Source organism: Ciceribacter sp. RN22 (assembly GCF_024054295.1).
Lineage (GTDB): Bacteria > Pseudomonadota > Alphaproteobacteria > Rhizobiales > Rhizobiaceae > Allorhizobium > Allorhizobium lividum.
In genome coordinates, this window is record NZ_JAMXLD010000001.1 from 682,443 (window position 1) to 738,374 (window position 55,932).

At 64.9% G+C, this 55,932-nt stretch carries 53 protein-coding genes and 1 tRNA gene (1 of these 54 cut by a window edge); 30 read left to right on the forward strand and 24 right to left on the reverse strand.

Annotation, left to right across the window (positions count from 1 at the left end; genetic code table 11):
* Positions 1-178: 178 nt before the first annotated feature.
* The 4 genes from NHF53_RS24250 to NHF53_RS03370 form a co-directional block, all read right to left on the reverse strand.
* Positions 179-292, reverse strand: coding sequence for a hypothetical protein (locus NHF53_RS24250; RefSeq protein WP_374591148.1), 114 nt, complete (start codon positions 290-292; stop codon positions 179-181).
* A gap of 50 nt (positions 293-342) precedes the next feature.
* Complete coding sequence (locus NHF53_RS03360; protein ID WP_252833097.1) at positions 343-1,107, reverse strand: hypothetical protein; 765 nt, start codon at positions 1,105-1,107, stop codon at positions 343-345.
* The gene (locus NHF53_RS03365) at positions 1,031-1,558 is read right to left on the reverse strand and encodes a DUF488 family protein (RefSeq protein WP_252833098.1); all 528 of its coding nucleotides are present in this window, start codon (positions 1,556-1,558) and stop codon (positions 1,031-1,033) included. Before NHF53_RS03365 ends, NHF53_RS03360 begins: the two co-directional genes overlap by 77 nt.
* A gap of 198 nt (positions 1,559-1,756) precedes the next feature.
* Positions 1,757-2,200, reverse strand: coding sequence for a DUF1810 domain-containing protein (locus NHF53_RS03370; protein ID WP_252833099.1), 444 nt, complete (start codon positions 2,198-2,200; stop codon positions 1,757-1,759).
* A gap of 275 nt (positions 2,201-2,475) precedes the next feature.
* On the opposite strand from NHF53_RS03370, the gene NHF53_RS03375 reads away from it, so the two are divergent.
* Complete coding sequence (locus NHF53_RS03375) at positions 2,476-2,742, forward strand: hypothetical protein (protein WP_252833100.1); 267 nt, start codon at positions 2,476-2,478, stop codon at positions 2,740-2,742.
* 95 nt (positions 2,743-2,837) lie between these two features.
* Positions 2,838-3,521, forward strand: a complete 684-nt coding sequence (locus NHF53_RS03380; RefSeq protein ID WP_114362702.1) for a phosphoribosyltransferase — start codon at positions 2,838-2,840, stop codon at positions 3,519-3,521.
* A 12-nt stretch (positions 3,522-3,533) separates the two neighbouring features.
* Here NHF53_RS03380 and NHF53_RS03385 read toward each other — a convergent pair whose 3' ends face one another.
* Entirely contained in the window at positions 3,534-5,024 is a 1,491-nt protein-coding gene (locus NHF53_RS03385; RefSeq protein WP_252833101.1) for a ribose-phosphate pyrophosphokinase, read from the reverse strand.
* A gap of 182 nt (positions 5,025-5,206) precedes the next feature.
* On the opposite strand from NHF53_RS03385, the gene NHF53_RS03390 reads away from it, so the two are divergent.
* From NHF53_RS03390 to NHF53_RS03405, 4 genes are read left to right on the forward strand one after another with little or no spacing between them, the layout of a single operon-like run.
* The gene (locus NHF53_RS03390; RefSeq protein ID WP_252833102.1) at positions 5,207-6,241 is read left to right on the forward strand and encodes a hypothetical protein; all 1,035 of its coding nucleotides are present in this window, start codon (positions 5,207-5,209) and stop codon (positions 6,239-6,241) included.
* A 45-nt stretch (positions 6,242-6,286) separates the two neighbouring features.
* Positions 6,287-6,943, forward strand: a complete 657-nt coding sequence (locus tag NHF53_RS03395) for an ABC transporter ATP-binding protein (RefSeq protein ID WP_252833103.1) — start codon at positions 6,287-6,289, stop codon at positions 6,941-6,943.
* On the forward strand, positions 6,943-9,351 hold the full coding sequence (locus tag NHF53_RS03400; RefSeq protein ID WP_374591151.1) for an ABC transporter permease: 2,409 nt from the start codon (positions 6,943-6,945) through the stop codon (positions 9,349-9,351). Before NHF53_RS03395 ends, NHF53_RS03400 begins: the two co-directional genes overlap by 1 nt.
* Complete coding sequence (locus NHF53_RS03405) at positions 9,341-10,429, forward strand: lipocalin-like domain-containing protein (protein ID WP_252833105.1); 1,089 nt, start codon at positions 9,341-9,343, stop codon at positions 10,427-10,429. The genes NHF53_RS03400 and NHF53_RS03405 overlap by 11 nt, the downstream gene beginning before the upstream one ends.
* Positions 10,430-10,438: 9 nt before the next feature.
* On the opposite strand, the gene NHF53_RS03410 is transcribed toward NHF53_RS03405, so the two are convergent.
* The 3 genes from NHF53_RS03410 to NHF53_RS03420 form a co-directional block, all read right to left on the reverse strand.
* Positions 10,439-11,074 (reverse strand): response regulator transcription factor, encoded by a 636-nt coding sequence (locus tag NHF53_RS03410; RefSeq protein ID WP_252833106.1) that lies wholly within the window; start codon positions 11,072-11,074, stop codon positions 10,439-10,441.
* Complete coding sequence (locus NHF53_RS03415; RefSeq protein ID WP_252833107.1) at positions 11,071-13,053, reverse strand: PAS domain-containing sensor histidine kinase; 1,983 nt, start codon at positions 13,051-13,053, stop codon at positions 11,071-11,073. The genes NHF53_RS03410 and NHF53_RS03415 overlap by 4 nt, the downstream gene beginning before the upstream one ends.
* A 180-nt stretch (positions 13,054-13,233) precedes the next feature.
* Positions 13,234-13,593: an SHOCT domain-containing protein gene (locus NHF53_RS03420; RefSeq protein ID WP_210205974.1), complete on the reverse strand. Its 360-nt coding sequence runs from the start codon at positions 13,591-13,593 to the stop codon at positions 13,234-13,236.
* Between the two features lie 328 nt (positions 13,594-13,921).
* On the opposite strand from NHF53_RS03420, the gene NHF53_RS03425 reads away from it, so the two are divergent.
* From NHF53_RS03425 to NHF53_RS03435, 3 genes are all read left to right on the forward strand, one after another.
* On the forward strand, positions 13,922-14,944 hold the full coding sequence (locus NHF53_RS03425; RefSeq protein ID WP_252833108.1) for a TRAP transporter substrate-binding protein: 1,023 nt from the start codon (positions 13,922-13,924) through the stop codon (positions 14,942-14,944).
* A 228-nt stretch (positions 14,945-15,172) separates the two neighbouring features.
* Entirely contained in the window at positions 15,173-15,814 is a 642-nt protein-coding gene (locus NHF53_RS03430) for a TRAP transporter small permease (protein WP_252833109.1), read from the forward strand.
* Between the two features lie 3 nt (positions 15,815-15,817).
* The gene (locus NHF53_RS03435) at positions 15,818-17,140 is read left to right on the forward strand and encodes a TRAP transporter large permease (protein ID WP_114362571.1); all 1,323 of its coding nucleotides are present in this window, start codon (positions 15,818-15,820) and stop codon (positions 17,138-17,140) included.
* 52 nt (positions 17,141-17,192) lie between these two features.
* On the opposite strand, the gene NHF53_RS03440 is transcribed toward NHF53_RS03435, so the two are convergent.
* Genes NHF53_RS03440 through NHF53_RS03450 form a run of 3 tightly spaced genes read right to left on the reverse strand, consistent with a single transcriptional unit; the run spans position 17,193 to position 19,619 of the window.
* Positions 17,193-18,128 (reverse strand): U32 family peptidase, encoded by a 936-nt coding sequence (locus NHF53_RS03440; protein WP_252834899.1) that lies wholly within the window; start codon positions 18,126-18,128, stop codon positions 17,193-17,195.
* Between the two features lie 13 nt (positions 18,129-18,141).
* Positions 18,142-19,119, reverse strand: coding sequence for a peptidase U32 family protein (locus NHF53_RS03445; protein WP_252833110.1), 978 nt, complete (start codon positions 19,117-19,119; stop codon positions 18,142-18,144).
* On the reverse strand, positions 19,110-19,619 hold the full coding sequence (locus tag NHF53_RS03450; RefSeq protein WP_170141831.1) for an SCP2 domain-containing protein: 510 nt from the start codon (positions 19,617-19,619) through the stop codon (positions 19,110-19,112). The genes NHF53_RS03445 and NHF53_RS03450 overlap by 10 nt, the downstream gene beginning before the upstream one ends.
* A gap of 105 nt (positions 19,620-19,724) precedes the next feature.
* Here NHF53_RS03450 and NHF53_RS03455 point away from each other — a divergent pair, with 105 nt between their 5' ends.
* Together NHF53_RS03455 and NHF53_RS03460 are read left to right on the forward strand one after the other, a co-directional pair.
* Complete coding sequence (locus NHF53_RS03455) at positions 19,725-21,233, forward strand: UbiD family decarboxylase (protein WP_252833111.1); 1,509 nt, start codon at positions 19,725-19,727, stop codon at positions 21,231-21,233.
* Positions 21,230-21,802, forward strand: coding sequence for a UbiX family flavin prenyltransferase (locus tag NHF53_RS03460; protein WP_252833112.1), 573 nt, complete (start codon positions 21,230-21,232; stop codon positions 21,800-21,802). Before NHF53_RS03455 ends, NHF53_RS03460 begins: the two co-directional genes overlap by 4 nt.
* Before the next feature lie 16 nt (positions 21,803-21,818).
* On the opposite strand, the gene NHF53_RS03465 is transcribed toward NHF53_RS03460, so the two are convergent.
* Positions 21,819-22,454 (reverse strand): HupE/UreJ family protein, encoded by a 636-nt coding sequence (locus NHF53_RS03465; RefSeq protein ID WP_252833113.1) that lies wholly within the window; start codon positions 22,452-22,454, stop codon positions 21,819-21,821.
* Positions 22,455-22,594: 140 nt separating this feature from the next.
* Between NHF53_RS03465 and NHF53_RS03470 the strand changes: the two genes are divergently transcribed.
* From NHF53_RS03470 to NHF53_RS03480, 3 genes are read left to right on the forward strand one after another with little or no spacing between them, the layout of a single operon-like run.
* A complete protein-coding gene (locus NHF53_RS03470) occupies positions 22,595-23,197 on the forward strand; it encodes a HupE/UreJ family protein (protein ID WP_252833114.1) in 603 nt (200 codons plus the stop codon).
* Complete coding sequence (locus NHF53_RS03475) at positions 23,197-23,943, forward strand: hypothetical protein (protein WP_252833115.1); 747 nt, start codon at positions 23,197-23,199, stop codon at positions 23,941-23,943. The genes NHF53_RS03470 and NHF53_RS03475 overlap by 1 nt, the downstream gene beginning before the upstream one ends.
* On the forward strand, positions 23,940-24,536 hold the full coding sequence (locus NHF53_RS03480) for a DUF1007 family protein (RefSeq protein ID WP_252833116.1): 597 nt from the start codon (positions 23,940-23,942) through the stop codon (positions 24,534-24,536). The genes NHF53_RS03475 and NHF53_RS03480 overlap by 4 nt, the downstream gene beginning before the upstream one ends.
* 3 nt (positions 24,537-24,539) lie before the next feature.
* On the opposite strand, the gene NHF53_RS03485 is transcribed toward NHF53_RS03480, so the two are convergent.
* Positions 24,540-25,421, reverse strand: a complete 882-nt coding sequence (locus NHF53_RS03485) for a LysR family transcriptional regulator (RefSeq protein ID WP_112689133.1) — start codon at positions 25,419-25,421, stop codon at positions 24,540-24,542.
* Positions 25,422-25,539: 118 nt separating this feature from the next.
* On the opposite strand from NHF53_RS03485, the gene NHF53_RS03490 reads away from it, so the two are divergent.
* Entirely contained in the window at positions 25,540-27,036 is a 1,497-nt protein-coding gene (locus NHF53_RS03490; protein ID WP_252833117.1) for a CoA-acylating methylmalonate-semialdehyde dehydrogenase, read from the forward strand.
* Positions 27,037-27,140: 104 nt separating this feature from the next.
* On the opposite strand, the gene NHF53_RS03495 is transcribed toward NHF53_RS03490, so the two are convergent.
* On the reverse strand, positions 27,141-28,169 hold the full coding sequence (locus tag NHF53_RS03495; RefSeq protein WP_308218659.1) for a Fe(3+) ABC transporter substrate-binding protein: 1,029 nt from the start codon (positions 28,167-28,169) through the stop codon (positions 27,141-27,143).
* 194 nt (positions 28,170-28,363) lie between these two features.
* On the opposite strand from NHF53_RS03495, the gene rirA reads away from it, so the two are divergent.
* From rirA to NHF53_RS03510, 3 genes are all read left to right on the forward strand, one after another.
* On the forward strand, positions 28,364-28,837 hold the full coding sequence (gene rirA, locus NHF53_RS03500) for an iron-responsive transcriptional regulator RirA (protein ID WP_252833118.1): 474 nt from the start codon (positions 28,364-28,366) through the stop codon (positions 28,835-28,837).
* 192 nt (positions 28,838-29,029) lie between these two features.
* Positions 29,030-30,631, forward strand: coding sequence for a GMC family oxidoreductase (locus NHF53_RS03505; RefSeq protein ID WP_252833119.1), 1,602 nt, complete (start codon positions 29,030-29,032; stop codon positions 30,629-30,631).
* Between the two features lie 129 nt (positions 30,632-30,760).
* On the forward strand, positions 30,761-31,255 hold the full coding sequence (locus NHF53_RS03510; protein WP_252834900.1) for a gluconokinase: 495 nt from the start codon (positions 30,761-30,763) through the stop codon (positions 31,253-31,255).
* A gap of 31 nt (positions 31,256-31,286) precedes the next feature.
* Here NHF53_RS03510 and NHF53_RS03515 read toward each other — a convergent pair whose 3' ends face one another.
* The 7 genes from NHF53_RS03515 to NHF53_RS03545 form a co-directional block, all read right to left on the reverse strand.
* Positions 31,287-31,682, reverse strand: a complete 396-nt coding sequence (locus NHF53_RS03515) for a GFA family protein (protein WP_252833120.1) — start codon at positions 31,680-31,682, stop codon at positions 31,287-31,289.
* A 106-nt stretch (positions 31,683-31,788) separates the two neighbouring features.
* Positions 31,789-33,084 carry an FAD-binding oxidoreductase gene (locus tag NHF53_RS03520; RefSeq protein ID WP_252833121.1) on the reverse strand — a complete coding sequence of 432 codons (1,296 nt, stop codon included), beginning with the start codon at positions 33,082-33,084 and terminating at the stop codon, positions 31,789-31,791.
* A gap of 13 nt (positions 33,085-33,097) precedes the next feature.
* The gene (locus NHF53_RS03525) at positions 33,098-34,456 is read right to left on the reverse strand and encodes a glutamine synthetase family protein (RefSeq protein ID WP_252833122.1); all 1,359 of its coding nucleotides are present in this window, start codon (positions 34,454-34,456) and stop codon (positions 33,098-33,100) included.
* A 300-nt stretch (positions 34,457-34,756) separates the two neighbouring features.
* Positions 34,757-35,683: an agmatinase gene (locus tag NHF53_RS03530; RefSeq protein ID WP_252834901.1), complete on the reverse strand. Its 927-nt coding sequence runs from the start codon at positions 35,681-35,683 to the stop codon at positions 34,757-34,759.
* A gap of 26 nt (positions 35,684-35,709) precedes the next feature.
* Positions 35,710-36,963, reverse strand: coding sequence for an FAD-binding oxidoreductase (locus NHF53_RS03535; protein WP_252833123.1), 1,254 nt, complete (start codon positions 36,961-36,963; stop codon positions 35,710-35,712).
* A gap of 208 nt (positions 36,964-37,171) precedes the next feature.
* Complete coding sequence (locus NHF53_RS03540) at positions 37,172-37,876, reverse strand: SDR family oxidoreductase (protein ID WP_252833124.1); 705 nt, start codon at positions 37,874-37,876, stop codon at positions 37,172-37,174.
* 238 nt (positions 37,877-38,114) lie between these two features.
* Positions 38,115-38,188 (reverse strand) — tRNA-Gln (locus NHF53_RS03545).
* Between the two features lie 264 nt (positions 38,189-38,452).
* Here NHF53_RS03545 and NHF53_RS03550 point away from each other — a divergent pair.
* From NHF53_RS03550 to NHF53_RS03560, 3 genes are read left to right on the forward strand one after another with little or no spacing between them, the layout of a single operon-like run.
* Positions 38,453-40,003 (forward strand): Ppx/GppA phosphatase family protein, encoded by a 1,551-nt coding sequence (locus tag NHF53_RS03550; RefSeq protein WP_252833125.1) that lies wholly within the window; start codon positions 38,453-38,455, stop codon positions 40,001-40,003.
* 16 nt (positions 40,004-40,019) lie between these two features.
* Positions 40,020-40,751 (forward strand): RlmE family RNA methyltransferase, encoded by a 732-nt coding sequence (locus tag NHF53_RS03555; RefSeq protein WP_252833126.1) that lies wholly within the window; start codon positions 40,020-40,022, stop codon positions 40,749-40,751.
* A 6-nt stretch (positions 40,752-40,757) separates the two neighbouring features.
* A complete protein-coding gene (locus tag NHF53_RS03560) occupies positions 40,758-41,141 on the forward strand; it encodes a VOC family protein (protein WP_252833127.1) in 384 nt (127 codons plus the stop codon).
* A 3-nt stretch (positions 41,142-41,144) separates the two neighbouring features.
* Here NHF53_RS03560 and NHF53_RS03565 read toward each other — a convergent pair whose 3' ends face one another.
* Positions 41,145-42,551: an MFS transporter gene (locus NHF53_RS03565; protein WP_252833128.1), complete on the reverse strand. Its 1,407-nt coding sequence runs from the start codon at positions 42,549-42,551 to the stop codon at positions 41,145-41,147.
* A 314-nt stretch (positions 42,552-42,865) separates the two neighbouring features.
* On the opposite strand from NHF53_RS03565, the gene guaB reads away from it, so the two are divergent.
* From guaB to NHF53_RS03595, 6 genes are all read left to right on the forward strand, one after another.
* Positions 42,866-44,359, forward strand: a complete 1,494-nt coding sequence (gene guaB / locus NHF53_RS03570) for an IMP dehydrogenase (protein WP_252833129.1) — start codon at positions 42,866-42,868, stop codon at positions 44,357-44,359.
* Positions 44,360-44,385: 26 nt separating this feature from the next.
* A complete protein-coding gene (locus NHF53_RS03575; RefSeq protein WP_252833130.1) occupies positions 44,386-44,943 on the forward strand; it encodes a hypothetical protein in 558 nt (185 codons plus the stop codon).
* 101 nt (positions 44,944-45,044) lie between these two features.
* On the forward strand, positions 45,045-45,920 hold the full coding sequence (locus NHF53_RS03580) for a dienelactone hydrolase family protein (protein ID WP_252833131.1): 876 nt from the start codon (positions 45,045-45,047) through the stop codon (positions 45,918-45,920).
* A 195-nt stretch (positions 45,921-46,115) separates the two neighbouring features.
* Positions 46,116-47,141: an alcohol dehydrogenase AdhP gene (gene adhP / locus NHF53_RS03585; protein ID WP_252833132.1), complete on the forward strand. Its 1,026-nt coding sequence runs from the start codon at positions 46,116-46,118 to the stop codon at positions 47,139-47,141.
* Between the two features lie 120 nt (positions 47,142-47,261).
* Positions 47,262-48,383 (forward strand): patatin-like phospholipase family protein, encoded by a 1,122-nt coding sequence (locus tag NHF53_RS03590; RefSeq protein WP_252833133.1) that lies wholly within the window; start codon positions 47,262-47,264, stop codon positions 48,381-48,383.
* Between the two features lie 73 nt (positions 48,384-48,456).
* Positions 48,457-49,239: a 3-hydroxybutyrate dehydrogenase gene (locus NHF53_RS03595; RefSeq protein WP_252833134.1), complete on the forward strand. Its 783-nt coding sequence runs from the start codon at positions 48,457-48,459 to the stop codon at positions 49,237-49,239.
* Here the strand turns inward: NHF53_RS03595 and NHF53_RS03600 are convergent.
* Entirely contained in the window at positions 49,204-50,178 is a 975-nt protein-coding gene (locus NHF53_RS03600; protein ID WP_252833135.1) for a hydrogen peroxide-inducible genes activator, read from the reverse strand. The two genes, NHF53_RS03595 and NHF53_RS03600, sit on opposite strands and share 36 nt — an antisense overlap.
* A 107-nt stretch (positions 50,179-50,285) precedes the next feature.
* Here NHF53_RS03600 and katG point away from each other — a divergent pair, with 107 nt between their 5' ends.
* Positions 50,286-52,457, forward strand: coding sequence for a catalase/peroxidase HPI (gene katG / locus NHF53_RS03605; RefSeq protein ID WP_252833136.1), 2,172 nt, complete (start codon positions 50,286-50,288; stop codon positions 52,455-52,457).
* A gap of 168 nt (positions 52,458-52,625) precedes the next feature.
* Here katG and NHF53_RS03610 read toward each other — a convergent pair whose 3' ends face one another.
* Complete coding sequence (locus NHF53_RS03610) at positions 52,626-53,579, reverse strand: LysR substrate-binding domain-containing protein (RefSeq protein WP_112689173.1); 954 nt, start codon at positions 53,577-53,579, stop codon at positions 52,626-52,628.
* Between the two features lie 207 nt (positions 53,580-53,786).
* On the opposite strand from NHF53_RS03610, the gene NHF53_RS03615 reads away from it, so the two are divergent.
* Positions 53,787-54,086 carry a DUF1127 domain-containing protein gene (locus tag NHF53_RS03615; protein ID WP_252833137.1) on the forward strand — a complete coding sequence of 100 codons (300 nt, stop codon included), beginning with the start codon at positions 53,787-53,789 and terminating at the stop codon, positions 54,084-54,086.
* 217 nt (positions 54,087-54,303) lie between these two features.
* Positions 54,304-55,932, forward strand: the 5' portion of a protein-coding gene (locus NHF53_RS03620; protein ID WP_252833138.1) for a methyl-accepting chemotaxis protein. The gene runs 837 nt beyond the window's last position; the window shows 1,629 of its 2,466 coding nt (coding positions 1-1,629); the start codon lies at positions 54,304-54,306; the stop codon falls past the right edge of the window.

The window sequence follows — 55,932 nt, forward strand, 5'->3', positions numbered from 1 at the left end:
CGAAGTCTCTCTCCACGGCATCAACACCTCCCGCAAAAAGCGAAAAGTGTTACCCATGTCTCCGGTACAATTCGTCACCTATCTCTCAGCCCGGACACTCTTTGAGAACTCCCCCGAAACATTTCCTTTTCCGTTGGTCGCCGCCGCTTCGAGCAGTCGGCCGTCCTGTCCCTGCCGACTACCCTTCGACGCCGAGGAGCGACAGCGTGCGCGGATCGGGACTGCCGTAGAAGTGCCGGAGCGCCTCGCCGAAGGGGTGGTCCGCAGCATCCGCCGCGAGGAAGAGCGTCAGGCACGAACGGAACTTGACGTCGTCGAGCTAGCGGTAACATACAAGGCAGGTCAGAAGGCGAAGCCGGTCTGATATTCGCCCATATCGAGTCGTACTACGCCGAGAAGGGTCCACTGCTTCGGTCGTTTGGCCAAGGTGCCAAGGACAAAGACTATGCCTTTGTCCACATACTCACCCTCGTACTTTTCCTTCAGCATTTGAAGAGCTTGTTTTTCCCCGTACAAATGTCGCCACTTCCAGAAGGTGGTGTGTGTTTCCCAGTCCCCACACTGATGAGTGTGTCGGGCGCCGGTCTGGTCGGCGTAGGCGAAAGCAAGCATATATGGCGTCGGCTCGAACGGTTCCACCTCTTGATCCAGCATGTTGGCTTGGCGAGCTGATCGAGCGTAGGCCTCCGCTTCCTGCTGGATAACGATGGGAGGTTTCGGGCGATAGATGAAGCGAATCTGATCCGGGCGGATCGCAGTCAAGGACCGACCGAGCGATGCGGCCGCGTCCGTAGACGGAGTGATCAGAGGTTCAAGTAAGCTTCTCTTTTCCGCCGATCCACATTTGCCCAGGTTTTTGATGGTGCCCTGCAGAACCTTGCAACTCTCGACGCGCTTGTCCTGGGAGTTCGGCACGTAGTCAAAAGCGACCTTATCCCAACGTTTGAAGGTCTCGCCACCATGTCGGTAACGGATCGGATAGAGTCGCTTCCATTCCCCATCGGCTGTGATGCCGGCACAGCAGACTGTTTCAGAATGGCCGGTGCTCGGTCGTGGAAGCGCTTTGACCAGAATTGTGACTTGGGAGCTTCTCCGGATGGCGCTCATACCTGTCTTTCTTGTCAACAAATAGATCGAAAGAAACCAAATCATAATCCTTAAGTTGATTCGCCACAATCTGGCGATGACAAGTAGTAGGGTCTCTTTCGTAACACATCAGGCAGGTCATCTTTTCCTTTGCGATAGATGCAACATCATGAACTGCCCTCTGAGCACTATCAGTAGCGAGATGCTCGCCGAAGATTTTTTTAAATGTATCAAAGTCGCCCGCACGAGCTGCTTCGCGGCCCGGCTTTGGATCCCCAAGATCCTTCGCATGAACATAGCGGATGCCATGCGCTTCAAGGCGTGCAGCCAGCCTGTTCTTCGAAAATCCTTTCTTGCGGGAGACCGTCACAGCTCGAACATCGACGAGAACTTGGACACCGGCGACCTCAAGGGTTCTAACGAAGTCGTCGATCGTCGACCCCTCGTACCCAATAGTCATCAAGTTCGGCATGCGAATTCCTTTCGTCCACGGCCAGAGGAGCGGTGACCAACATATGGTTCGTGGGACTTGCCCGAACGTTAACGTTCTTGCGATCTAAAGGATGAACATACGAAACTGGCAGAAGTTAGCAATCCGCACCTTCAATCAGATATCGACGACGTCCTACTAGCGAGCGATCAGTGAGGTCTCTGAGTTGCAGGGGATCGGCTATCTCTCCGTGCCGAGGAGCGACAGCGTGCGCGGATCGGGACTGCCGTAGAAGTGCCGGAGCGCCTCGCCGAAGGGGTGGTCCACAGCGCCCGCCGCGAGGAAGAGCGTCAGGCATGAACGGAACTTGACGTCGTCCGGCGAGCCGAAGATCGCGTTCGCGCTCCGCTCAGGGTGTGAGAGAACGGCTTCGACGCATTCGCTCAGCCGCGGTCCGAGGAGCGGATGGGCGAGATAGGCGCGGGCCTCGCCGAGCGAGGCGATGCCGTAATATTGCGCCATCGGCGAGTGGCCTAGGCCGGAAAGTTGCGGAAAGACGAACCACATCCAGTGTGTCCGTTTGCGGCCCTCACGCAGTTCCCGAAGGACGTCGGCATAGACCGGCGCCTGCGCCTCGATGAAACGTTCGAGATCGAGGTCGTCTCCGTCGTCGTGTCCTGCCATGGCACCCTCCCTGGATCAGGCTCAATCTGGTGTCCTGCCTGCATCTGCAACCCTGCCGGGCGAGGCCGACATTGTCCCCAGTTTTCGCCCAGGCGTGCAGGATTGCAACAGGTAGCATCCTGCCCATTTTTTGCCCGAAAATGCCGTGATCTTTCGTGTTCGGGGGCGAGGCAAGCGTTCGGGAGGCACTCTCTGCCCAAAAATTCCTGCAGTGACTTTGTCGTCCGAATCGGATGAGAGAGCCCGCTCCAATAAGAAGCATGAGGGAGGAGCCCTTGGATATCTCGGAAGACGATATCGCCCTGATCCGGGTGATGAAGCACTATTTCGAAACCAAGGCCGAGGTTGGTGCCTTGAAGGTGCAGCTTGAGACCGCCCGACGTGCTGCTGGCGCCGAAGTCGCCGTCTTCTACGACCCTCGCTGCAATCTGGAACATGCCGAGGCTATCGTCCGCCAGGAGCAGCTGAAGCGCGACATGCTGCGGCTGATGAATCGTGCCGAAGCCTGGGGCCGCGGAGAGACGATCGGTTCGTCAGGCTGAAACTCCGCGACGATCGCGCAATTGCCCTACCCAGCCCCGTGGCGTTATCCTGACGATACGAGACGGCAAGTCGCGCTTCGAAGGAGGTGGCCCGCATGTCCTTTATCGATCGGAACGAGGCCGGCGAACGGCTGGCGACGGCACTTGCCGGCTACCGCGGCACCGACGCGGTGGTGCTGGCGCTGCCGCGCGGCGGCGTCGAGGTGGGGCTGCCTGTCGCACGGGCACTCGGTCTGCCGCTCGACCTTCTCCTTGTGCGCAAGATCGGTGTTCCTTTCCAGCCGGAGGTCGCCATGGGTGCGATTGTCGACGGCGACAAGCCGGAGGTCGTGCGCAACGAGGACGTGATCCGCTATGCGGGGGTGTCGGACAAGGATTTCGACGCCGCCTGCCGCAAGCAGCTCGAAGAGATCGAGCGCCGCCGCGGCATCTATCTCAAGGGGCGCGAGCCCGTCCCGGTCGGCGGCAGGACCGCCATCATCGTGGATGACGGCGTGGCGACCGGGGCGACGCTGAAGGCCGCGCTGAAAGGGCTCGCGGCGAAGAACCCGCGCCATATCGTGGTCGCGATGCCGGTGATACCGGCAAGCCTGATCCCGGAGCTGGAGGAACTCGCCGAAAAGGTCATCTGCCTCGAAGATCTCGGGCCGATCGGCGCCGTCGGCGCCCACTACCGCTATTTCCCCCAGCTCGAAGACGCAGACGTCGTCGCCTGCCTCGATGCCGCGGCGAAGCCAACGGTCGCAAAGCCGGCCGAAGAGGGACCTCCGCCGGCGTGAGATTGCGCGCGATCAGCTGCCGGAAGGCGCCTGGCATCGGGTGATTGCCGCCGAGAAGATCTCGGCGACCGAGACGATTGCCAGCCGTTCGCCGAGGGGCGAGGCGGCGGCATCGACCTGTACTGTATCCGTGATCAGCAATTCCGCGATCGGCGCCCTGGCGAGACGCTCCTCCGCTCCTTGTGAAAACAGCGCGTGCGTTGCGATCAGCCGAACCTCCCTGGCGCCGCGCGCCATGCAGGCCTCGGCGACCCTGACCATCGTTCCGCCGGAGCTGATGAGGTCGTCGATGATGATCGCCACGCGGTCCTTCACATCGCCCGCGAAGAGGTCGCCGGAAACGACGCCGGCGCTCCGCTGCTTTTCCATGAAGGCTTTGCCGACCGGTCGCCCGAGCTGCTTTTCCAGCCGTTCGCGAAAGCTGTCGGCGCGCTTGCCGCCGCCGAGATCGGGGGAGACGACGGTGACCTCTGCAGAGCCGACCTTTTCCGCGGTGTGGCGGGCGAAAGCGTCATAGGCGTCGAGGTGCAGCGTCGGAATGCGGAAGGACGACTGGTAGGCCGCAACATTGTGAGCTTCGATCGTGATCACCCGATCGGCGCCCATCGCCTCGATGAGTTCGGCGACGTAACGGCCGGTCAACGGATCGCGCGACTTGGTCTGGCGGTCCTTCCGGAGGTAGCAGAGGTAGGGTGTAACCGCGGTCACGCTCTTCGCGCCGTTGGTCTTCAGCGTCGCGATGAAGAAGAGCAGTCGGCATAACCGGTCGTTGGCCGAATGGCCACCGCCGCCGTTGAGGCTCGCGATAACGAAGGCGTCGCGGCCGCGCACGCTTTCGAGTGGCCGTGCCTTGTGCTCACCGTCCTCGAATTCCCGCTCTTCGAGCAGGCTCAGTTCCAATCCCATTGCCCGGGCGACCCGGCCGCCGAACTCGATGTCGCGGGCGAAGGAGAAGAGTAGGGGAGCGGGTGCGGCGGCAGACTTGGCCGGGCCGGCAGCGGCCGCGGCGACCGGGCGCAGCAGGACGCCGCCGAAGACCGCATCGATCGATCGTCCGTCCCCGGAGAGCGGCGCGACGACGATTTCCGCGACGATGCGGCCGCCATCCGCCCCGTGGGTCGTGAAGGTGGCGGAGATCGGCTCTCCCGTGCGGCAAACGAACTCGAACAACATGCGCAGCCGTACGCTGCCGCGCGGGAAGGCCGCATCCGAGAGCAGCCTCGTATCGCCTTCCTCGCCGATCAGGGGACGCACGGCCTCGGCGCCCGCATGGAGCACGTAGTCGCGCTCGGCCGTCTTCGCCCGGCGAAAGATGAAGGCTGCCTGAGGGCTGGCGTGGGCCACCGGTTCGAGCGCCGCAATCGGCGGGGCGATCAGGTCGGCGCGCTTGTCCTTCCAGTCTTCGAGAAGCGTCGCCAGCACCTCGTCTCGCGGGGTGGGTGCGCTGTCGATGCGGTCGAAGAACTGCTTCAGGCCGGGGTCGAGTTGAGCAAGCACTGTCATGGTAACCTCGCATGCGTGAGCGTCGCCCTTGAGCCTTGTCACGTCTGCAGCGCCTCCGTCTTGATCGGTGTCAAAAGGCGGCGTGCGCTTTCCTGCAAGACGCGCGTTGACAGGCGTCAAGGCATCCCTGTCTAATCCCGCGCATATTATGATGTCTTCATGGATGGGAAGCCATAGGCCTCATGCCGGTTACGATCGAAGAGAAGCTCGACGCGCTCCGAAAGCCTGCGCTCTATGGGAACGGAGCCGCAGACGTGCTGGCCGTCGAAACCCATATGTCCTGGGTCTTTCTCGTCGATGATGAGGTCTACAAGATCAAGAAGCCGGTGCATTTTCCCTTCGTCGACTTCACGACGCTCGACGCGCGTGAACGGAATTGCCGCGAAGAAGTGCGCCTGAACCGCCGGCTTGCGCCCGACGTCTATCTCGGCACGGTGGCACTGGTCCGTCGGGCGGATGGGTCCGTCGCGCTCGAAGGCCCGGGTGAGGTGGTCGACTGGCTGGTGCGCATGCGCCGTTTGCCGCAGGACCGCATGCTGAGCGCAGTGCTCACCGCCGGCGGTGCGGACGGGGCGACGGCCGACCGGCTGACGCGGGTGCTCGCGGACTTCTACCGCAAGGCGGAGCGCTCGCCGCTCTCCCCGCAGGAGCACGTGCAGTGTTTCGAGAGCCAGCAGGCGCAAAACCGGCAGGTGCTCAGCCATCGGGATTTCGACGTCGACATGCAGGCCATCCGGCGGGTGCTGAACCGTAACGACGAGTGCCTCCACGCGCTCCGGCCGTTGATCGAGGGGCGGGTGGCCGACGGCCGCTTCGTCGAGGGACATGGCGACCTCCGGCCGGAACACGTCTGCCTGACCGATCCGATCACCATCATCGATTGCCTGGAGTTCAGCTACCTGCTTCGCCTTGTCGACCCCTTCGAGGAGATCGCTTTCCTCGGCATGGAATGCGCCTTCCTCGGCGTACCGGAGATCGGGCGGGAGCTTGCGGCCCGTCTCGGGGCGGCGTTGGGCGACTCGGTCGCGCCGGAACTCTATCAGTTCTATTCCGCCTTCCGCGCGACGATGCGAGCCCGTATGGCGCTCGGCCACCTCGTCTACGGCCCGGCCGTCAACCGCCCCGCCTGGGAACGCAAGACCGACCGCTACATCGCGCTTGCCGAACATTTTCTCGCCATGCCGGAACTGGCGGCAGTCTCCGCCCGCGATATGTAACGGGTGCGGCGCCGGCCCGAACGCCGCCGATATGAGGACGACGTGATGCTGCTTCAACTGCGCAAGGTGAGCAAATCCTACATGACGGCGGAGGGACCGCTTGAAGTCCTGCATGAGGTCGATCTTGCGCTCGATGCCGGAAGCACGCTGGCGCTCACCGGGGAGTCGGGCAGCGGCAAGTCGACCCTTCTTCATCTCGCCGCCGGCCTCGACGCACCGGATTCGGGTGTTGTCGAGGTCGCCGGTCAGAACGTCGCGACGCTCGATGATGCGGGGCGGGCGGCGTTGCGGCGCGGCACCGTCGGCCTCGTCTTCCAGCAGTTCAACCTCATTCCCTCCCTCGACGTAGCGGCGAACCTTGCCTTTCATGCGCGGCTTGCCGGCCGGCACGATTCCCGTTGGCAGGCGGAGCTGAAGGAAAGACTCGGCCTGAGCGGCCTCACGCGGCGCTATCCCGAGCAGCTTTCCGGCGGGCAGCAGCAGCGGGTGGCGATCGGCCGCACGCTTGCCGCACGCCCGAAGCTGGTTCTCGCCGACGAGCCGACCGGCAACCTCGACGAACCGACAGGCGACGCCGTGCTCGCGCTGATGCTGACGCTGGTTGCCGAGACCGGGGCGGCATTGCTGATGGTCACCCATTCTGAGCGCCTCGCCGCGCAACTCGATCGTCGCGTCCACCTCAAGGCCGGGCGGATTGCATGATGTGGCTCGCGGGGCTCGGTGCACTCCTTTCCCATTGGCGGCGCCAGCCGCTGCAGTTTGCCATGCTGTTTGCCGGACTGGCCCTTGCCACCGGTCTCTGGTCCGGGGTGCAGGCGATCAATGCCGAGGCGCGGGCAAGCTATGGCCGGGCTGCCGCCAGGCTCGGGCAGAACCGGCTCGAACAACTCGTGGCGAAGGACGGAGGATCGATCGCCGGTGACCGGTTCGTGGCCCTGCGGCGCGGCGGCTGGCTCGTCTCGCCGGTGGTCGAGGGCGAGTTGCGGGTAGGTACCCTGCGCCTGCGGTTGATCGGCATCGATCCGCTGACGCTACCGGCCGAGGCGCGGCAGCTGGAGGTGACGGGCGGCGAGGCACTGCGCCGCTTCCTGACACCGCCAGGCCTCATCTTCGCCAGCCGCGAGACTGCGGCTCGACTCGCCGGCGAAGGACTGCCGCCTGTCGAGATTGCCGAGGATATTCCGGCCGGAACCGCGATCACCGATATCGCCGTCGCCCGGCGGCTTCTCGGGCAGACGGAGACGATATCGCGCTTGGTGGTTGCTCAGGAGCAACCGCTCGGGCGGGCGCCGCTCTCGGTTATCGCGCCGGATCTGGAGCTGCGAAAGCCAGACGCGCAGGGCGATCTCGCTCGCCTCACCGACAGCTTCCACCTGAACCTCACCGCTTTCGGAATGCTCGCCTTCGTCGTCGGGCTCTTCATCGTCTATTCGGCGATCGGTCTTGCCTTCGAACAGCGCAGGCCGACCTTGCGCACGCTGCGGTCGCTCGGGCTTCCGGCCCGCGCCCTGACCATCCTGCTTGTGACCGAGCTGGCGGCCCTTTCGCTGGTTGCCGGGTTCTTCGGCGTGGCGCTCGGCTATCTCGTCGCCTCGGCCTTGCTGCCCGACGTAGCGGCGACCCTCCGCGGCCTCTATGGCGCCGACGTGCCGGGCACCCTGCAGCTGCGGCCGGAATGGTGGGCGACGGGGCTCGCGATCGCCGTCGCCGGGACGCTCGCCGCTGCCGGCCAGAACCTCTGGCGCGCCGCCCGGATGCCGCTTCTCGCGCCTGCCCAGCCGCGTGCCTGGGCGCGTGCCTCGGAGGCGGGCCTGCGGGTACAGGCGGTCGCCGCCGTATCTCTGTTTGCCGTGGCACTCGCGCTCACCCTTTGGGGACAGGGCCTCGTCGCCGGTTTCGCCTTGCTCGGTGCCTTGCTGCTCGGCGCGGCGCTCTTGCTGCCGGTGCTGCTGATGGCGCTGCTTGCGCTTTTCGGGAGGCTTTCGTCGGGGCCGGTGTCGGCCTGGTTCTGGGCCGACACGCGCCAGCAGCTGCCGCGGCTTTCGCTGGCGCTCATGGCGCTGTTGTTGGCCCTTGCCGCCAATGTCGGCGTCGGCACCATGGTCGCGAGCTTCCGGCTCACCTTCACCGGTTGGCTCGACCAGCGGCTGGCCGCCGAGCTCTACGTGACTGCCCGGACCGAGGACGAGGCGCGCGCCCTGCGCACCTGGCTCGAACCGCGCGTCGATGCCGTGCTGCCGATCTGGCATGTCGAAGGCGAGCTGCTGGGCGGTCCGGCCGAAATCTACGGGGTCGCCGATCATGCGACCTACCGGGAGAAATGGCCGCTCATCGAGGCCACGCCCGGGGTTTGGGACGCGGTGGCAACAGGGGCGTCAGCGGTGGTCAACGAGCAGCTCGCCCGCCGCCACGGGATTACGCCCGGCGACCGGCTGGCCCTGCCCGGTGGATGGACGGTTACGGTCGCCGGCATCTATTCCGACTACGGCAATCCGATCGGACAGGTGATCGTCGGCATAGACGCGCTCACCACCCATTACCCGGAGGTGCCGCGGCTGCGCTTCGGCCTCAGGCTTCCGCCGGCCGAAGCACCGGCACTCGCCGAGGCGTTGCGGACGGAATTCGACCTGCCGCCGCAAAACGTGCTCGACCAGGCGACAATCAAGCAGCGCTCGCTGCAGGTGTTCGAGCGCACCTTCGCGGTGACGGCGGCGCTCAACGTGCTGACGCTCGGGGTTGCGGGCGTGGCGATGTTTGCGAGCCTGACCACCCTTTCCGGCATCCGCCTCGCGCAGATAGCCCCGGTCTGGGCGATGGGCCTCACACGAAAGCGTCTGGTGTTGCTCGAACTCCTGAGGACCATGCTGCTTTCGGCCTTCACGCTGGTTGCGGCCCTCCCCACAGGCGTCGCGCTCGCCTGGGTGCTGCTTTCGGTGGTCAATGTCGCCGCCTTCGGCTGGCGATTGCCGATGCACCTCTTCCCGACCGACTGGCTGCGCCTTGCATTCCTCGCCGGACTTGCCTCACTCGTTTCGGTCGCGATACCCTTGCGGCGGCTCGCAAGGATGACGCCAGCCGATCTTCTCAAGGTCTTCGCCAATGAACGTTAGGGCGTGCCTCCTCCGCCTTCCTTTCCTCGTCCTGTCGGTGCTCGCTGCGGTGCCCGGACCGTTGTGGGCGCAGGGGTTCGCCGGCCTCGGCACGCAGGCCGAGGGTTTTTCGGTTCCCGAGCGAGGCGTGTCACTCGTTTTCCCGCGCGATCACGGCGCGCATCCCGACTATCGCATCGAATGGTGGTACCTGACCGCGAACCTGAGATCCGCCGACGGCCGAAGCTTCGGGCTGCAATGGACGCTGTTCCGTTCCGCACTCACGCCCGGCGGCAAGGAGGCTTCCCAGATCTGGATGGGGCATGCGGCGGCGACATCGGCCGCACGGCATCTGGTCGCCGAACGCCTCGCCCGCGGCGGCACCGGACAGGCCGGCGTGACACTGGCGCCGTTCTCGGCATGGATCGACGACTGGAAGATGGAAAGTCGCGTGAGCGCCGGGGCGCTTGCCGCCGGTGCCGACCCGCTTTCCAGCCTTGCGCTCGGCGCCTCGGGCAAGGATTTCCGCTATTCGATGGAGCTGGAGGCGAAGCGGCCGCTCGTGCCGCAGGGCGACCGCGGCTACTCGGTCAAATCGGTCGAGGGGCAGGCGAGCTACTATTATTCGCAGCCCTTCTACACGGTCAGCGGCAGGCTGGTTCTGCCCGAGGGGCAAGTCGCGGTCACGGGCGAGGCCTGGCTCGACCGGGAATGGTCGTCGCAGCCGCTCTCCGCCGGCCAGACCGGCTGGGACTGGTTCTCGCTGCATCTCGGCGGCGGCGAGAAGCTGATGGCCTTCCGGCTGCGCGGCGACAGCCAGGGCTACATGTCCGGCACCTGGATTTCCGCCGACGGGCGGCCGACACCGCTCGGGCCTTCCGACCTCGCTGTCACGCCGCTCGATACCGCGAGGGTCGCCGGTCACGTCCTGCCGGTTCGCTGGCGGGTCGAGGTTCCCGGCCACGGTTTCGACGTGACGACCGAGGCGTTAAACATCGACGCCTGGATGGCGGTCTCCTTTCCCTATTGGGAAGGGCCGATCCGCTTTTCAGGGTCGCACGAGGGACAGGGCTATCTGGAAATGACCGGATACAGGTAGCCGCCCGGTTCAGGCGAGTTCGATCCCGTGCGAGGCGAGATTTGCGGCCAGCTCCACGGCATTCCGGGCCTGCATCTTTGCGAGAATGCGGGCGCGGTGGACTTCGACGGTGCGCATGGAAATCGAAAGCGCATCCGCAATCTGCTTGTTCAGCATGCCGGCCATCAAGAGCTTCAGCACGTCCATCTCGCGCGCCGAAAGCTGTTGCAGCTGCTGTTCGATCAACGCGCGCTGCCGGCTTTCCGACATCTTGCCGAAGCGCTTCTCGAGGCAGGCGATGACGGTGTTGACGAGCTGGTTGTCGTTGAAGGGTTTCTCGATGAAATCGGCAGCGCCCGTCTTCAGCGCCTCGACCGCGACCGGTACGTCGCCGTGTCCGGTGAGGAACACCACGGGCGCCTCTGAGCCCGCGGCCTTCAGCCGGTTGAAGGTCTCGAGCCCTGAAAGCCCGCCCATGCGCATGTCGAGGATGATGCAGGAAAAGGGTTCGAGCGGCAGTGCGGCGAGCAGCGCTTCGCCGCTTTCGAACGGAATGGCGCGCATCTGCCGGGACATGAGGAGGAAGGCGAGGGAATCGCGGATGGCCGGATCGTCGTCGACGAGATAGACGGCGGCGTCCTTCAGGAAGGGCTTTGCTGAAATCATTCGGCCGCCGCCCTTTCGGGTTGAGGCACCGGCAGAACGATCGAGAAGATCGTGCCGCCGGTCGGGCTCGGCCGGTGTTCGAGCCGCCCGTGGTGCAGCTCGATGATCGTACGGCAGATGTTGAGTCCCATCCCCATACCGTCCTGCTTGCTGGTCACGAAGGGCTCGAAAAGACGCCCGGCGACCGTCGGCGAGATGCCGGAGCCGCTGTCGCGGACCTCGATCACCTGGTGGTCGTCCTCCTGGCGCAGTTCGACCTCCAGCCGCACGTGCCGCGCCGACGGTCCCCCCATCGCCTCGATGCCGTTGCGCATCAGGTTGATCATCACCTGCTCCATCAGGATGCGGTCGGCCCGCACCGGCGCCAGTCCCTTCGGCGCGAAGACCTTGATCGTCGCGTTGTGGTTGCTGGCATCGGCCTCGAGGAAGGAAGCCGTCTCGACGATGACGGAGGCGAGCTCGACATCCTGGAATTTCGGATCGCGCTTGCGCACGAAATCCTGGATGCGGCGGATGATCTGGCCGGCACGCTCGGTCTGGAGCGAGAGTTTCTCCAGCGCACCGACCACCTGCCGGTGATCGCAATCGGGAGACTGCAAGAGGTTCAGCGAGCCCGCCGCATAGCTCGCGATCGCCGCCAGCGGCTGGTTGAGTTCATGGGCGAGGGAGGATGCCATTTCGCCGAGCGTGACGAGGCGGCCGGTCCGCTGGAGGTTCTGCGACTGGACGCGGGCGATCTCTGCGGCCCGCTTCTGGTCGGAGATATCGATGATCGAGCCCATCCAGCCGCGATGCCGCCCATGGGCGTCGACCAGAGGCGCCTCGAAGACCTGCACTTCGAGGTCGGAGCCGTCGCGGCGGCGGAAGCAGGTCTCGAAACTTTGGATCTTGAGCCCGCCCTTGTTGAGCGCCTCGTGGCGGGCGAGCGTCTCGGCAATACGGTCCTCATGCCAATAGGGCATCGGTGGCTTGCGTCCGGTCAGTTCCTCGGCGGTGAAGCCGGTCATCTGGCAGAAGGCGTTGTTGACGTAGAGGATCTTGCCGTCGTGGTCGCGGGCGCGCAGGCCGACGGTCAGGCTCTCTTCCATCGAGCGCCGGAAGGCCATTTCCGACCGCAGCCGCATTTCCGCGGCCTGGCGTTTGAGGCCGTTGCGGTAGAGGACGAGAAGCGAGAAGACGGCGAAGAGCGACAGCCCCAGCACGCCGGCGACCAGCAGATTGTTCGAGAGATTGCCACCGACCCGGTAGCTCGATATGGCGAGCCATGCGCCGGCGAGCGGCGGGTCGAAGCTGATCTTGTGGGTGAGGCTCGTGTCGGTCGGCTCGACACGGGTCTTCTCCGCGAGCACGGCATTGTCGATGTCGACGAGCTGCACGGCATATTTCTCGGTGATCCACCAGGGGATCTGGCGCGCGATCAGCGAGCGGATCGATATGACGGCCGAGACGCTGCCGCCGTCGCCCAGCGCCGTCGAGATGCTGGTAACGAGATCGCCGTCGGACGTCTTGGTGAGCGGCCCGTAGATCGGCCTGACGCTCGCAGCTGCTGTAGCCCGGTTGGGCAGTGGCGAGGTCGCACCGCTGCCGGATCCGGCGCCTTCCGGAACGGAGAAGACCGGCCGGCCATCGGCGTCGAAGAGGGCGATGCTCAGGACCTCGGGATTGTTCTGCAGATGAATGCGGGCGCGGTCGCCGAACTGCGGCAGACCGATCTGGTGATGGGCATGATCGAGCGCCAGCCGCGCGATGGCATCCTCGTCCACCGAGAGCTGGAAGCGTAGCGTCTGCTCCACCCAGAGCGCGTCCGAGATCAGCGTCGTGCGCAGCCGTTCGTTCTCGTTGTAGTTGATGGCCCAGAGGAGCAGCGAGATCATCGCCGTGAGCACGACGATGGTGACGAGCGGGATCACCTGCAGCAGGTCTTGCCTGCCGCCGTCAGCGGAATCCGGTCCGTCACTGCTGGATCTGAAGATCGTCAAAGCCGCTTTTGATGCCTCCCCGCGCGACTTCTACGCCAAAAGCCGCGGAATTTCGACAAAAAAGCGCATCGGTATCCAGTCGCCTGAGCAGGCATCACGGCACAGCGCGGCGCTCACGACCAAGCGTTGTGGCTCAGGCGAACGCCCGGAGCGCGGATTGGCAGTGGGCTTCGCCTGCCGTCAGTCCATCAGCCGTTTCTTGCGTTCGTCGAATTCCTGATGGTCGATCTCGCCGCGTGCATAGCGGTCCTTGAGAAGGTCGAGCGCCTTGCCGCTGCCGGAGGCGTTCGAAGGCAGGTTGATCGCTCCCGTGTATTTGAGGGCGTAGATGATCCCGACGACGATCGCCACCAGGATGAGAATCATGAAGATCGGACCGAATATCATGCCGAAACCTCCCCATTGATCGCCCCACATCATGCCGTGACCGTAGTAGTACGGCCTGTCCCGAGGATCGGCCGCCGCCTGGGCGAGGGCCGGAACCGCCGGTGCTGCGAAGATCGCGGCAATGGCCGCCGTGCGGACGAAGGTCTTGTACATCTGAGACTCCGATGCTGGCGAAAACACGAGAAGCTCAATTAGTAATCCGGAAAGTATCTCCCGGCAATGCCGGATCGTTGTGGCAAAAGCGCGAAGCAATTGACACGACGTAAATATCAGGATTGCCGAATGGAATGGGCGTCACCGAAAAGAGCGTGCCCCGATTTGACCCAGACGCCGGCCTCCAGCCGTTCGTCCGGGTGCGGCCATGTGGAAATCCACAATAGCGCCACATTTCACGAAGGCCTAAGAGAGCGGCAGTCCGGGTGGTGGAACGCGGGGGGACGGTTCTCGCGTGGGCCCGGAGCATATCAGGAGGAGATATCCAATGTTCGATCGCCGCACGTTCCTGCGGACTGCCGCTGCAGTCTCGCTTTCCGTTTCCGCCTTCGCACTCGCTGCATCCGGTGCTGCTGCCGCCGATCCGATCGTGATCCGTTTCTCGCACGTCGTCGCACCCGACACGCCGAAGGGCAAGGGCGCCGACAAGTTCAAGGAACTCGCCGAAAAGTACACGAACGGTGGGGTGAAGGTCGAGGTCTACCCGAACTCGCAGCTCTACAAGGACAAGGAAGAACTCGAAGCCCTGCAGCTCGGTGCCGTCCAGATGCTCGCGCCGTCGCTTGCCAAGTTCGGCCCGCTGGGCATCAAGGAATTTGAAGTCTTCGACCTCCCTTACATCTTCTCTGGCTATGACAGCCTGCACAAGGTGACCTACGGTCCGGTCGGCAAGAGCCTGCTCGACAAGCTCGGTGCCAAGGGCATCCAGGGTCTCGCCTTCTGGGACAACGGCTTCAAGATCATGAGCGCCAACAGCCCGCTGAAGACGCCTGACGATTTCCTCGGTCTCAAGATGCGCATCCAGTCCTCGAAGGTTCTGGAAGCCGAAATGAACGCGCTCGGCGCGGTTCCGCAGGTCATGGCGTTTTCGGAAGTCTACCAGGCGCTGCAGACTGGCGTCGTTGACGGCACCGAAAACCCGCCGTCCAACATGTATACGCAGAAGATGCATGAGGTGCAGAAGCACGCGACGCTCTCCAACCATGGCTACCTCGGCTATGCGGTGATCGTGAACAAGAAGTTCTGGGACGAACTGCCGGCCGACGTCCGCGGCAACCTTGAAAAGGCGATGACCGAGGCGACCGAATATGCGAACGGCATCGCCAAGGAAGAGAACGAGAAGGCGCTTGCGGCGATGAAGGCGGCCGGCACCACCGAGTTCCACGAACTTACGGCCGACGAACTCGCGTCCTGGCGCGAGGCGCTGCTGCCGGTCCATGACGAAATGGCCGAACGTATCGGCGCCGACCTCATCAAGCAGGTGCAGCAGGAAGCCGGCGTCAGCCAGTAAGCCCGCTTCAGCGACAGTTGACGCCGCATCGCCCCGCTCCTGGAGAGGGGGCGGTGCGGCGCTCGTTACGGACAATCGGCCCGCGCCGGTCCGGCCTCTCGGGGTATCGGCAAGCGGGCGTGACCGGCACGGCCCAGCAATCCGCCGACAGTTCGATGTTCCGGTTCCACCGGCACCGACGAGCGGGCGCGTATGAGGCCGGTCGATGCGACCGAGGAGGTCCTTTTCATGCTTCGCATCCTTGACAGGCTCGAGGAGATCCTGATCGCCACGCTGATCGCCACGGCGACCGTGATCATCTTCGTCGCCGTCGTTCACCGCTACTCCCTCGGGCTGCTGGCCGACGTGGTCAGTCTGTCCCGAAGCCTGGATATGCCTTGGCTGATGGGCTTCTCGCGCACGCTCTATTTCGGCCTTCGCTCCGTCAACCTCGTCTGGGCGCAGGAACTCTGCATCATCCTCTTCGTGTGGATGGCGAAGTTCGGCGCTGCCTACGGCGTACGCACAGGTATCCATGTCGGTATCGACGTCGTGATCAACCGCATGCAGGCGAAGAACCGCGCCCGGATGGTTCTGTTCGGGCTTCTCGCCGGCGCCTTCTTCACCGGCGTCATCGCGACGCTCGGCGCGAATTTCGTCTTCCACATGTACCACACGGATTCGATCTCGCCGGATCTCGAAATGCCCATGTGGCTCGTCTATCTGGCGATTCCGCTGGGCTCCGCCCTCATGTGCTTCCGCTTCCTGCAGGTCGCCTGGACCTTCAGCCGCACCGGCGAATTGCCCCACCACGACCACGGACACGTGGACGGGATGGATGAGGAGGCTGAAGCCATTGCCGCGAGCCCGCTGACTGCGAAGGATCACTGAGCCATGAACGCGACACTCATCTTCGGAGGGCTCGTGGCCCTCATGCTGACCGGCATGCCGATCTCGATCGCGCTCGGCCTCACCGTTCTCGCCTTCCTGTTCACGATGACGGCGGTGCCGATCGACACGGTGGCCCTGAAGCTCTTCACCGGCATCGAGAAGTTCGAGATCATGGCGATCCCCTTCTTCATCCTCGCCGGCAACTTCCTGACCCACGGTGGCGTCGCCCGCCGCATGATCAATTTCGCGACCTCCATGGTGGGGCACTGGTACGGCGGGCTCGGGCTTGCGGGCGTCATCGCCTGCGCGCTCTTCGCAGCTGTGTCCGGCTCCTCGCCGGCCACCGTCGTGGCGATCGGTTCGGTGATCCTGCCGGCGATGACCCGTCAGGGCTTCCCGAAGCAGTTCGGCGCCGGCGTCATCACCACATCCGGTGCGCTCGGCATCCTGATCCCGCCGTCGATCGTCATGGTCATGTATTCGGTCGCGACCTCGGGCATGCAGGCGACCGGCCCCGACGGCCAGGTGGTCTCGGCGGCATCGGTCGGTGAGCTCTTCATGGCCGGCGTTATCCCGGGCCTCATTCTCGCGTCACTGCTCGCGGCCACCACCTGGTACCGCGCCTACAAGAACGACTATCCGCGGCTGCCGAAGGCGAGCTGGCTCGAACGCTGGCAGACGTTCCGCAAGGCCGTCTGGGGCCTGCTGCTGATCATCATCGTCATCGGCGGCATCTACACCGGCGTCTTCACGCCGACCGAAGCCGCCGCGATGAGCGCCGTCTACGCCTTCTTTATCGCCGTTTTCGTCTACAAGGACCTGAAGCTCTCGGATATTCCGCGGGTGCTGCTGTCCTCCGCCAACATGTCGGCGATGCTGCTCTACATCATCACCAACGCCGTCCTGTTCTCCTTCCTCATGACGCATGAGAACATCCCACAGGCGCTCGGCGAATGGATGGTGAACTCGGGTCTGAACTGGTGGATGTTCCTGATCGCCGTCAACATCCTGCTGCTCGCCGCCGGCAACTTCATGGAGCCGTCGTCGATCGTGCTGATCATGGCGCCGATCCTTTTCCCGGTCGCCGTGCGTCTCGGCATCGATCCGGTGCATTTCGGCATCATGATCGTCGTCAACATGGAAGTCGGCATGTGCCATCCGCCCGTCGGCCTCAATCTCTACGTGGCCTCCGGCATAACCAAGATGGGGATCACCGAGCTGACGGTCGCCGTCATGCCTTGGCTGCTCACCATGCTGGCCTTCCTGCTCGCGGTGACCTACATCCCGGAAATCTCGCTCTTCCTGCCGCGGTTCCTCGGCATGTAAGACGAAGTCCCAGCTACCGGGCGGAGCTTGCTCCGCCCGGTACTGCTCCGCCTCATGCCTGCGCTCCGTGGGCGGTGTTGCGGGTCCGTGCGACCCAGGCCGCACCTTCCCGTGCATGGTGGAAGCCGTTCGAGAGCGGCACGTCGGGATAGACTGCCCCGATCCGTGCGACCGCCTCCTCCGCATCGATCCGTTCGGCGAGCGCATCCTCGTAGACCCGCACGATCGCCGCCATGTCGCAGTCCTGCGGCGAGAGGCGGAAGCGTGAGACGCCGGCGGCGACGAGATCCGGCAGTTCGCCGACCAGTGCCTGGCAGGTGTGGGAGACCGTCTGGACGCCGTTGAGTGCGAGGAAGGACTGCCGGTCGAGAGTGCGCACCGGCATTCCGTCCGGCTCCTCGCCGCAGACGAACTGGCAATTGTCCTTGATCTGGCCCTTGGCGCGGGCATGCGCGCAGCGTGCCGAAATCGCGAGCGGAATGCGGCCGAAGGCGAAGACCTCGAAGGCGATGCCGGGGGCGCCGGCCGCGATCTCGGCAACGGAAGCCATTGAAAGCTCCGGCGGCAGGCAGATCGCGGTCGCCCCGCGATTGGCGAGAAGTCTCGCGGTCGCGGCGTTGTAGACGTTGATCAGCGGCCCGATCGTGTGCCGCTTGCCGGCCAGAAGACCGAGCGCGGAAAGGTCGTTCGCCTCGACGATATGCGCGCTGTCGCGGATGAGATTGCGGACGTGCTGGGCCTCGCGCTCGAGCGTCACCAGCGCAAGCGTCGAAAGCCGCACGGACTTGCCCGCCGCCTCGAGCCGCTCCACCACCTCGGCGAGATGCGGCTCGGTGAAGTGCAGGCGCTTGGAGCAGACCGTCTCGCCGATCACCACCTCGCCGACCGGGGCCTCGTCGGCGATGCGGAAATAGAAGTCGCGCCATTTCGGGCCGTCCCAGAGATAGAGAACGGGCCCGAGCACCAGTGCCGGATTGGCTGAAACCATGGTCATGTCCTTGTTATCTCCAGCGCTTTTCGTAGGCGCCGGATGTGGTGCGCTGGCCTTCGCTGAGGAGCCTGAGACGGGACAGCAGCGCCGGTCGCGCTGCCGCATCGGCGGACAGCGCCTGCCGGAGCGTCGAGACGACCTCCGCGACATAGGCTTTGCCGCGCTGGCGTCCCTCGACCTTGAGCGCGCAGACGCCTGCCGCGCGAAGGGCGTCGAGGTGATCCATGACGTCGAGGGAGACCGGGTCCTCGAAGGCGTAGCCGCTGTCGCCGCCCGTCTCGAAACGGCCCTTGCAGAGCGTCGGATAGCCGGCGGCCTCGCCGGCCGGGAAGCGGTTGATCGTGTACTCTCCGAGTTCGGAAACGAGTTCGGCACCGTCCTGCCGATAGTGGACATGGCTTGCCGGCGAGCACACGCCGTTCATGTTCGGCGACTTGCCGGTAGCGTAGGAGGAAAGCGAGCATCGCCCTTCGGCCATGACGCAGAGCCCGCCGAAGACGAAGACCTCGATCTCGCAGCGGATCTGCGGCGCAAGCCGGGCGATGTCGGCGATGGTCAGCGTGCGCGGCAGCACCACGCGCTTCGCGTTGAAGGCGTCGACCAGGAAATTGATCGCGTCGGCATTGGAGGCGGAGGCCTGCACCGAGACGTGCAGACGCTGGTCGGGATGCCTTTCCGCGACATAGGCCATCAGGCCGAAGTCGGCGAGGATCAGTGCATCGGCGCCGAGTCGAACGGCGTCGTCGGCCGCCTTGTACCAGATGTCTTCGGCGCCGGCCCGCATGAAGGTGTTGAGCGCCACGAAGGTCATGACCCCCTTGCGCTTGGCGAAGGCGATCGCCTCGCCGAGTTCGGCCGGCGTGAAGTTGAGCCCGGGGAAGTTGCGGGCATTGGTTTCGTCGCGGAAGCCGCAATAGACGGCGTCCGCGCCGGCGTTGACCGCCTCGCGGAAGGCGGCGGGCGTTCCCGCCGGGCAGATCAGTTCCATCGGCCGGCCTCCCCGGTAAGCGCACGGTCGCGGACATAGTTGAGCGCCCGGCTAACGAGCGGCGCGAAGGGACCGGAAGCTTGGCCGAGATCCTTCGGCAGGTCGATATTGCTGTCGTCGAGGGCGTTCCTGAGCGCCAGCATGGCTTCCATGTCGCCGGTGACGGTCAGGTCCCGCGAGAAGAACAGTGCATCAGCGTCGCAGCGGCCTTCGAGCAGCGCCAGCAGCAGGAAGAGCGGACCTTCGACGGCGGCGTCGGCCTCGGGTCGCTTCGGCTTGCGCACGACGGTAAGCGAAAGGCGGGAGGGCTCGACGAGGAAGCCGATCGGCAGATCGTCCGGCACGAAGCCGTAGCGCTTCTGGCGGTAGTCGCCGAGCCGTTCGAAGAGACCCGGATGGGCCTTCAGGACCCGGGTGAAGGCCAGTCTCGCCGCACGTTCGATCATGAAGACCGGAATGACGCCAAGGGGATCGGCGAGGGCAGGCGGAACACGCATCAGGAACACCTTTCGAAAGGGGAGGTCGCGCCATGCTAATGGCATCGAGGATGCGATCATTTGAGCCAGCGCAAAGACATGCAGGTTTTCCTCCGCCACAGAGGCGGGATGACCCAAGCTCCTCCGGCCATCCGCCGTTTCTCCGATCTCCAGCATTTCATGGGCGAACTCGAGCGGCGCGGCCGCCTGAAGCGGGTGACAAGGCCCGTGTCGCTCGTTCATGAGATCACCGAAATCCACCGGCGGACGCTGGAATCCGGCGGCCCGGCGCTGCTCTTCGAGAAACCCGTCGATGCCGCCGGCAGGGTTTGCGACGTGCCGCTTCTTGCCAACCTCTTCGGCACCCGGGAGCGGATCGAGTGGGGCTTCGGGCTCGAGAGTGGCGGCCTGCCGCGGTTGGCCGCCATGCTCGCCGACCTGCGCGACCCCCGCCCGCCGAAATCCATGCGCGATGCCTGGGGCAAGCTGCCGCTCCTGAGGGCGGCGCTTTCGATGCGCCCGAGAAACGTCAGCCGTCCACCGGTGCAGGACATCGTCTGGCGGGATGCGGAGATCGATCTCGGACGCCTGCCGATCCAGTGGTGCTGGCCGGGCGAGCCGGCGCCGCTCGTCACCTGGCCGCTCGTCATCACCCGGGCGCCGGACGATCCGGCCGACGTCAATGTCGGCATCTACCGCATGCAGGTCCTCGACGGGCAACGCCTTATCATGCGCTGGCTCGCCCATCGCGGCGGCGCCCGCCACCACCGCATGTGGCAAAAGCTCGGGCAGGACATGCCGGTGACGGTCGCGATCGGTGCCGATCCGGCGACCATCCTCGCCGCCGTCATGCCGCTGCCGGAGGGCATGAGCGAGATGAATTTTGCGGGACTTCTGAAGGGCAAACGTTCCGAACTCGCCCCCGCACTGACCGTCCCGCTCTGCGTACCGGCCAATGCGGAGATCGTGCTCGAAGGCATGGTATCCGCGAGCGAGACGGCGGAGGAGGGGCCTTACGGCGACCATACCGGCTACTACAACAGCGTCGAGCGCTTCCCGGTGATGACGCTTTCGGCGATCACCATGCGCCGCAACCCCGTCTATCTCTCGACCTATACCGGCCGCCCGCCCGATGAGCCGTCCGTGCTCGGCGAGGCGATGAGCGAAATCTTCCTGCCGCTCGTCAAGCGCCAGTTTCCGGAGATTGCCGATCTCTGGCTGCCGCCGGAGGCATGCTCCTACCGCGCCATGGTGGTGGCGATCGACAAGCGCTATCCCGGCCAGGCGCGGCGGGTGATGATGGGATTGTGGTCGATGCTGCCGCAGTTCAGCTACACGAAGCTCATCATCGCCGTCGACCCGGATATCAACGTGCGCAACTGGCCCGACATCGTCTGGGCGCTCTCGACCCGCTTCGATGCGAGCCGTGACGTCACCGTGATCACCGACACGCCGATCGACTATCTCGATTTCGCCTCGCCGAAACCCGGCCTCGGCGGCAAGCTCGGCCTTGATGCCACGACGAAGATCGGCCCGGAAAGCGAACGCGAATGGGGCCGGGTGCTGAAGATGTCGCCGGAGGTCACGGCGAAGGTCGACGCGCTCTGGGCGGACCTCGGGATCGGAGAGGCGTCATGAGCCGGATGCGGATCGTACTCGGTGTCTCCGGTGCCTCGGGCGCCGCCATTCCGCTCCGCATATTGGAGCGGCTGCAGGAGATCGAGGGTGCCGAAACCCACCTCGTCGTTTCCGACGCGGCACGACGCACCCTGTCCCACGAATGCGGTCCCGACGCGCTCGGGCGCCTGCTGGCGATGGCGACCGAGAACCACCCGATCCGCGACGTGGGCGCCACGATCGCCAGCGGCTCCTTCCGCACGGCAGGCATGATCGTCGCGCCATGCTCGATGCGCACGCTTGCGGCGATCGCCACCGGCATCGCCGACAACCTTCTCGTCCGTGCCGCCGATGTCCATCTCAAGGAGCGCCGCCGGTTGATCCTGCTCGCGCGGGAAACGCCGCTCCATCTCGGTCACCTGCGCAACATGTCCTCAGTGGCCGAAATGGGCGCGATCGTCATGCCGCCGGTTCCGGCTTTCTATCACCGGCCCGAAAGCGTGGAGGCCATCGTTGATCATATCGCCGCCCGCGCGATTGATCTCCTCGGCCTGCCGATCCCGCCGCTTGCACGCGAATGGGAAGGCTGAACGTCAGGAAAACTGTCTAGACCAGCAGGTAATAGACCCCGCTTGCGGCGATCATCCCGCCGAGCGCGCGCACGACGTAGCCGTGATAGAGCCTGCCGAGCGCGAAGCCGATGCCGATGCCGAGAATGTGGATGAGACCGGTCGAGACGACGAAGCCGACGGTGAAGGCTGCGGGATCGGTCGCTCTAAGCGTCAGCTGTCCGTGCGGATAGCCGTGGAAGATCGCGAAAAAGGCGACGATAACGAGGGCCGCCCATTCCGGAGCCACCCAGCGCGCGGCGATCACCCCGCCGAGCACGAGGAGCGAGACGGCGATCGCGAGTCGGATGAGGTCGTCGGGAAAGAGCCCTAGCATGCCTGCAAAGCCGCCGACGCACATGATGAGCGGGAAGGTGGCTGGAAGCGCCCACACAGACCGGCCACCCATTTGCGCGCCCCAGAGCCCGACCGCCAGCATCGCGAGAAAGTGGTCGAAGCCGGCGAGCGGATGACCGAAGCCGCTGCCGAAGCCGCCCATGACGCCGCCGAGCGCATGGGCAGAGGCTTCCGCGGGCGCAGCCGCCATTGCGACCGTCGTGAGAATGGCCGGCAGGAAAGATGTGCCGTGGCGGCGGATTCTGGGCCGGTGGGGAGACTTCGGCGGGCGGATCATGGCACTTCTCCAGGCTAGGCGGCGGACGACGGCGGCCTCCGACACGATCCATCTACAATTTCCGGTGATTCGGATATAGTCGAGGCCGACTCGCCGGCTGCCAGCCGGGACCTCGACACATCGAGCTGGAGATCGTGCTCATGCTGTTTTCGAACCTGTCGCGTCGCATTGCGGCGGTCCTGCTTTCCGGCCTAACACTGGCGACGGTGCCGGCCGTGGCGCATGCCCATATCCTGCAGGGGGAGGCCGGCGGTTTCCTGCACGGTTTCGAACATCCCCTTTCGGGCGCCGATCATATGCTGGCGATGTTCTGCGTCGGCCTCTGGGGTGCGCAGATGGGCGGCCGCGCCGTCTGGAGCCTGCCGATCGCCTTCCCGCTGATCATGGTCGTCGGCGGCATGCTGGGGATTGCCGGCGTTCCGCTGCCGGCCGTCGAAAGCGGCATTGCCCTTTCCATCATCGTCCTCGGGGCCTCGATCGCCCTGCTGTGGCGCCCGCCGGAATGGCTCGCGCTCGCGGTGATCGGCGTCTTCGCGATCTTCCACGGCTATGCCCACGGTGCCGAACTGCCGAATGCCACCGACCCGGCCGACTATGCGATCGGTTTCGTGGTCGCGACCGGGCTCATCCACATCGCCGGCATCGCCGTCGGCCTCCTCTTTCAGCGCGTGCGCGCGGGCGAGCTGTCGCGTGCGCTCGGCGGGCTGATCGGTCTCGGCGGCCTCTACTTTCTCGTTTCCTGATGTCGATGCACAAGCCGGTGGTGGCGCCGTCGCGTCGAAGCCTTTGTCTGGCGGCATGTGCGCTTGCAATCACCGCCGCCGTGGCGCTTGCTGCTTCAGCCTACCAGTCCGGCTGGCAGGGCAATTGGCTCCTTGCCTCCGTCTTCACCGCCGAACGCATCCTGCCGCTTGTCGGCCTCGGCCTTCTTCTCGGCCAGTTGCCGCGGCGGATGTTGCCGTTCGCTCTGGCGTCCCTCGTGTTGGGGGCGGCCGCCGGCATTCTGCTGCGCGAACCGTTCTTCGCGCTGATGGCCCCGGTCCCTGGCGCAGCGGCGCATCTCTTCCTGACCGGCCCGATCGCCTGCGTGCTCATTGGTCTGCCGCTCGTGCTGCCGCGTGGCGCCCGGACGTGGTTCGCCCTGCCGCTGCTGGCGCTGGTGGGTGCGGCTCTTGCGATTGCGACGCTTCTCGGCGACCCGACCCTGCATGAGCGGAGCTACCGGCCGCTGGCCTTTGCCGCCGAAATCTGGATCTCGGCCACCGTGGCGCTCGCCGCGGCCGCCTTCGACCGTGCCTGGCTCACGGTTGCTGCCCGCATCTTCGCGAGCTGGCTGATCGCTATCGGCTTTCTCTACGGCGGGGCGTATATGGCGGCAAAGCGCACCGCGCTCGAACCGCCACCGTTTCCAGCGCTGCCGGCCGACGGCGAGTTCCCGGGCTTCGGGCGCGTCCTGCAGGAACTCGACGGAAAGGAGCCAGCGGGATGATCCACAACGCTGTCGTGCGCCGATGGCTCTCCGTCGGCCTTCTATGGCTCGCCTCGGCCGGGCTTGCGACAAGCCACCCGGACATCGCCGTGACCGCGCGCGTGCTGTTCGATGTAGAGGCCGGTCGACTGGTTTCCATCGTCGAGAGCCTCGCGATCGACGAAGCCTCGAGCCGTCGGCTGCTCTCCCGGTTCGATGCAAATGGTGACGGCATCTTCGACCAGGCGGAGCGCGAGGCGATGCGTCAGGCACTGACCGGCGATTTGGGCGGCATCGGTTTTTTCGCCGAGCTTTCGGTGGATGGAGAGCGGAGGGCGCTCGGCGTGCCGGACGCCTTCGACGTCAGCATTTCCGACGGTGTCGTAACCGTCGTCTTCGGCTTCCGGCTGGAGGAGCCCGTCGCGCTCGCCGGCCGCAAGCTCGAACTCGTGTTGCGGGATCGCGACTATACCGCCGCCGTAGCCTTCGCCGCGGATCGGCCGGCCGTTGTCCGGGGTGGCGAGGGCTGCAGCGTCAGCCGCGAGACGCGTCCCGCCGACGCCTATTTCGGTGGGCTGGTCGTGCCGGAAGCTGTCGTGCTCGCCTGCCGGTGAGCCTCAGAGGAAGATCTTGCGTTCCTCGTTCACCAGTTCCTGCAGGTATTGCACGACCGTGCGCACGCGGGTCAGATCGCGGGCGCTTTCGTGGAAGATCGTCCAGTAGGCGCGCCGGATCGCCACCTCCGGCAGCACCCGGCAGAGCTCGGGATACTGGCGGGCGATATAGGTGTGCAGGATGCCGATGCCGGCGCCCGAACGCACCGCCTCGGTCTGCCCGATCGCGCTCGATATCTCGAAGGCGGAATCCCAGCTGCGCGAGATTTCGCCAGTATAGTTGAGCGAGGCCGAGTAGATGAGGTCTTCCACGTAGCCGATCAGGCTGTGTTCCTTCAGCGCCTCGACATTCGCCGGACCTCCTGCTTCGGAGAGATAGTCGCGGGAAGCATAGAGGCCGAGCGTATATTCGGTGAGCTTGGAGGAAACGAGCCGACCGGTCTCCGGGCGCTCGACGGTGATCGCGATGTCGGCCTCACGGCTCGACAGCGAAAAGGCCCGCGGCACCGGCACGAGCTGGATCTTGAGCTGCGGATGCCGGTCGATCAGCCGTCCCAGCCGGGGGGCGAGGAAGGCGACGCCGAATCCGTCCGGCGCGCCGATCCGGACCGTTCCGGCAACCGCCGTGTCGGTTCGGCCGAGGCGGGCCTGGGCGGCGAGCATCTCGGTTTCGATGCGCTCGGCGGAGACGAGAAAGCCTTCGCCTTCGGCGGTCAGTTCGCAGCCGTTTGTCCGCCGCACGAAGAGGCGGGTCTGCAGCGCCTCCTCGAGCGCGGTCAGTCGTCGCGAGAGGGTCGCGTGATTGACCCCGAGCCGTCTTGACGCGGCAAGGATCTGGCCGGCCCGCGCCACGGCAAGGAAGATGCGAACGTCATCCCAGTTCATTCGCGACTGCCTCCAGAGAGCATCAATTTCTGCACAACCGATGCGTATATCATCGCGTTGTGTTGTGCAAATTAAAGTGGGATGCTGGACCCAGCGAAAAACCTGAGGAGGCACATCCATGTATGAGATCGGGCATTTCATCGACGGCAAGCGCGTCGCCGGCACCAGCGGCCGCACCGCCCCCGTCTACAATCCTGCGACCGGCGAAGTGCAGGCGCGCGTGGCGCTCGCAAGCGCGGCGGAACTGAACGCCGCCGTTCAGTCCGCCAAGGCCGCGCAGCCGAAATGGGCTGCCACCAACCCGCAGCGCCGCGCCCGTGTCTTCATGAAGTTCGTCCAGCTCCTGAACGACAACATGGACGAGCTTGCCGAGATGCTGTCGCGCGAGCACGGCAAGACCATTGAGGACGCCAAGGGCGACGTCATCCGCGGCCTTGAAGTCTGCGAGTTCGTGATCGGCATCCCGCACCTCGCCAAGAGCGAGTTCACCGAAGGCGCCGGCCCGAACATCGACATGTATTCGATCCGCCAGCCGGTCGGCATCGGCGCCGGCATCACGCCGTTCAACTTCCCGGCGATGATCCCGATGTGGATGTTCGCCCCTGCGATCGCCTGCGGGAACGCCTTCATCCTGAAGCCGTCCGAGCGTGACCCGTCCGTGCCGATGCGCCTTGCCGAACTGATGATCGAAGCCGGGCTGCCGGCCGGTGTGCTGAACGTCGTCAACGGCGACAAGGAAGCCGTCGACGGCATCCTGACCCACCCGGAAATCGGCGCCGTCTCCTTCGTCGGCTCGACCCCGATCGCCCGCTACGTCTACGGCACGGCCGCGATGAACGGCAAGCGCGCCCAATGCTTCGGTGGCGCCAAGAACCACATGATCATCATGCCCGACGCCGACATGGACCAGGCCGCCAACGCCCTGATGGGCGCGGGCTACGGTTCTGCCGGCGAGCGCTGCATGGCGATCTCGGTCGCCGTCCCGGTCGGCGAGGAAACCGCCAACCGTCTCGTCGAGAAGCTCACCCCCATGGTCGAGGCGCTGCGCATCGGCCCCTACACCGACGAAAAGGCCGACATGGGCCCGCTCGTCACCAAGGAAGCGCGTGAGCGCGTCCTCGGCCTCATTGGCAGCGGTGTGGAGCAGGGTGCCAAGCTCGTCGTCGACGGCCGCGATTTCAAGCTTCAGGGCTATGAGAACGGCAATTTCGTCGGTGGCTGCCTGTTCGACAACGTCACCCCGGACATGGACATCTACAAGACCGAAATCTTCGGGCCGGTTCTCTCGGTTGTCCGCGCCAAGAACTATGAAGACGCACTCTCCCTGCCGATGAAGCACGAATACGGCAATGGTGTCGCGATCTTCACCCGTGACGGCGACGCTGCCCGCGACTTCGCAAGCCGTATCAACATCGGCATGGTCGGTATCAACGTTCCGATCCCGGTTCCGCTCGCCTACCACTCGTTCGGCGGCTGGAAGTCCTCGTCCTTCGGTGACCTCAACCAGCACGGCACGGACTCGATCAAGTTCTGGACCCGCACCAAGACGGTCACCTCCCGTTGGCCGTCGGGCATCAAGGACGGCGCCGAGTTCTCCATCCCGACGATGAAGTAAGACAATTACCGTACCTCTCGGCCTTTGCCGGTCGAGAGGGCCGGTCGCAAAGCAAGACGGGCCCGAAAGGGCCCGTTCGCGTTTGTGTGGGAGGCGTTCGCCGATTACATCGACGGGCCGTCGTTGAGGCCGACCTTGTCGACCAGCTCGGAGGCCTTCTTGCGGTTCGCGGCGATGTCCGCGAGTGACAGCGTGTCGGGCTTGATCTCGCCGAAGGAGGCGACGACATCAGACACCTTCGCGCCCGGCATCACGGGGTATTCGAAGACCTGCTCGGCATAGATTTCCTGCGCCTCCTGTGAGGCGAGGAATTCCATGAACTTGACGGCGTTGTCCTTGTTCGGCGCGTATTTGGCGAGCGCCATGCCGGAAATGTTGACATGGGTGCCGCGGTCGGCGGCATTCGGGAAGAGCACCTTGATGGCGGCCGCCCATTCCTTCTCTTCCGGCTCCTTGTCGTTGGTGATCATCAGGCCGACATAGTAGGTGTTGCCGAACGCGATATCGCATTCGCCGGACATGATCGCCTTGGCCTGGCTGCGGTCGTTGCCGTCCGGCTTGCGGGCGAGGTTTTCCTTGAGGCCGCGCAGCCAGTTCTCGGTGTATTCCTCGCCGTGGTGGGCGACCATCGAGGCGAAGAGGCCGATATTGTAAGAGTGCTGGCCGTCACGCATGCAGAGCTTGCCCTTCCACTTGGGATCGGCAAGCTCTTCGTAGGTGATGGCGTTTTCCTTGACCCGGTCTTTCGAAGCATAGACGACGCGGCCGCGGGTGGTGAGGCCGAACCAGTCGCCGTCCGGATCACGGTACTGGGCGGGAATCTGCTGGTTAATCGCCTCGTCGGCGAGCGGCTGGGTGACGCCGCCGGCCTTCGCCTCCACCAGGCGGCCGATGTCGACTGTCAGGATCACGTCGGCTGGAGAGTTGACGCCTTCGGCGCTGATGCGCTCGACAAGCCCCTTGTCGAGGAAGAGGACGTTCGCCTCGATGCCGGTTTCCTTGGCGAAGGCATCGATCAGCGGCTGGATGAGTTCCGGCTGGCGATAGGAATAGATATTGACCTCGCCGTCGGCCATAGCTGCTTCGTTTGCGGCAAGAAGCGCCGCCGATGCCAGAAGACCTGCACGCAGCATCCGTGAAAACGTCATGAAGGTGTCCCTTCCTGTCTGGTGTTGTATATTCTTGAGCGTAATAGTCATGAATATGGCGAGGTGTCAACGGACTCTTCGTCGCACTGGCCGTGGGGAAATGTGAACTTGAGTATTTTGGAATTGTTCAAAAGTAGAAAAGGCACTATATAGGGGCAACCAAGCACGAGGAGTCATGCATGCGTTTGACGAAGCAGACCAATTATGCCGTGCGCATGCTGATGTACTGCGCGGCGAACAAGGACCGTTTGAGCCGCATCCCGGAGATCGCCAAGGCTTACGGCGTTTCGGAACTGTTCCTGTTCAAGATCCTGCAGCCGCTCAACAAGGCGGGTCTGGTGGAGACCGTTCGCGGCCGAAACGGCGGCGTGCGGCTCGGACGGCCGGCCGACAAGATCACCCTGTTCGACGTGGTGAAGGTCACCGAAGACAGTTTCGCGATGGCCGAGTGTTTCGAGGATGACGGCGAGATCGATTGCCCTCTCGTCGACAGCTGCGGGCTGAACGCGGCCCTGCGCCGCGCGCTCGGCGCCTTCTTCGAGGTTTTGGCGGAGTACACGATCGAGGACCTCGTCAAGGCGCGTCCGCACATCAACTTCCTGCTCGGCCTGCCCGAGGCGCCGGCAAAGGCGGTATCCGCGCCGGCCGCCTGATCGCAACAGGATCGCTTTCTTCGAACCCCGCCGCGCCGAAAGGCCGGCGGGGTTTTCGTTTGCCTTGTCTCTCCGAAATCGTCGATTGCGCGAACGCACCCTCTTGAGCGGCCGCCGTGGTCGGTTTACGTATACGTAAACGGAAAAGCGGCGTCGTGGGTGTCGCACCGCCGGGGGCCTTGGGAGGGGACCATGTTCGACTATGTGATCGCCGGCGGCGGCTCGGCGGGAGCGGTTCTGGCTGCGAGGCTGAGCGAGGACCCCGACGTCAAGGTCTGCCTGCTGGAGGCGGGAGGCTCGGGGCGCGAGCTGTTGCTCCGCGTGCCGTCGGGGGCTGCCGCCGTTGTGCCGGGGCGGCTGCCCTTTGCCAACTGGGCCTTCGAGACGGAGCCGCAGGCGGGCCTGAACGGCCGGCGTGGCTACCAGCCGCGCGGCCGAGGTCTCGGCGGGTCGAGCCTCATCAACGCCATGCTCTACGTTCGCGGCCATGCCGGCGACTACGACGACTGGGCGGATGCGGGTTGCGACGGGTGGTCCTTTTCCGATGTGCTGCCGTGGTTCCTGAAAGCCGAGGACAACGTCCGCGGCGCCGGTCCCTTTCACGGCGCCGGCGGGCCGCTGCAGGTGAGCGATGCCGACTGGGCGCGGCCGGTGAACCACGCCTTCATTGCCGCCGGTGAGGAACGGGGCTTTCGCCGGAACGACGATTTCAACGGTCCGGACCAGGAGGGGATCGGCCTCTACCAGGCGACGCAGTTCTGGCGCGGTCCGCGCAAGGGCGAGCGCTGCTCGGCCTCCGCCGCCTACCTGGCCGACCATCTCGACCGGCCGAACCTGACGATCGTTACCGGCGCGCGGGCAAGCCGCGTACTTTTCGAGCACGGCCGCGCCTCTGCCGTCGCCTACCGGGTCGGCCGCCGGGAACTGGTCGCCCGTGCCGCGCGGGAGGTAGTCGTCGCCTGCGGTGCGTTGCAGTCGCCGCAACTCCTGATGCTTTCGGGCATCGGGCCGGCGGACGAGCTCCGCCGTCACGGCATTGCGGTCGTCGCCGACAGCCCGGAGGTCGGGCGCAACCTGCAGGACCATCTCGATTTCACCATGATCTATCGCTCGCGCGATCGCGACATGATCGGCATCGGCCTCCACGGCACAGCCGACATCGCGCGCGCCTCGCGGGAGTGGCGGCGCGAGGGCACCGGGCATCTGCGCTCGACCTTCGCGGAGTCGGGCGCCTTCCTGAAGACCGACCCGGCGCTCGACCGTCCGGATATCCAGCTCCATTTCGTCGTCGCCATGGTCGACGATCATGCCCGCCGGCTGCACATGGGCTACGGCTATTCCTGCCATGTCTGCCTGCTCAGGCCGCATTCGCGCGGAACCGTGACGTTGAGGAGCGCCGATCCGCTTTCCGCTCCCTGCATTGATCCCGCCTATCTCTCTGACCCGCGTGACATGGCAGGCATGCTCGCCGGCACGAAGGTGATGCGCGACATCATGGAGGCAAACGCGCTCGCCGGCTACCGCAAGCGTCAACTCTACGCCGAGGCCGGCGGCTCGGATGCGGCGCTCACCGAACGCATTCGCGCTCGCGCCGACACGATCTACCATCCGGTCGGCACCTGCCGCATGGGCTCCGACGATCACGCCGTCGTCGATCCGGCGCTCCGGGTCCGGGGCATCGAGGGGCTCCGCGTGGTCGACGCTTCGGTGATGCCGACGCTGATCGGTGGCAACACCAATGCGCCGGTCATCATGATGGCCGAAAAGATCGCCGCCGAGATGCGTGCCGGCTGATTGCAGATCACGTTCCCGGCGGGTGGACTCGGACGCGCCGATCACTATCTTCCGCTTCGTCACAATGAAGAGGACGGGAGTGGGCAGTTGAAGCGGACGGAAACGGCAAGGCCTGAAGCGGTCATCGTGATGGGGGTCTGCGGCTGCGGCAAGTCGTCCGTCGGGGCGGCGATCGCCGAGCGTCTCGGCCTGCCCTTCGTCGAAGGCGACGGCCTGCATCCGCCATCGAATGTCGAGAAGATGTCGCGGGGCGAGCCGCTGAGCGACGAGGATCGCTGGCCGTGGCTCGAGATCGTCGGCCGGACGATGGCGGATGCGCTGGGACGAGGCGATGGGATCGTCGTCTCCTGCTCGGCGCTGAAGAAGGCCTATCGCGACCGGCTTCGGGCTGCGACCGGCGGCAGGCTCTCCTTCGTTTACCTCGAAGGAACGCGCGAATTGCTGAACGAGCGGATGGGGTCGCGCACCGGCCATTTCATGCCGACCTCTCTCCTCGACAGCCAGCTTGCCACGCTCGAAGTGCCGACCGGCGAGCCGGGTGTCGTAGCGGTCGATATCGATCGTGGCATCGGGGAGATCGTGGATATGGCGGTCGCCGGGCTTTCGCCGGCCGCGGGTCGCTGAAGGCTGCCCGCAGCCTGTCTCGCGGCGAATGTTAGGACAATTCCGACTGGTCGATCACCGGCACGTGCGGCAGTTCATAATAGTCGCCGGCGGATTCCGTGTGAATCTGGCTCTCCATCCTGAGGCCGGTCTGCCCGTCGATCGTTCCGGCCCAGATCGAGATGTAGGGATTGCCGTGCCGGCGCCAGAACAGGTTGCTGCCGCAGTTGCCGCAGAAGCCGCGTTCCGCCGTGTCGGAAGACCGGAACCACCGGAGGGTGTCACCTCTGATCGTCACGTCGGCCTGCGCGGCTTGCGTCGCCGCAACATAGTGGCCGGACGTTTTCCTGCACTGGTGGCAATGACAGGCGACCACCGGTCGCAACTCTCCCCGAACGTCGTAGGTAACGCCGCCGCAAAGGCAGCCGCCTGTTTTCGCTTGTGCCAAGGCTCTTCTCCCACGCGAAACCCGATCGAGTGGTGCAGCTTGGCATGGGGCCGTCGCGCCGGTTGGCTCCGAGACGACGGCTTTCGGCCTCTGGCCGACCCGTTCCTCAGACGCCGAGCTTGTCGCGCAGGCCGTACCACCACGCGCCGAGAACGGTGAGCGGCACACGGAAGGTCCTGCCGCCGGGGAAGGGAAGCGCCGGCAGCGAGGCCCAGACGTCGAAGCGACCGGCATGGCCGGCGACGGCCTCGCCGAGGATCTTGCCGAGGAGATGGGTCGTCGTGACCCCGTGACCGGAATCCCCGTGGGAGAAATAGACGTTCTCGGAAAGCCGGCCCATATGCGGGATGCGCGTGAGCGTGAGCGCGAAATTGCCGCTCCAGGCAAAGTCGATCCGGGCACCCTTCAGCTGCGGGAAGGTCTTCAGCATGTTCGGGCGGATGACGCTGGTGAGGTCAGCCGGGTCATGCCCGCCATAGCCGATGCCGCCGCCGTAGAGCAGCCGGTTGTCGGCGGTGCGGCGATAGTAGTCGAGCACGTAATTGGCATCCTCGACGCAGTAGTTGGCCGGAAGCAGGTCTTCGATCAGCTTCGCGTCGAGCGGTTCCGTCGCCATGACCTGCGAGGAGACCGGCATCATCCGGTCGGTGATCTTCGGCAGCATCGAGCCGAGATAGGCATTGCCGCAGACGAGCACGTACTTCGCCTTCACCCTGCCCTTGGCGGTCTTGACGACCGGGTTCAGGCCCATGTCGAGGCCGGTGACGCGCGACTTTTCGAAGATCCGCACGCCCAGCCCTTCGGCGGCGGCGGCCTCGCCGAGCACCAGGTTCAGGGGATGGATGTGGCCGCCGAGACGATCGATCATGCCGCCGACATAGCGGTCGGATTTCACGTATTTGCCGACGTCTGCCCTGGCGACCATTTCGAGGCCGGTATGTCCGTGCTTCTCCCAGTTCGCCTTTACATGCGCCATCTCCTTGACTTGCTTCTCCGTGAAGGCGGCGAAGAAGCCTCCGTCGACGAGGTCACAACGGATACCGTATGTGGCGACACGGCGGCGGATGATCTCGCCGCCCTCAAGCGACATCTCGCCGAGCTTCACCGCCTTCTCAGGCCCGTAGCGCTTGGCAATCACTTCGAGGTCACGGCTGTAGCCGTTGACGATCTGGCCGCCGTTGCGGCCGGAAGCGCCGAAGCCGATGCGCTCGCCTTCGAGCACCACCACCGAGAAGCCGTTTTCGGCGAGTTCCAGCGCGGCAGAAATGCCGGTGAAGCCGGCGCCGATCACGCAGACGTCGGCTTCCGTCTCTCCTTCGAGTTCGGGACGGACGCGTTTGTCGTTGGCACTTGCCGCATACCAGGAATTGGCGTGGCCGGGATTGGTCGGGGAAGTCTGCATCGTCCTGTTCCTCTCAAACGGTCCGGATATAGGCGTCGTATTCCACGTCGGTGACGCGGAGCGAGAATTCCGAGATTTCCTGCTGTTTGCAGGCGGTGTAGAGCCCGCGATACTTCGGCCCGAGGGCAGCATAGGCGAAGCTCGACTTCGAAAAACGCTGCAGCGACTGGTCCCAGTTGGTCGGAAGCGGTTCGTGGTTGATCGCATGCTCGTCGCCGCTGATCGCGCCGCCCGGCTGCGTCTTCTCCTTCATGCCCGCGAGCGCGGCGCTGAGGATCATCGCGACGACGAGATAGGGATTGGTGTCGGCGCCGGCGACGCGATGCTCGATGCGGGTGGCGGGCCGGCTCGCCGTGATGACGCGCACGGCCGCCGAGCGGTTGTCGAAGCCCCAGGAGGCATAGGTCGGCGCATGCTCCGACGGCCGCAGCCGCCGGTAGGAATTCTGGTGGGGGGCGAAGACCGCCATGCTCTCGCCCATGGCTTCCAGAAGCCCGCCGACCGAATGGAAGAGCGTCTCCGACGGCCCGTCTTCACCGGCGTAGATATTGGCGCCGGTCTCGTCGAGCACCGAAAAGTGCACATGCATGCCGCTGCCGGCCTGGGTGCCGTAGGGCTTGGCCATGAAGGTGGCGTCGAGATCGTGGCAGCGGGCCACGCCCTTGACGATGCGCTTCAGGAGTACCGCATAGTCGGCGGCGGCGAGCGCATCCGGCACGTGGTTCAGGTTGATCTCGTACTGGCCGGGGCCGTTTTCGCGCAGCGTCGTGTCGGCCGGCACCTTCTGCGCGCGCGCCGCGGTCGAGATCGCGTGGAAGACCTCTTCGAAGTCCTGCAGTTCGGCGATCGACAGCACCTGCGTCTGGCCGGTGTGCCAGCGGCCTTCGCGGGTCTTCGGCGGGCGCACCGGGTCGAGGGCCGAGCGCACCGGATCGATGAGATAGAATTCGAGTTCGGTCGCGACGACCGGCGTCAGCCCCAGCTTGCGGTAGCGCTCGACGACGCTTGCCAGCACGTTGCGCGGATTGGCGTAGAAGCCGCTGCCGTCGGGATTGCGCATCTCCAGCAGCACCTGCGCCGTCGGCCGCGACAGCCAGGTGACGCGCGAGAGCGTGCCGGGCACGGGAAAGCAGAGCCCGTCGGGATCGCCCGTGCCTTCCGCCAGGCCGGCGGCATTGACGTCGCGCCCCCAGACGTCGAGCGCATAGACCGAGCGCGGCATCGCCATGCCCTTGGTCAGGACGTCGAGCGCGCGTTCGCGGGGGATCCACTTGCCCCGCGGAACGCCGTTGACGTCGATGACGAACGCTTCCAGCACTTCGATGTCGGGGTTTGCTTCGAAAAAGGTCTTGGCTTGGCTTTCAATATCCATAAGGCACCGGCAGTGGTTTCAACGATCTGACCCACGCATGCGGAAAGGCGCATGCGCAAACGGTATCGAACGACGCTAACGGTCGCCGAAATCTCCGTGGTGGTTCAGAAAGCGAAACATGCCTCAGCCTCTACAGTCTTCCCGCCGGGGCGCATCGGAAGGTGCGAAGACAAGGAGCACAGCCCGGCGGCTTTCCGCGACCACGCGGAAACTTGGTCTTACGACCGAAGACACCGCTATCACGAAATTGCCGCATTTGCCAGCCCTGCCGCGTCCTTCCGTTTCATCCGCAGATGGAGGCTAAGACTGCGAACGCTGATCCTGCCGGGCGATGGTCCCGATTACGTTGACGAGAAGACGTGCAGCGGTCAGTGCAGAAAGCCCGTCCAGATCGGCGGGAGGAAAGAGCTCGACGAGATCGAACCCGACGATCTTTGCCTGCCGACCGACGCCGGCGATGAGGTCGATCGCCTGTGTGTAGGTAAGACCGCCGGGCGTGCGTGCCGCCACGCCCGGCATAATGCCGGGATCGAGGCCGTCGCAATCGAGCGTGACGACGACCCGCGCGCCTTCCGGAATGTACCTTAGTGCAGCTTCGACGCCTTGGGTGTGGACCTCGCGTGCGGTCACCAAGTGGCTTCCATACTGCCGCGCCGCCTCGATTTCTGTCAGCCGCGCGCTGCCGACACTTCGCAAGCCGACTTGCACCATCCCGGCAACATGCGGCATCTCGCTGGCTCTGCGCATCGGACTCGAATAGCCGTAGCGTTCGCCATGCAACTCGTCGCGCCAGTCTATGTGGGCGTCGATTTGCAGGATCCAGATCGGTCCGTGATCGGAAAATCCGGCGAGAAAGGGAATTGGCACGGAATCGTCGCCGCCGAGCATGACGGGGACAGCCTGCAAGGCTAGCACTTCCCGCGTCCGGGCCTCGATACGGCCCCTGTTGCCAGCATTGTCGTGCATGGTAGTCGGGATGTCACCGGTGTCGACACAGCAGAGCGGCTTGCCGTCAAACAGAGTGCCGCCGAGATCGAAATCCCAGTGCTCGACGAGCCCGGCATCCTCCTGGCTCGCAGTGCGGATGGCATCGGCGGCCAAGGCGTAGCCGCTGCTATCCCCACCGGGATAGGTGCTGCCGTGCCCGGAGCCGAAGATCACGGCGCAGGGCGAGATGCCATCGGCGAGCCGGCTGGGAAAACCAAGAAATGAAAGCGGCGCGGCCATCTCGTGGCGACCCGATTTCGGCTCCCTCACGGCTTGAACCGCTCCGGACGCCAGGCGCTCATGTCGAGGAAGGGCGTCTCGCCGGTGACGGCTTCGGCGATCAGCCGGCCGGTGACGGGACCGAGGGTGAGGCCGTGATGGGCGTGTCCGAAGGCGAACCAGAGGCCGTCGTGACGCGGCGCCTTGCCGATGATCGGCATCATGTCCGGCGTGCAGGGCCGCGCGCCCATCCACGGTTCGGGATCGAGCCGTTCGCCGAGCGGGAAGATCGTGCGCGCCACTTTTTCGGCGCGCTCGACCTGCACCGGCGATTTCGGCGCGTCACGATCGGCGAATTCCGCACCCGTGGTCAGACGGATGCCCTTGTCCATCGGCGCGAGGAAATAGCCGCGCTCCTTGTCCATGGTCCAGTTGTTGAGCACGGCATTGCCTGCCGGCGCATAATGCATGTGGTAGCCGCGCTTGACGCCGACGATGAAGCTGTAGCCGAGCGTGCGGGTCACATCCTCCGACCAGGGCCCGAGCGCCAGAACGACATCCTTGCCCTCCACCGTGCCGTCGGCGGTCCTGACCTGCCAGCCCTTGCCCGAGGCAGCGGGCTTGAGCGTCGTTGCATCGCCCCTGACGAACCTGCCGCCGAGGCTTTCGAAATAGGCGAGATAGGCCATGGTCAGCCCGTGCGGATCGGTGACTGACCAGGGGTCGTTCCATTTGAGTGCGCCGACGAACTTGCCCGTCAGGTGCGGCTCCACGCGGGCGAGATCGTCCGCTGTCAGCGCCGTGAAGTTGATGGCAGCGACACTTGCCAGCCGCTCGGCCTCGGCGACTTCCTTGTCCATCGCCGCCTTCGTGCGGAAGGCTTCCATCCAGCCGTCCTTGCGGATCAGGCGTTCGGCGCCGGCCGCCTTGATCAGGTCGGCATGTTCCGAGACCGAATTTTCGATGAGTGGCGCGTAGGCGTTGGCAATCGCCTGATGGCGCACCTTGTTCGAATGCCACCAGTAGCGCGACAGGAACGGCACCAGCTTCGGCATTGCCGTCGGATGGTAATGCGCGTCGATACGGTTGTTGAGACCATAGCGCACCAGCATGCCGACTTCCTGCGGAAAACCGTAGGGCACGATGCCCTCGCGCTGGATCAGGCCGGCATTGCCGAACGAGGTTTCCTCGCCGGCGCCGCGCCGGTCGACCAGCACCACCGAGCGGCCGCGGCGGGCGAGATGGATGGCGGTGGAAACGCCGACAATACCGGCGCCGAGCACGATTGCATCTGCAGACATTCTATTCAGGATTCCGTTGCTGACAGGTCTTTCGCCGAAGATGCAATTGTCGATGCTGCGGCGCAAATGAAAAAATGCAAGGATCTGCCGATTGGCATGAGGCGTTGCAAAAATACGTGATGTCCTCGCAGACTCTTCGACGATCGGGCGTGGGGACGGCCGTCAATCGTCGCTGAGGCGGCTGCGGGTCGCAGATTTCGTCAGGCCGTCAAACCGACCGGGTCAGCCCGCCATCGACGCGGATGTTCTGTCCGGTGATATAGGCGGCACCGTCCGAGGCAAGGAAGGCGACGGTCGCGGCGATCTCGGCGCTCGTGCCGTAGCGCTTCATCGGCACGCCCGCACGGCGTTCCTCGGTGGCGGGGAGGCTGTCGATCCAGCCGGGCAGGACGTTGTTCATGCGGATATTGTCCGCCGCATAGGTATCCGCGAAGATCTTGGTGAAGGCGGCGAGGCCCGCACGGGCGACCGCGGACGTCGGGAACATCGACGACGGCTCGAAGGCCCAGGCGGTCGATATGTTGATGATGACCCCGGACTTCTGCTTCTGCATGATCGGCGTGACGAGGCGTGTCGGGCGCACGGCATTCAGGAAATAGACGTCGATGCCCGTGTGCCAGTCCTCGTCGGTCAGGTCGAGGACCGGCTTGCGCGGCCCGTGACCGGCGCTGTTCACCAGAGCGTCGACCCGCCCCCACTTTTCCACGGTCGCGTCCACCAGACGTTTGAGATCGTCGTTCGACTGGTTGGAGCCGGTGATCCCGATGCCGTCCAACTCCGCGGCCAGCGCCTCACCCTTACCGGACGAGGAGAGGATCGCCACGTTGAACCCGTCTGCCGCCAGACGCCGAGCGCATTCCGCTCCCATGCCGCTGCCGCCCGCGGTGACGATGGCTACCTTCTTTGCCGACATTGCAAGCACCTCTCTTCCACGATGGGGTGCCCTGTCGATCGCCCCGATGTTCCCTCAAGTAGAATTGTCCGACGGTAACGAAAGGGGTCTTCGTCGCTTTGACAAGCAAAAAGCGATCGGTGGGCGATGTGTTCGGGAAAATGCCGCCGTCGCGCGACGGATATCAGGTCGCCAATGACGCCAAACCGGGATCCGGCGCGACTGGAGAATCTAGGAAATACGGGGATTTGGAGAGAATTGGCTGGGGAACCTGGATTCGAACCAAGATTAACGGAGTCAGAGTCCGTCGTTCTACCGTTGAACTATTCCCCAGCAGTGGGTCACGGCAGTGCGTGACCCGTCGGTGAGGCGGGCTTATAAACAAAAGCCGGCGACTTGCAAATAGCTGTTTTGAAAAAATCGGAAAAAATTCCCCTGCCGCGACGATGCTCTCACACGCCCGGCGCTGCGCCGAATTCCGCCGGAAAAACAGTTTGGCTAAAACCGGACCCGCTGATATTATCGCACCAACGAAAATCGAATATGGCGCCAGCGGCATGCCGCAGTCGGCCTTGCGCGGCGCAACGGAATAGATACGTGACAGACCCCGATCGCGGCCTCAGGCCGTCAAGCGAGGGGGCGTCGGCAGAAAGCCGCAAGGGGGAGGCAACCCTCCGGCGCGGCAAGGCCAAGACGAATGCGCCGAAGGTTTCGGGCGCCGCCGTCGTGGCCGGCGAGGGGCAGGCGGCGACGTCGGCTCCGGCTGGACGTTCCGCAACCAACCAGGCGCACGAGCCGGTTCGCAAGCGAAAGCGCCGGCGACGCAATCGTTCGGGTCAAAACCAGCCGATCGATCTGCCGCATTCCGCAAATGCCGACAAGACGGCGGCGCCTGCGGCAGAGGCCGAGCATTCCCATCCCGGAAAATCGGGAAAGAAGCGCCGTCGCAACCGCAATCGCCGCAGCCTGCAGGGTCGGCCGCTCGCCTCCGGCAAGCCGGCCACCGCGCAGGCGGCCTCGCCGGCGCCGGCCGCCGCTCCCGCCAAGGCGCCTCTGCCGGCCAAGCCGCAGCAGCCGCAGCCGACGGAACGCCCGCGTCCGCCGGCGGCCGTTTCGCAGTGGTCGAACGATCTCTACGCGGCACTCGATCTCGGCACCAACAATTGCCGTCTTCTCGTCGCCCAGCCGACCCGCCCCGGGCAGTTCCGCGTCGTCGACGCCTTTTCGCGCATCGTGCGGCTCGGTGAAGGGCTTGCCGCGAGCGGTCGGCTTTCGGCGGAGGCGATGGACCGCGCGGTCGAGGCGCTGCGCGTCTGCGCGGCAAAACTCTCCGGCCGGCAAATCCGCCGCATGCGGCTGATCGCCACCGAGGCCTGCCGTGCTGCGGAAAACGGCGAGGAATTCCTGCACCGCGTGACGGTCGAGACCGGCCTCGAACTCGAGATCATCAACCGCGAGACGGAAGCGCGACTTGCCGTTTCCGGCTGCTCGTCGCTGGTCGGTCGCGAGGCGCGGTCGGTCGTGCTCTTCGACATCGGCGGCGGCTCTTCCGAGATTGCCGTCATCCGCATCGGCGAAAGCCGTTCGAGCCGGCTTGCCAACCACATCACCCATTGGACCTCGCTGCCGGTCGGCGTTGTGACGCTCTCGGAGCGTCATGGCGGCCGCGACGTGACGCCGGACGTCTTCGAGGCGATGACGGCCGAGGTCGGGGAAATGCTCGCGCGCTTCGACTGCCCGCCGATCGAAGGCGCCGAGAAAGGCGTGGCGTCCCACGATTTCCATCTGATCGGCACCTCCGGCACTGTGACCACGCTCGCCGGCGTGCATCTCGACCTGCCGCGCTACGACCGCCGCCGGGTCGACGGCCTCTGGCTCTCGGATGCCGAGGTGAGCGCCATGCAGGCGAAACTGCTCTCCTGGGATTACCAGGGCCGCGCGGCCAACCCCTGCATCGGCCCGGACCGCGCCGACCTCGTGCTCGCCGGTTGCGCGATCCTCGAGGCGATCCGCCGCCGCTGGCCATCGCCCCGCATGCGGGTGGCCGATCGGGGCTTGAGGGAAGGCCTGCTCACCGACATGATGGCCGACGACGGCGTCTGGCGGCGTGGGCGCAGCCGTCGCCCCTTCCGCGAGCGCGGGCGCTGAACAGGAAAGAACGAAGATGACCAAGGCTCCGATCGCCGGAAACCGCACCGGCCGCAAGCTCGGCCAGAAAGTCAAGAAGACCAAGCTCAAGGCCTCGTCGCGACGCTGGCTCGAACGGCATATCAACGATCCTTACGTGCAGCGCGCCAAGCTCGAAGGCTATCGCGCCCGCGCGGCCTTCAAGCTTCTGGAGATCGACGAGAAGCACAACATCCTGAAGGGCGCCCGCCGCATCATCGACCTCGGAGCGGCGCCCGGAAGCTGGTCGCAGATCGCCGCCAACGTCACCGGGTCGACCGACGCGGACGTGCGGGTCGCGGCGATCGACTTCCTCGAAATGGCGCCGCTGCCGGGCGTGAAGATCCTGCAACTCGACTTCCTCGATCCGGAAGCGCCGGCAAAGCTCATCGAGGCCGTCGGCGGCACGCCCGATCTGGTGATCTCCGACATGGCCGCCCCGACCACCGGCCACCAGAAGACTGACCACCTGCGCACCATGCATCTCTGCGAGGTCGCGGCGCATTTCGCGATCGAGGTGCTCGCCGAGGGCGGCCACTTCCTCGCCAAGACCTTCCAGGGCGGCACTGAGCGGGAGCTTCTGACGCTTCTCAAACAGAATTTCCGTCAGGTCGTCCATGTGAAGCCCGGCGCCTCGCGCTCCGAATCGGTCGAGATGTTCCTGCTCGCCAAGGGGTTCAAGGGACGCAAGCCAGCGCCGGCCGAGGAGGCCGGCGAGCAGGATCGGTGAAATCTCGTGCTCCTCTACGTGACGCTCGGAACCAATGACCTCGCGCGCTCCGTATGTTTCTACGATGCCGTTCTCGCGGCACTCGGCTATGAGCGCAGGGTTACAGAGGAGGACGAGATCGGCTACGCGGCTGCCGACGACCATCGCTGCCGCCTGTGGGTGACGAAGCCCTTCGACGGCAAGCCCGCCACATTCGGCAACGGCACGACGATCGCGATTGAGGCACCAAGCCGCGTTGCCGTCGACGCCTTCTATAAGGCCGGGCTGGCGAATGGCGGCACCGACGAAGGTCCTCCGGGATTGCGGCCCTTCCATCCGAATTTCTACGCGGCATTCGTCCGCGATCCGGACGGAAACAAGCTCGCCGCTGTCTGCGAAAGGGCGGAATAGAGCCTATTTCACCGCGACGCTGTCGGGCTCGGGCCTTCCTCCGTGGCCGGAGACATTCGCGCCGGCATCGCGCGGCATCCGCAGGAAGGGTAGCACCGCCAGCAGCGAAAGAGCCGCCACCACCGCGAAGGCGAGATGAAAGTCGGCAAGCCCGAGTGCATGGCCCTTGAGTGCTGTGCTTCCTTCGAGAATGGCGGCGGCCGCCGCCACCCCGAGCGCCAGGCTCACCTGCTGCAGCACCGAACTCATCGACGTCGCCTGGCTCGCCTCTGCGTCGCCGATCTCCGCATAGCTCAGCGCATTGATGCCGGTGAAGAAGAAGGAGCGGCAGAAGCCCGCGGCAAGCAGCACGCCCATGATCAGCGGATAGGGTGTGCCGGGTGTGAAGAAGGCGTTCGCCGCCGTCGTCGCCGCACCGGTGATCGCCGCGGCAATGAGCACGGTGCGGAAGCCGACGGCCGCGAAGACACGGCGGGCGAGGAATTTGGTGGTGATCGCGCCGATCGCCCCTACGAAGGTGATGAGGCCGGACTGAAAGGGCGTGAGGCCGAAGCCGAGCTGCAGCATCAGCGGCATAAGGAAGGGGGTTGCCCCGGCGGCGATGCGGAAGATCGTTCCGGCGGTAACCGCGATGCGGAAGGTGGCGTTGCGAAAGAGGCCGAGGTCGAGAAGCGGCGTCGGATGGCGCCGCGCATGGTGGACATAGAGGAGGCCGGCGCTAAGGCCGAGCGCCGTCGCTCCGATGCCGGCGGCAGGCGGTAGCGCCGGCAGGCTCATCACCGAAAGTCCGAAAACGACGCCGGAGGCGGCAAGCGCGCTCAGCGCGAAACCGCGCCAGTCGATCGGCGGCGTTTCGACCGGCGGCACCTCGGGCAGGTGGATGGTCGCGAGCCAGATGCCGGCAAGGCCGATCGGCACGTTGATCAGGAAAATCCAGTGCCAGCTGAAATAGGTGGTGATGAAGCCGCCGATCGGCGGACCGCTCAGCGGGCCGATCAGTCCGGGGATGGTGAGCAGCGCCATCGCCGAGACGAGCTCGCGTCGCTCTGTCGTGCGCAGGAGCACGAGGCGTCCGACCGGCGTCATCATCGCGCCGCCCATGCCCTGCAGGAAGCGGGCGGCGACGAAGGCGAGAAGCGATCCGGAGAGAGCGCAGAGGACGGAGCCGGCCATGAAGACGAGGATCGCCACGCGAAAGATGACCTTCGCGCCGAAACGATCGGCCATCCAGCCACTCGCCGGAATGAAGATCGCGAGCGCCACCATATAGGATGTGAGGGCGAGCTTCAGCGTGATCGGCCCGACGCCGAGAGCGGCGGCGATCGCCGGCAGCGCCGTCGAGATGACGGTCGAATCCATCTGCTCCATGAACAGCGCAACGGCAAGGATCAGCGGAACGATGCGGTTCATGCGGCAGGGCTCTCGGGCAGGAAGGAAACGTTCGCCGGTGCGTCGCGAGGCGCCCGTTCTATCCGACGTCCGCGCACCTTGCCAACGGCGAATCGGCCTGCGGTCGCGCAGGCATTCACTTGTGCGTGAGGGATCTCTCGCCGCCGGTGAAGCCAGAGAATCCCGGCACTCGTGCGTCTACGGATTTTTCTGTTCCCTTCCTGTCATAGACGTGTTACCAGCCCTCGCCAACTTCCACGTTGTCCTGCAGGAGCGGCCGGGCGGACGATTCGTCCCGGAGAGCCACTGCATTTTTTGAAAAGAGGAAATTGGCAATGGCACGCATCGTAATTTCGGCCACAGGAGCCGAAGCCCTGACTTTCGACGATGTCCTTCTGCAGCCGGGACATTCCGAGGTCATGCCGGGACAGACCAACATCGCGACGCGGATTGCCAAGGATATCGATCTCAGCCTGCCGATCCTCTCCTCCGCCATGGACACGGTGACGGAAAGCCGCCTTGCGATCGCCATGGCTCAGGCCGGCGGCATCGGCGTCATCCACCGCAACCTCACGCCGAGCGAACAGGCCGAGGAAGTCCGCCAGGTCAAGAAGTTCGAAAGCGGCATGGTCGTCAATCCGGTGACGATCGGCCCTGATTCGACGCTCGCCGAAGCGCTGGCGCTGATGAAGGCCCACGGCATTTCCGGCATTCCGGTCGTCGAGAACGGCGGCCGTCCCGGTCGTCTGGTCGGTATCCTGACCAACCGTGACGTCCGCTTCGCCTCCGATCCCTCGCAGAAGATCCACGAGCTGATGACCAAGGAAAACCTGGTCACCGTCAAGGAAAGCGTCGACCAGCAGGAAGCGAAGCGCCTGTTGCACGCTCACCGCATCGAAAAGCTGCTGGTGGTCGACGGCGATGGCCGTTGCGTCGGCCTGATCACCGTCAAGGACATCGAGAAGAGCCAGCTCAACCCCAACGCAGCGAAGGACCTCCACGGACGCCTGCGCGTCGCCGCCGCGATCTCCACCGGCGAGGACGGACGCGAGCGCGCCGAGCGGCTGATCGATGCCGGCGTTGACGTGATCGTCGTCGACACCGCGCACGGCCACTCGCAGAAGGTTCTGGACGCCGTCGGCGTGGTCAAGAAGATGTCGAACGCGGTGCGCATCATCGCAGGCAACGTCGCGACAGCCGAAGGCACCCGCGCGCTCATCGAGGCCGGCGCGGACTGCATCAAGGTCGGCATCGGCCCCGGCTCGATCTGCACCACGCGCATCGTCGCCGGTGTCGGCGTGCCGCAGCTCGCCGCCGTGATGGCCGCTGCCGAAGAGGCCGCCAAGAGCGACATTCCGGTGATCGCCGACGGCGGCATCAAGTTCTCCGGCGACCTCGCCAAGGCGATCGCCGCCGGCGCCTCCGCGGTCATGGTCGGCTCGCTGCTCGCCGGCACGGACGAAAGCCCGGGCGAGGTCTTCCTCTACCAGGGCCGTTCCTTCAAGGCCTATCGCGGCATGGGTTCCGTTGGCGCCATGGCCCGCGGCTCGGCCGACCGCTACTTCCAGGCGGAAGTGCGCGATACGCTGAAGTTGGTCCCGGAAGGCATCGAGGGCCAGGTCCCCTACAAGGGTCCGGTTTCGGCCGTGCTGCACCAGCTCGCGGGTGGCCTCAAGGCTGCCATGGGCTATGTCGGCGGCCGCGACATCAAGGACTTCCAGGCGAAGGCGACCTTCGTTCGCATCTCCGGCGCGGGCCTGCGTGAAAGTCATCCGCACGGTGTCACCATCACCCGCGAAAGCCCGAACTACCCCGGCGCCGGCGCCTGAGGCGAGTGGATGGAGGGGAGCGGCAGATGGGAACTAACAAGGTGATCCTGCTGCTGCTCGCCCTCTCGGGCGCCCTTGTCGCCTGGATGTTCTTCGGGCTCGATCCGGAGTTCCAGCGCCTCAGCGGGGCAGGGGGCTTCCTCGATGCCCGACTGTCCGGCTACGAGGCCGATGCGGTCCGGGGCCTTCAGGCGGCGCTTGCCGATCCGGCACGGGCCGAGGCGCGCGACCTCTTTCAGCTGATGTATCTCGGCCCGGACCTCGTCCTGCCGTTCGTGCTCGCCCTCTCGCTCTGCCTGCTTCTTCGCGGCTATGCCCCCGGCGTCGTGCTCTACGGCCGACGCCTCGATGTCCGTCATGCCTGGCTGCTGTGCCTCGTTCCGGTCGCCTACGGCGTCTTCGACTATCTCGAGAATTTCGGGTTCCTGTGCTATTTCCCGCCGGCCGAGCCGGGTCCGTGGCTCGCCGAAAACCTGCCGCAGATCCTGCCCTGGGTGACGCGCGTCAAATTTGTGCTGCTGTTCGTGTCGCTGCTCCTTGCGCTGCGCGTCACCGTCTTCTCGGGCCGCTCCGAGGACCGGTAACGAAGATGTGTTGCCCGCCGTTGCCGGCGAGGGCACTATCCTGTGCCTGCGGTGCGCCTGCGTTCGGGCCGCTATCCAGATACCCTGAATGGAGGAGCATCATGGACACGCCGAAAGTCACTCAGGCGATGATCTACGCCTATGACGAATACACTCATCTTACTCTGGATCGCCGCGCTTTCATGGAGAGACTGACGGCACTTGCCGGCTCGGCGGCGGCGGCCGCCACGATCGCGCCGCTGCTTGCCGCCAGCAAGGCGAGCGCCGCCGTTATCCCCGAGGGCGACGCCCGCCTGAATGCCGAGAATGTGACCTATCCCGGCGGAACGACTGAGATGCAGGCCTATCTCGTGCGACCCAAGGATGCCGCAGGCCCGCTGCCCGGCGTCATCGTCATCCACGAAAACCGCGGCCTCAATCCGCACATCCGCGACGTTGCCCGTCGCATGGCAATGGAGGGTTTCGTCGTGCTTGCGCCGGATTTCCTGTCGCCCTACGGCGGCACGCCGGATGACGAGGACAAGGCGCGGGAAATGTTCACGACGCTCGACATGGCTGCAGCCGTCAACAATGCCGAGTCGGGCCGCATCTACCTGGCCGGCCACGCCGATTCCAACGGCAATGTCGGCGCCGTCGGCTTCTGCTGGGGCGGAGGCATGGTCAACCGTCTGGCGGTCGCGTCGCCGGCGCTCGGGGCGGGGATCGCCTACTACGGCGCCCAGGTCCCTGCCGATCAGGTGCCGTCCATCCAGGCGCCGCTTCTCCTGCACTATGCCGGGCTCGACGAGCGCATCAATGCCGGCATTGACGCCTACAAGGCGGCCCTCGACGCAAACAAGAAGACGTACGAGCTCTATGTCTATGAGGGCGTCAACCATGCCTTCAACAACGACACCTCCGCCGCCCGCTACGACAAGGCGGCGGCCGACCTCGCCTGGTCGCGGACGGTTGCCTTCCTGAAGAAGTACCTCGCCTGAGCGGTCCCTGTTGCGACGGTGCCGGAATTCTTCCGGGGCTGTCGCAACGTTGCGACACAAATCATCGTGAAGCACGACAGATTTGACCCGGATCAAGAAACTCGACCGGGACAACGCTAGGATGCATACGTCGTGACGGGCACCCCCCGACGGCCAGATGATTCCGCAACACGATTTCTGTCGAGGAGGAAAAGAATGGCATCGAGTATGCAAGCCGCCGTCGTGCGGGCATTCGGCAAGCCACTGGTGATCGAGGAAATGGCGATACCGGAACCCGGTCCGGGCCAGATTCTCGTCAAGTATCAGGCAACGGGTGTCTGCCACACCGACCTGCACGCGGCGAACGGCGACTGGCCGGTCAAGCCGAATCCGCCGTTCATCCCGGGGCATGAGGGCGTCGGCTATGTCGCCAAGCTCGGCGCCGGCGTCACCCGCATCAAGGAAGGCGACCGCGTCGGTGTGCCGTGGCTGCACACCGCCTGCGGTTGCTGCACGCCATGCCGCACCGGGTGGGAGACGCTCTGCGGCAGCCAGCAGAACACCGGCTATTCGGTCAATGGTACCTTCGCCCAGTATGGTCTTGCCGATCCGGATTTCGTTGGTCGTCTGCCGGACAATCTCGAATTCGGCCCCGCGGCTCCGGTGCTCTGCGCCGGCGTCACCGTCTACAAGGGGCTCAAGGAAACCGAAGTACGTCCCGGCGAATGGGTGGTGATCTCCGGCATCGGCGGCTTGGGCCACATGGCCGTGCAATACGCCAAGGCCATGGGCATGCATGTGGTGGCCGCCGACATCCATGAGGACAAGCTGAAACTCGCCAAGAGCCTCGGCGCCGACATCGTCGTCGACGGAACCGCCAAGGACGCCATCGAACAGGTGCAGAAGGCAACCGGCGGCGTGCATGGCTCGCTCGTCACCGCCGTCTCCCCGAAGGCGATGGAGCAGGCCTACGGCTTCCTTCGCTCCAAGGGCACCATGGCGCTGGTCGGCCTTCCGCCGGGCTTCATCTCGCTGCCGGTCTTCGACACCGTGTTGAAGCGCATCACCGTGCGTGGCTCCATCGTCGGCACCCGCCAGGATCTCGAGGAATCGCTGGTCTTCGCGGGCGAGGGCAAGGTTGCCTCGCACTTCTCCTGGGACAAGCTGGAGAACGTCAACGACATCTTCCACCGCATGGAGGAAGGCAAGATCGACGGCCGCATCGTGCTCGATCTCGACTGAGTCACTGCGCGTACACCGAAACGTGAATGCAAGGGGCGGCTTGGGCCGCTCCTTGCTCTGGCGAGCCGTTCAGAACTTCCTATTTTATGGTGCAGTGCAATATTCAGGTTGCAGGGCACCATGTCGAATTCCAAATGCGAACAGATCTTTGTCTTTCAAGGTGGTGGCGCGCTCGGCGCCTATCAGGCGGGCGCCTACGAGGCGCTGCACGAACATGATATCGACCCTGATTGGGTCGCCGGCATTTCGATCGGTGCCGTCAACGCCGCGCTGATCGCCGGAGCACCGAAGGAACACCGCGTTGAGAATCTCCGGACGTTCTGGGACAAGGTTTCGTCGAACCTGACCTTCGGGTTCGGCCATGACGGCGCTGATGTTCGCCGTATCTCCAACGAGATTTCCGTGATGGCCGGAGCGCTCACCGGCATACCCGGTTTCTTCTCGCCGCGCCTCTATACGCCATACCAGATCCTCTACAATCGCGAGGCCGCCATCAGCTTCTACGACACGGAGCCCTTGCTCAAGACATTGGAGGAACTGGTCGATTTCGACCTTCTGAACAGTTGTCGGACCCGTATCAGTCTCGGTGCGGTCGAGGTCATGTCAGGCAATTTCGCCTATTTCGACAGCCGTCGCCAGACGCTGGATGCCCGGCATATCGCCGCTTCGGGCGCCTTGCCGCCGGGATTCGCACCGGTCGAAATCGACGGCCGTTACTATTGGGATGGCGGTCTCGTCTCCAACACGCCGCTGCAGTATGTCCTGTCCACCAATGGCTCCGAGCGTAACATGGAGATCTTCCAGATCGACCTCTTCAGCGCCCGCGGCGCCATGCCGAAGGATCATTTCGAGGCGGAGAGCCGTATCAAGGAGATCCGCTATTCCAGCCGGACGCGCCTGAACACCGACGATTTCGCCCGCAGGCAGGTCGTCCGCCGCGCCGCCAAGCGGCTCCTCGAAAGACTGCCGCCGGAATTCGCCGATGACGAGGATGCCAGAATTCTGAGGTCCATCGGCGTCGAATACGACGTGACGATCGTGCACCTCATCCACCGCCGGGCGGCCTCTGCCACGCACGCCATGGATGCCGAATTTTCACGGGCTTCGATAACGGAGCATTGGGCAGCGGGTTACGACGACGTCATGCACACGCTCAATCATGACAAGTGGAAAAACCGTGGCCGGCCGCGCGACGGAATCCAGATTTTTGACCTTGCCCACGAACGGCACGGGAAGAGCTGATTCTGCGCCCCGCCGTCCGGTATCGCGCCGGGCAGGGACGCACGGCCCCGGATAGGCAACAAGGAGAACGACCATGACGCTCAAGGGTAAAGTCTGCATCATCACCGGCTCGGCCAGCGGCATCGGCCATGCCATCGCCAAACGCTATGTGGAAGAGGGCGCGAAGGTCGTCATCGCCGATCTGAAGGAAGAGCAGGCTCAGGCGGCGGCCGAGGCCCTGACATCGATGGGCCTGGGCGAAGCATTCGGTATCGCCATGGACGTCACGGACGAGGCGGCGGTCAATGCCGGCGTGGCGAAGACGGTTGCGAAGTGGGGACGGGTCGATGTCCTGGTGTCGAATGCCGGCATCCAGATCGTTCACAGAATAGAGGATTTCCCCTTCGCCGACTGGAAGAAGATGCTGTCGATCCATCTCGACGGAGCTTTCCTGACGACGAAAGCCTGCATCCCGCACATGAAGAGCCAGGGAGGCGGCGCCATCATCTACATGGGGTCAGTGCATTCGCACGAGGCCTCGCCGCTGAAATCGGCCTATGTCACCGCCAAGCACGGATTGCTCGGGCTGGCGCGGGTGGTGGCCAAGGAAGGCGGTTCGTCCGGCATACGAGCCAACGTCATCTGCCCCGGTTTCGTGCGGACGCCGCTGGTCGACAAGCAGATCCCGGAACAGGCGAAGGAACTCGGCATTTCCGAGGACGACGTGATCCGGAAGGTGATGCTCGGCGAAACCGTGGATGGTGAATTCACCACGGTCGAGGACGTCGCGGAGGTCGCGCTGATGTTTGCCGGTTTCGAGACCAATGCGCTGACGGGGCAGTCACTCGTCGTCAGCCATGGCTGGTTCATGAACTGAGCCTGACGGAAGGCCGTCGGGCTCCTCGTGACCACGCCCACTCGCGCGGAGCTTGCCGCGGCTCGCAACGATGCCCGCGGCCAATGCTTCCATGTCTTGCCGGCGCGGGCTCGACCGCCGCCAGACAAGGCCGATCTCGCGCGAGGGGGCCGGGTCGGCGAAGGGAACGATGCGGATCGCGGTGCGCGCCGTTTCCGTATCGACGGCCATTTCCGGAATGAGTGTCATACCCATGTCGTGCGACACCATCTGCAGAAGGGTCGTCATCGAGGTCGCGCCGACATTGACGAGATTTCTTTTGTTCGCGGTCTTGCAGACCGCGAGCGCCTGGTCACGCAGGCAGTGCCCCTCTTCGAGCAGCAGCAGCCGGTTCGGGTCGACCTGCGTTTCGGCGAGCGGCGAGACAAGCACGTCGCTTTCGTTGTCGGCCATCGCGACGAAGAAACGGTCGGTGAAGAGGCTGCGGGTCGCGACATTGTCCGCCTCGACCGGCAGCGCCGCGATCACCGCGTCGAGCCTGCCCTCGGCGAGGTCGCCGAGCAGCCGGTCGGTCACGGCTTCCTTGAGTTCGATTTCGATCAGCGGGTGCTCGCGCCTGAGATACGGCACCATCTGCGGCACCAGATAGGGCGCGACCGTCGGGATGATGCCGATGCGGATCATGCCTTCCAGCATGCCGCCCCTGCGGCGGGCGGCTTCCTCCAGCCGGTCGATGCCGGCGAGCACACCGCGCACGTGCACAAGGATTTCCTCGCCCTTGGCCGTCAGCAGTGTCGCCCCGCGCGTCCGCTCCACCAGCACCACCCCCAGGTGCTTCTCCATCTCCATGATCTGCGCGGAAAGGGCGGGCTGGCTGACATGCACCATCTCAGCCGCGCGGCCGAAGTGCAGGGTGGCGGCGAGTGCTTCGAAGTAGCGCATTTGACGAATGGTAATCATGATAGGACGATCCTATCGTCATCCTCACTAAATACAATTGGAAATTATGAAGCACTTGGCCGATGGTGGCACCAGTTCACTCGTTTTTGCGAAAACAGGAGGCCAAGATGAACGAGCACGTCAAATCAACCGGCAAATGTCCGGTCATGCATGGCGGCAACACCGCCGTGGGCAAATCCGTCATGGAATGGTGGCCGAACGCGCTGAACCTCGACATCCTGCACCAGCACGACAGCAAGACCAATCCGCTCGGTCCGAACTTCAACTATCGCGAGGAACTGAAGAAGCTCGACGTCGAGGCGCTGAAGGCGGACTTGCGCGCGCTGATGCTCGACAGCCAGGAATGGTGGCCGGCCGACTGGGGCTCCTATGTCGGCATGATGGCCCGCGTCACCTGGCACGCCGCCGGCTCCTACCGCATCACCGACGGTCGTGGCGGCGCCAACACCGGCAACCAGCGCTTCGCGCCGCTCAATTCCTGGCCGGACAATGTCAACACCGACAAGGGCCGTCGCCTGCTGTGGCCGATCAAGAAGAAATACGGCAACAAGATCTCCTGGGCCGACCTGATCGCGCTCGCCGGCACGATTGCCTACGACGTCGCCGGCCTGAAGACTTTCGGCTTCGCCTTCGGCCGCGAGGATATCTGGCATCCGGAAAAGGACACCTACTGGGGCGACGAGAAGGAATGGCTGGCGCCGAGCGACGGCCGCTATGGCGACGTGACCAAGCCGGACACGCTGGAGAAACCGCTCGCCGCGGTGCAGATGGGTCTCATCTACGTCAACCCGGAAGGTGTGAACGGCAAGTCCGATCCGCTGGCGACCGCCGCCCAGATGCGCGAGACCTTCGCCCGCATGGGCATGAACGACGAGGAAACCGTGGCGCTCACCGCCGGCGGCCACACGATCGGCAAGTCCCACGGCAATGGTAGTGCCGCCAATCTCAGCCCCGATCCGGAAACTGCAGGACCGGAATTCCAGGGTCTCGGCTGGGTGAACACCAAGGGTCGCGGTATCGGCCGCGATACCGTCGTCTCCGGCATCGAGGGCGCCTGGACCACGCAACCGACGAAGTGGGACAATGGCTACTTCGAGATGCTGTTCAAGCATGAATGGACGCTGACGCACAGCCCGGCCGGGGCCTCCCAGTGGGCGCCGATCACCATTGCCGAGGAGGACAAGCCGGCCGACGTCGAGGATCCCTCGATCCACGTCATGCCGATGATGACCGATGCGGACATGGCGTTGAAGGTCGACCCGATCTACCGTGAGATCTCGCTGAGGTTCAAGGACGACTTCGCCGCTTTCTCGGATGCCTTCGCCCGCGCCTGGTTCAAGCTGACCCACCGCGACGTGGGTCCGAAGTCACGCTATTTCGGCCCGGATGTTCCGGTCGAAGACCTGATCTGGCAGGATCCGATCCCGACCGGCCGCACGGACTACGACGTCGTCGCGGTCAAGGCCAAGATCATCGACAGCGGCCTCACCATCGCCGAAATGGTCACCACCGCCTGGGATAGCGCCCGCACCTTCCGCGGTTCCGACAAGCGCGGCGGCGCCAACGGTGCCCGCATTCGCCTCGCCCCGCAGAAGGACTGGGAAGGCAACGAGCCCGCCCGCCTCGCCAGGGTTCTGTCGGTTCTCGAAGGCATCGCTTCGGAAACCGGCGCAAGTCTTGCCGACGTCATCGTTCTCGCCGGCAATGTCGGTGTCGAACTGGCGGCAAAGGCCGCGGGCTTCGATGTCGAGGTCCCCTTCGCGCCCGGCCGTGGCGACGCCACCGCCGAGCAGACCGACGCGGACAGCTTTGCCGTGCTCGAACCGCTCGCCGACGGCTTCCGCAACTGGCAGAAGAAGGACTATGTCGTCAGCCCCGAGGAAATGCTGCTCGACCGCGCCCAGTTGATGGGGCTCACCGCTCCGGAAATGACCGTGCTCATCGGCGGCATGCGCGTGCTGGGCACCAACTACGGCGGCACGGCGCACGGTGTGTTCACCGACCGTGTCGGCGCGCTGACCAACGACTTCTTCGCCACCCTCACGGACATGGCCTATTCCTGGGTCCCGACCGACAGCAACAGCTATGCCATCCGCGAGCGCAAGAGCGGTGCGACCAAGTATACGGCGAGCCGTGTGGATCTCGTCCTCGGCTCGAACTCGATCCTGCGTGCCTATGCGGAGGTCTACGCCCAGGACGACAACAAGGAAAAGTTCGTGAAGGACTTCGTTGCCGCCTGGGTGAAGGTGATGAACGCCGATCGGTTCGACATCGCCTGATGGAAGCATCCCGTGCGCGGCCCGCCGCCAGGGGCGCGCACGGGCAGCCGGCCCGAGGAGAGCGGTGGCCCCCCGCCGCACTCGGGTGCCGGCCGGAAACGGGAACAGCCGGGGCTCGCCCCGGCTGTTCCCGTTCTGCCGTCGATGTCCGTCTATATATGTCTGCGCTTACCAGCCGGGGATCATGTGGCCGGCACGCAGCCGCGGATAGTATCGCGGATAGGTTTTCACGTCGCCGTCGAGATCGTCGTCGACTGCCGACGGCGTGATGTTGTCGAGGCAGGCGGTGATGTGGTCGGTGATCGCGTTCATCAGCGAGGTCGAAAGCCCCGGCCGCTTCATCAGGCCGATCTGCACCGGCGGCAGCGGCGGAAAACCATCAGCCTGCGTCAGCACCTTCATGCCGGTGCGCAAGGCCGATTCCGGCAGGACCGAGACCGCCATGCCGGCAAGCACGGCGGCAGCCACCACGGTCGAGGACCAGCTCGTGAACAGGATCTGGTAGTCGCGGCCATCGGCGTCGAGCGCCGAGCAGGCGAGCTGGCGCCAGTTGCAGTCGCGCCGCCCGACGGCGAGCGGCACCGGCGCGTCGTCGCGCAGCGGATGGTTCGCCGAGGCGACCCAGCAGAGCGGTTCCGTGCGCACCACGTCCGAGCTGCGTGCGCGCGGATTGTGGGTGACAAGCGCAATGTCGAGTTCGCCGCGGGCCATCTTTTCGGCGAGGTCCACCGAGGGTTCGCAGACGATGTAAAGCTCGACGTTCGGATGCGTCTTGGCGAAGCGGCCGATGATCTCCGGCATGTAGCGGTCGGCATAGTCGTCCGGCGTGCCGATCCTCAGCGTACCCTCGAGCCGGTTGTCGTCGAAGGCGGCGATCGCCTCCGAATTCAGCCGGATGATCCGCCGTGCGTAATTGAGGAGCTTTTCCCCTTCCGCCGTAAGCCGGTTGCCGCGGCCGTCCTTCATAAAGAGCTGCTTGCCGATGCGTTCCTCGAGCCGCCGCATTTGCATGGAGACGGCCGACTGGGTCTTGAAGACACGCGCCGCGGCCTTCGTGAAGCTTCCGGTGTCCACGATCGCGATGAAGGTCTGGAGCTGGTCGATATCGAGCGGAGCTGACATGGGGGAAATTCCATCAGATGGATTGATGATAACTATTAGAAACATTCGTTGGACTGATCAATAGCTTTTCAGCATCATCGTCCTGCAAATCAACCGGGGCCGACGACATCGGCTCCCCCCAACCTCCATACCCCGCTGGTCGGCTCTACCCTTCTCCGGGTACGAGCCCGCCTCTATTCGTGCCGAAATCGAAAGGACTTTGTCGCCATGAGCACGACCGAACGGATGACAGAACTCGATCTTGCAGTCTCCCGGCCGACGCCTGCCGCGCGTCTCGCCGCAACCTGGCAAGCGATGAAATCCGTTCTGCGCGCGCTGCGGAACCGACGAGCCGCAAACCGCCTTGCCGACCTCGACGATGCGCTGCTGCGCGACATCGGGCTTTCCCGTGCCGACGTCGAGAGCATTCTTCGGACCTCCGGCATTGCGGACGATCCTTCGCGTCTCCTCGCCCGCACCGCGCGCAATCGCGCCACCCGTTCGTTGCAGCCGGTGAAGTCCGAATGACCCTCTCCCAATCCCCGCAGGGTGACTGCCAATAACCCTGCCGACTTGCCCGGTGACTCTCCCAGTCCCGGGCTTTTTTTTATGCATTGGGATCTTCGCGCCCGGCCTCCCACAGGTTTTCCGTTCGCGGTAAGAGATTTCTAACTTCCGCACGAGATTCTCTTTCGCATTGCCAGCGGACCCGGGTTCTCCGGGCACGGTCACGGAGCCTTTTCAAATGCGGATTTCCAGGAAGCTTCCTCTCGCGGCGGCGGTCTTCACCATCGTCGCCATCAGCGCATCGGTCGCCTTGACGCTCTTTCTCGAAAGCCGTGCGCTGCGCCAGCAGGTCTACCAGATGCTGGAAGCGACGGCCGACGGAAGGCGCAACGAAGCGAAGGGCTATCTCGAAAGCGTAAGCCTCGATATCGCGGCGATCGCCTCGAACGTCACCACCCAGCAGGCGCTTTACGGCTTCACCGGAGCATGGAAATTCCTGGGCGAGGACCCGGCCGCCGAGCTCCACCGCCGTTATATCGACGAGAACCCGAACCCCGTCGGCGAGAAATACAAGCTCGACAGTGCCAAGAAGGATGCGTTTGACCGCGCCCACAAGCAGTACCAGGCCTATTATCTCAACCATCTGCAGGCGCAGGGTTATGACGACATCCTGATGATCGATCTCGACGGCAACGTCGTCCATTCGGTCCAGAAGGAGAAGGACTACGGCACCAACCTGACGAAGGGACCCTACAAGGATACCGGCCTGGCGGAAGTCTTTTCGAAGATCGTCGCCGCCAAGGATCCGAACGCCGTCGCCATGTCCGGCTTTGCCGCCTATGCGCCCTCGAACGGCGCTCCTGCCTCCTTCCTTGCCGTTCCGATCACCATGAATGGCCGCACGATCGGCGTCATCGCCTACCGCCTGCCGAATCACCGCTTGGATACCCTCTTCGCCAACCGCAAGGGTCTCGGCGAGACCGGCGAAACCGTTCTGGTGGACTCCGCCGGCGCATTGCTGAACGACAGTGTGCTGACGCCTGAGAAGGACATCCTTTCCGTGAAGGTCGACACGGCGATGCTGCCGGTGGTCATGGAAGGCCGGGACGCCTTCGGCACCGTCTCCGGCTATCGCGACATGACCAGCCTTGCCGCCGGCGTGCCGCTCGAATTCGCCGGCACCCGCTGGGCGGTCTTCGCTCTCATCGGCGAGGATGAAGTCGCGGCGAACCTCCGCGACACGGCACTGGTTTCCGTGCTGTTCGGCGCCCCGATCGTGCTGCTCGGCATCGTGATCGCCGTCCTCTATTCGCGTTCCCTGACCCGCCCGATCACCCGCCTCGTCAGGTCCATGGGCGAGCTTGCAAGCGGCAACACGGCGATCACGCTCGAAGGGGAGGAGCGGCAGGACGAGATCGGCGAAATGGTCCGCTCGGTCGCAGTCTTCCGTCAGGCGGCGCTCGAGAAGCGGACGCTCGAAAGCGACGCCGAGACCCGCCGGCTCGCCGACGAGAAGGAGCGCCGGGACCGCGACGCCGAACGTGCCGCCGAGCAGGCGCGCATGACCGAAGCTGTCGAAATCCTCGGCAATGCACTGCAACGGCTGGCGAGCGGCGACCTCACCGCGACGATCGACAAGCCGTTTGCGAGTGGGCTCGACCGCCTGCGTGTCGACTTCAACGCCTCGCTCGAACGCCTGTCGCGGACGATTTCCGCCGTCCACTCCAATGTTCACGAGATCAACGCCAAGAGCGTCAAGGTGCGGGCTTCGACGGAGGATCTGTCGCGCCGCACCGAGGAACAGGCGGCAGCGCTCGAAGAAACCACCAATTCGATCCGCCAGATCATGGAGGCGATCCGCCAGTCC

What these genes read in the sequence shown, in the direction of transcription:
- NHF53_RS03535 (WP_252833123.1), bottom strand. Translation starts at nt 36,963, where the DNA reads ATGTCTGCAGATGCAATCGTGCTCGGCGCCGGTATTGTCGGCGTTTCC.
- katG (WP_252833136.1), top strand. Translation starts at nt 50,286, where the DNA reads ATGAACGAGCACGTCAAATCAACCGGCAAATGTCCGGTCATGCATGGC.
- NHF53_RS03405 (WP_252833105.1), top strand. Translation starts at nt 9,341, where the DNA reads ATGAACGTTAGGGCGTGCCTCCTCCGCCTTCCTTTCCTCGTCCTGTCG.
- NHF53_RS03490 (WP_252833117.1), top strand. Translation starts at nt 25,540, where the DNA reads ATGTATGAGATCGGGCATTTCATCGACGGCAAGCGCGTCGCCGGCACC.
- NHF53_RS03425 (WP_252833108.1), top strand. Translation starts at nt 13,922, where the DNA reads ATGTTCGATCGCCGCACGTTCCTGCGGACTGCCGCTGCAGTCTCGCTT.
- NHF53_RS03510 (WP_252834900.1), top strand. Translation starts at nt 30,761, where the DNA reads ATGGGGGTCTGCGGCTGCGGCAAGTCGTCCGTCGGGGCGGCGATCGCC.
- NHF53_RS03400 (WP_374591151.1), top strand. Translation starts at nt 6,943, where the DNA reads ATGTGGCTCGCGGGGCTCGGTGCACTCCTTTCCCATTGGCGGCGCCAG.
- NHF53_RS03410 (WP_252833106.1), bottom strand. Translation starts at nt 11,074, where the DNA reads ATGATTTCAGCAAAGCCCTTCCTGAAGGACGCCGCCGTCTATCTCGTC.
- NHF53_RS03395 (WP_252833103.1), top strand. Translation starts at nt 6,287, where the DNA reads ATGCTGCTTCAACTGCGCAAGGTGAGCAAATCCTACATGACGGCGGAG.
- NHF53_RS03615 (WP_252833137.1), top strand. Translation starts at nt 53,787, where the DNA reads ATGAGCACGACCGAACGGATGACAGAACTCGATCTTGCAGTCTCCCGG.
- NHF53_RS03540 (WP_252833124.1), bottom strand. Translation starts at nt 37,876, where the DNA reads ATGTCGGCAAAGAAGGTAGCCATCGTCACCGCGGGCGGCAGCGGCATG.
- NHF53_RS03440 (WP_252834899.1), bottom strand. Translation starts at nt 18,128, where the DNA reads ATGGTTTCAGCCAATCCGGCACTGGTGCTCGGGCCCGTTCTCTATCTC.
- NHF53_RS03480 (WP_252833116.1), top strand. Translation starts at nt 23,940, where the DNA reads ATGATCCACAACGCTGTCGTGCGCCGATGGCTCTCCGTCGGCCTTCTA.
- NHF53_RS03520 (WP_252833121.1), bottom strand. Translation starts at nt 33,084, where the DNA reads ATGCAGACTTCCCCGACCAATCCCGGCCACGCCAATTCCTGGTATGCG.
- NHF53_RS03380 (WP_114362702.1), top strand. Translation starts at nt 2,838, where the DNA reads ATGTCCTTTATCGATCGGAACGAGGCCGGCGAACGGCTGGCGACGGCA.
- NHF53_RS03460 (WP_252833112.1), top strand. Translation starts at nt 21,230, where the DNA reads ATGAGCCGGATGCGGATCGTACTCGGTGTCTCCGGTGCCTCGGGCGCC.
- NHF53_RS03385 (WP_252833101.1), bottom strand. Translation starts at nt 5,024, where the DNA reads ATGACAGTGCTTGCTCAACTCGACCCCGGCCTGAAGCAGTTCTTCGAC.
- NHF53_RS03430 (WP_252833109.1), top strand. Translation starts at nt 15,173, where the DNA reads ATGCTTCGCATCCTTGACAGGCTCGAGGAGATCCTGATCGCCACGCTG.
- NHF53_RS03495 (WP_308218659.1), bottom strand. Translation starts at nt 28,169, where the DNA reads ATGCTGCGTGCAGGTCTTCTGGCATCGGCGGCGCTTCTTGCCGCAAAC.
- adhP (WP_252833132.1), top strand. Translation starts at nt 46,116, where the DNA reads ATGGCATCGAGTATGCAAGCCGCCGTCGTGCGGGCATTCGGCAAGCCA.
- NHF53_RS03485 (WP_112689133.1), bottom strand. Translation starts at nt 25,421, where the DNA reads ATGAACTGGGATGACGTTCGCATCTTCCTTGCCGTGGCGCGGGCCGGC.
- NHF53_RS03525 (WP_252833122.1), bottom strand. Translation starts at nt 34,456, where the DNA reads ATGGATATTGAAAGCCAAGCCAAGACCTTTTTCGAAGCAAACCCCGAC.
- NHF53_RS03360 (WP_252833097.1), bottom strand. Translation starts at nt 1,107, where the DNA reads ATGAGCGCCATCCGGAGAAGCTCCCAAGTCACAATTCTGGTCAAAGCG.
- NHF53_RS03580 (WP_252833131.1), top strand. Translation starts at nt 45,045, where the DNA reads ATGGACACGCCGAAAGTCACTCAGGCGATGATCTACGCCTATGACGAA.
- NHF53_RS03595 (WP_252833134.1), top strand. Translation starts at nt 48,457, where the DNA reads ATGACGCTCAAGGGTAAAGTCTGCATCATCACCGGCTCGGCCAGCGGC.
- rirA (WP_252833118.1), top strand. Translation starts at nt 28,364, where the DNA reads ATGCGTTTGACGAAGCAGACCAATTATGCCGTGCGCATGCTGATGTAC.
- NHF53_RS03555 (WP_252833126.1), top strand. Translation starts at nt 40,020, where the DNA reads ATGACCAAGGCTCCGATCGCCGGAAACCGCACCGGCCGCAAGCTCGGC.
- NHF53_RS03575 (WP_252833130.1), top strand. Translation starts at nt 44,386, where the DNA reads ATGGGAACTAACAAGGTGATCCTGCTGCTGCTCGCCCTCTCGGGCGCC.
- NHF53_RS03455 (WP_252833111.1), top strand. Translation starts at nt 19,725, where the DNA reads ATGACCCAAGCTCCTCCGGCCATCCGCCGTTTCTCCGATCTCCAGCAT.
- NHF53_RS03470 (WP_252833114.1), top strand. Translation starts at nt 22,595, where the DNA reads ATGCTGTTTTCGAACCTGTCGCGTCGCATTGCGGCGGTCCTGCTTTCC.
- NHF53_RS03475 (WP_252833115.1), top strand. Translation starts at nt 23,197, where the DNA reads ATGTCGATGCACAAGCCGGTGGTGGCGCCGTCGCGTCGAAGCCTTTGT.
- guaB (WP_252833129.1), top strand. Translation starts at nt 42,866, where the DNA reads ATGGCACGCATCGTAATTTCGGCCACAGGAGCCGAAGCCCTGACTTTC.
- NHF53_RS03420 (WP_210205974.1), bottom strand. Translation starts at nt 13,593, where the DNA reads ATGTACAAGACCTTCGTCCGCACGGCGGCCATTGCCGCGATCTTCGCA.
- NHF53_RS03465 (WP_252833113.1), bottom strand. Translation starts at nt 22,454, where the DNA reads ATGATCCGCCCGCCGAAGTCTCCCCACCGGCCCAGAATCCGCCGCCAC.
- NHF53_RS03505 (WP_252833119.1), top strand. Translation starts at nt 29,030, where the DNA reads ATGTTCGACTATGTGATCGCCGGCGGCGGCTCGGCGGGAGCGGTTCTG.
- NHF53_RS03610 (WP_112689173.1), bottom strand. Translation starts at nt 53,579, where the DNA reads ATGTCAGCTCCGCTCGATATCGACCAGCTCCAGACCTTCATCGCGATC.
- NHF53_RS03530 (WP_252834901.1), bottom strand. Translation starts at nt 35,683, where the DNA reads ATGGCCGCGCCGCTTTCATTTCTTGGTTTTCCCAGCCGGCTCGCCGAT.
- NHF53_RS03600 (WP_252833135.1), bottom strand. Translation starts at nt 50,178, where the DNA reads ATGATTACCATTCGTCAAATGCGCTACTTCGAAGCACTCGCCGCCACC.
- NHF53_RS03365 (WP_252833098.1), bottom strand. Translation starts at nt 1,558, where the DNA reads ATGCCGAACTTGATGACTATTGGGTACGAGGGGTCGACGATCGACGAC.
- NHF53_RS03390 (WP_252833102.1), top strand. Translation starts at nt 5,207, where the DNA reads ATGCCGGTTACGATCGAAGAGAAGCTCGACGCGCTCCGAAAGCCTGCG.
- NHF53_RS03445 (WP_252833110.1), bottom strand. Translation starts at nt 19,119, where the DNA reads ATGGAACTGATCTGCCCGGCGGGAACGCCCGCCGCCTTCCGCGAGGCG.
- NHF53_RS03370 (WP_252833099.1), bottom strand. Translation starts at nt 2,200, where the DNA reads ATGGCAGGACACGACGACGGAGACGACCTCGATCTCGAACGTTTCATC.
- NHF53_RS03590 (WP_252833133.1), top strand. Translation starts at nt 47,262, where the DNA reads ATGTCGAATTCCAAATGCGAACAGATCTTTGTCTTTCAAGGTGGTGGC.
- NHF53_RS03435 (WP_114362571.1), top strand. Translation starts at nt 15,818, where the DNA reads ATGAACGCGACACTCATCTTCGGAGGGCTCGTGGCCCTCATGCTGACC.
- NHF53_RS03565 (WP_252833128.1), bottom strand. Translation starts at nt 42,551, where the DNA reads ATGAACCGCATCGTTCCGCTGATCCTTGCCGTTGCGCTGTTCATGGAG.